Raw genomic sequence first — 47835 nt, 5'->3', positions numbered from 1 at the left:
CACATTTTCCTCAGTGTATGAGTAAAATGTGTCAACGCTATTCAGGACGGGTCACTGCCAACAAAAAAGCCAGCAATTAAGCTGGCTTTTTTTATGCCTGACGCCGGGCATCAGCAGGCTTAGAAGTTGTAACCTGCCACCAGGTAACCACCCCAGCCGGTAGAGCGGACGTTGAAGTTGCCGCTGCCGAAGTTCAGGCTGGCATCGTCGTTCCACTGGCCACCGTTGTGCCAGTAACGCGCCACCACTGAGTAGTGCCAGTGATCGTAGTTCAGGGCCAGAATGTGGCTGGAGGCGATAGAGTCGTTGGTACGTGCCTGCTTGCCGTTCAGATCGCGGAAATCTTTGTCGCCCAGATCGGAGCCCCAGTCAAAGTTGGTGAAGCCGATATAGCTCAGCTGGCCGCCCCACAGCTGGGTGATCGGCACAAAGTATTTCACCTTGAAGCGGTAGCCATCCCACTCGTTCTCGTTTGCTGCTTCGTAGTTCTGCCACTGGTATTTGGCATAGACGTTCAGGGAGAGGCTCATTGGCAGGCCGGTATCGATATCCGTACCCAGACCCATGTACCAGGTGCTCTGGCGGCCCGCTTTGTTGCGGCCCATGTCGTAGATGTAGTTGTTCGCGAAGTACCACTCTTTGAACGGACCAAACGCCAGGCTGGTGTCGGTCAGCTTGTCGATAGAGAAGCGCGGTTCAATCTCCATAAACAGCGGGGAGCCGTGGTTCCAGATACCCTGCGCGGTGCTGTTACCGCCGAAGAATACCGGCGCATCCATGTAGCCATAGAAGTCAAACCAGTCCTTCTTAGCGAACGCTTCGTACTCCAGGTAGGTATCGTTACGAATAGTTGGTCCGAAGCGGGTGTGGTAGCTGCCTACCACATTCACGCTCTGATGCCACCAGTCGGAGACGAACTCGCTGTTGCTGGTTTCGGCCGCATTAACGGCGAAGGAAGAAGAGAGCGCGAGAGCCGCACCGGCGACGAATAATGTTTTTTTCATATGTATGCCACTGTTTAAAGTCCCTTACGGGATCGAAAGGACACGATTAACGCGTTTCTAAATGTTTCGTGTTTCTGCGGGCCTATTATAAGTTCCACTGCTCACAAAAATCTGTCTTGTTTCACATATCTATCATTTACGTAATCGATTGCGTTCACGTTTGCGTAGATAAAACGTGGCGATTGTACTGGCATTCCGGGTTATTGCCAATATTGGGTGTTTGTAAGCGGGGGTAAAAAGGCGTGATAAAAGTGAAGGGCGACGCAGCGCCCTTAAAGAGAGGTAAGCGAAACCCTATTGCACAGAGGCTGGCTGAATATCATGGATACGGATAAAACCGAGCTGCTCAGGCGTGATGCCGTTGAGCTGTAACGGGACGCTGACGTCGCTCGGTGCAAGGGTGCTGGCCGGAGCGCTGATCAGCTGGTTCTGCACGTTAACTTCCTGATAGTTCTCCGTCGTACCCTGAATCTGTCCCCACTCGACGGTGCCGCTAAAGGCTGGCAGCGGCGTATTCGACTCACCCTGAATGAGCAGCGTCAGGCGCGTTCCGCCTGCGTTAGGGGCGATATCCTTCAACGACATGCGCAGCATACCGAGCTGGCTGTTTAGCCGCGCCGGGGTATTCGCCCCTGGCAGCAGATAGACGCCGCTATCAGACTTCGCGTTCAGGCTGTTCTGCTGGGTGATTTTCACCGTCTCCTGGTTGAGCTTGCTCATCTCTTTGTTAAGCGTGCTCACGCTCTGGTGCAGCTGGCGCACTTCGCTCTGCTGGGCGCAGGCGCTAAGGGTAAACAGGCTCCCCAGCAGGGCGAGCTTCAGATAACGTCTTGTCATGCTAACGGTTTCCTTAAACGTTTTATTGCCTGTAAGGGTAGATCGTTCGGACGCGCTTGCCATCGATCCTTTATCCCAAAAGTGCTGATGCCTTTGTTGTCGCGGCATATCAGGTTAAAATAGATTTCAGTTAATATTATCTTCAGGACGCCGTATGCATTGCCCATTCTGTTTCGCCGTGGATACCAAAGTAATTGACTCTCGCCTGGTGGGCGAAGGCTCCTCCGTTCGCCGCCGCCGCCAGTGCCTGGTGTGCAACGAGCGCTTTACAACCTTCGAAGTGGCAGAGCTGGTGATGCCGCGCGTAGTGAAGAGCAACGAAGTCCGCGAGCCGTTTAACGAAGACAAACTACGCAGCGGCATGCTCAAAGCACTGGAGAAACGCCCGGTCAGCGCTGACGACGTCGAGATGGCCCTCAACCATATTAAATCCCAGCTGCGGGCCACCGGTGAACGTGAGATCCCCAGCAAGATGATTGGTAACCTGGTGATGGAGCAGCTCAAGAAGCTCGATAAAGTGGCCTATATCCGCTTTGCCTCCGTCTACCGCAGCTTTGAAGATATCCGCGAATTTGGCGAAGAGATCGCCCGCTTACAGGACTAGGCTTATGCAGGACGACAAGCAGGACGAGATCTACATGGCCCGCGCGCTGAAGCTGGCGCAGCGTGGGCGTTACACCACCCATCCTAATCCAAACGTCGGCTGCGTCATTGTGAAAAATGGCGAAATCGTCGGGGAGGGGTTTCACTTCCGCGCCGGGGAGCCACATGCCGAGGTGCACGCCCTGCGCATGGCGGGGGATCGCGCTCGTGGTGCCACTGCCTACGTGACGCTGGAGCCGTGCAGCCACCACGGCCGCACGCCGCCCTGCTGCGAAGCGTTGATTAATGCTGGCGTTGCCCGCGTGGTCGCGGCGATGCAGGATCCCAACCCGCAGGTGGCGGGACGGGGGCTGTACCGTCTCTCCCAGGAGGGAATCGAGGTCAGCCATGGCCTGATGATGAGCGAAGCGGAGCGGCTTAACCGCGGCTTCCTCAAGCGCATGCGCACCGGTTTCCCCTGGATTCAGCTCAAGCTTGGCGCATCGCTGGACGGGCGCACGGCGATGGCGAACGGCGAGAGCCAGTGGATCACCTCGCCTGAGGCGCGCCGGGACGTTCAGCGCCTGCGCGCCGAGAGCCACGCGATATTAACCAGCAGCGCTACGGTGCTGGCGGACGATCCGGCCCTGACCGTACGCTGGGGCGAGCTGGGTACCGATACCCAGGCGCGCTATTCCGAAGCCGATTTGCGTCAGCCGGTGCGTATCGTCGTCGACAGCCAGAATCGCGTGACGCCGGAGCAGCGCCTTGTTCAGCAGCCAGGCGAAACCTGGTTTGCCCGCACCCGCGCTGACGATCGCCACTGGCCGGACGGGGTGCGCCAGATTCTGGTTCCCGAACACAACGGCCATCTCGATCTGGTCTCGCTGATGATGCTGCTGGGACGCGAGCAGATTAACAGCATCTGGGTAGAGGCGGGCGCGCAGATGGCCGGCGCGCTGCTGCAGGCCGGGCTGGTGGACGAGCTGATCGTCTATCTGGCACCAAAGCTGTTAGGCAGCGAGGCGCGTGGTCTCTGCGTTCTGCCGGGGCTTGAGAGCCTGGCGGCCGCACCGCAGCTTAAATTCACTGAAATACGTCAGGTAGGCCCGGATCTGTGCCTGCATCTGACCCCCGCGTAGTGCGCTCGTAAAAGGGAAGCAGTGCGTAAAATAGTATGATAAAATCCGCCCCCCTGCGGGGGCTATATGAGAACCCTAAGGTAAGTTTATGAACATTATTGAAGCTACTGTTGCTGCCCCGGACGCTCGCGTCGCCATCACCATTGCGCGTTTCAACAACTTCATCAACGACAGCCTGCTGGAAGGTGCTATCGACGCCCTGAAGCGTATCGGCCAGGTTAAAGATGAAAACATCACCGTTGTTTGGGTTCCAGGTGCTTATGAGCTGCCTCTGGCGGCGGGCGCGCTGGCAAAAGCCGGTAAATACGATGCGATTATTGCGCTCGGCACGGTGATCCGTGGCGGTACGGCACACTTTGAATACGTGGCGGGCGGCGCAAGCAACGGCCTGGCGCACGTGGCTCAGGAGAGCGCCATTCCGGTAGCCTTTGGTGTGCTCACCACTGAAAGTATTGAACAAGCCATCGAACGCGCTGGCACGAAAGCGGGTAACAAGGGTGCTGAAGCAGCACTGACCGCGCTTGAAATGATTAATGTATTGAAAGCCATCCAAGGCTGATTTTTGTAAGGGGAATTCCGTGAAACCTGCTGCTCGTCGCCGCGCCCGTGAGTGCGCCGTCCAGGCGCTTTACTCCTGGCAGTTGTCCCAGAACGACATCGCCGATGTTGAATACCAGTTCCTGGCGGAACAGGATGTCAAAGACGTTGACATCGCTTACTTCCGCGAGCTGCTGTCCGGGGTGGCGACTAACAGCGCATATCTCGACGGCCTGATGAAGCCCTATCTGTCCCGCCTGCTTGAAGAGCTGGGCCAGGTTGAGAAAGCGGTACTGCGTATCGCGCTGTTCGAACTCTCCAAACGTGATGACGTGCCGTACAAGGTTGCCATCAACGAAGCCATTGAACTGGCGAAGACGTTTGGCGCAGAGGACAGCCACAAGTTTGTGAATGGCGTGCTGGATAAAGCCGCACCCGCGATCCGCCCCCACAAAAAGTAATCTCAAGGCCGGTACGGCGGAGCGCATTTGCCGCTTCGCCCGGCCTTACACATCTATTCTGCTGAGGCATAGCGTATGGCATGCGGCGAATTCTCCCTTATTGCCCGTTATTTTAACCGTGTCAGACGCGCGCGCCTGGATGTCGAAACCGGCATCGGCGATGACTGCGCACTGCTAAACATTCCGGAAAAACAGACGCTGGCAATCAGTACCGATACGCTGGTATCGGGCATTCACTTTCTGCCGGATATCGATCCTGCCGACCTGGCTTACAAAGCGCTGGCGGTTAACCTAAGCGATCTGGCAGCCATGGGCGCTGACCCGGCGTGGTTGACCCTTGCACTGACCCTGCCGGAGGTCGACGAACCCTGGCTGAAAGCGTTTAGCGACAGCCTGTTCGAGCAGCTTAGCTACTACGACATGCAGCTCATCGGCGGGGATACCACCCGCGGGCCGCTCTCCATGACGCTGGGTATTCACGGCTACGTTCCCGCAGGCCGGGCGCTGAAGCGTTCCGGCGCGAAGCCAGGAGACTGGATCTACGTCACCGGCACGCCGGGGGACAGCGCTGCCGGGCTGGCGCTCCTCCAGGATCGTTTGCAGGTAGACGATCCTAAAGATGCCGACTGGCTGGTTAAACGCCATCTGCGCCCGACGCCGCGTATATTGCATGGCCAGGCGCTGCGCGATCTGGCTAATTCCGCTATCGATCTCTCTGACGGGCTGATCTCCGACCTGGGGCACATTTTGCAGGCCAGCGAGTGCGGGGCGATTATCGACGTTGATGCATTGCCATACTCGGAGGCGCTGCGTCGCCACGTGGAGCCAGACCAGGCCCTACGCTGGGCGCTGGGCGGCGGCGAGGATTACGAGCTCTGCTTCACCGTACCCGAGCTTAACCGCGGCGCGCTGGAGGTGGCGATTGGCCAGCTTGGTATTCCCTATACCTGTATCGGGCAGATGAGCGCCGATGTCGATGGCATCAGCTTTACCCGCGAGGGCAGGGAAGTGACGTTTGACTGGAAAGGATATGACCATTTTGCCGCGCACTAAAGATATCGCTAAAAGCCGCCTGAATCTGCGCAACCCGTGGCACCTGCTGGCTACCGGGTTTGGCAGCGGCCTGAGTCCCGTGGTTCCTGGAACCATGGGCTCGCTGGCGGCGATCCCGTTCTGGTATCTGATGACCTTCCTGCCGTGGCAGCTCTACTCCATGGTGGTGATGCTCTCTATCTGTATTGGCGTCTATCTGTGTCACCAGACGGCAAAAGACATGGGCGTGCACGATCACGGCAGCATCGTCTGGGATGAGTTTATCGGCATGTGGATCACCCTGATGGCGCTGCCCACTAACGACTGGCAGTGGGTGGCCGCCGGGTTTGTGCTGTTCCGCATCTTTGATATGTGGAAGCCCTGGCCAATCCGCTGGTTTGACCGCAACGTGCATGGTGGGATGGGTATCATCGTCGATGATATCGTCGCCGGGATCGTGGCGGCGGGGATCCTCTACGTTCTCGGCCATCACTGGCCGATTGGTATCCTTTAGCCTCGTAAAATGCCGGATGGCGGCGGTAACGCCTTATCCGGCCTACGTGTTCCAGACTAACCGAACCTATTTGAATCCGACGACTGGATGCTGCCTGTACGGTGTCTCCAGCTCGGCAATTTGTTCCGGCGTCAGGGTGAGCTCAACCGCCTGGATCAGCTCCTCAAGCTGCTCTTCCCGCGAGGCGCCGATAATCGGTGCCGCCACGCCGGGTTTGCTCAGCAGCCAGGCAATCGCCACCTGCGCCCGGGTTGCACCGGTCTCTTCCGCTATCCCCGCCAGCCGCTCGGCAATCTGTGCGTCTCCGGCATCGCTCTCGTTATAGAGCGTTTTACCAAACTCGTCCGAGACCGAGCGGGCGGTGGTTTCCCCCCACGGGCGGGTCAGGCGACCGCGCGCCAGCGGACTCCACGGGATCGCCGCCACGCCCTCGCGGTAGCAGAGCGGCAGCATCTCGCGCTCTTCCTCACGGTAGATAAGGTTATAGTGGTTCTGCATGGTGACGAAGCGCGCCCAGCCGTTTTGATCCTGAAGCGCCAGCGCCTGAGCGAACTGTGAGGCGTGCATAGAAGATGCGCCGATGTAGCGCGCCTTACCGGCCTTCACGACCTCGTCCAGCGCCGCCAGCGTCTCTTCGATAGGGGTGTTGTAGTCCCAGCGGTGGATTTGCAGCAGGTCAACATACTCCATGCCCAGCCGGCGCAGGCTGTCATCAATGGAGCGCAGAATTTGCGGACGGGAGAGTCCTTCCGGCAGATCGCCAACCTGATGATAGACTTTGGTGGCGACCACAACCTCTTCGCGACGGGCGAAATCCTTCAGCGCCCGGCCGACGATCTCTTCGCTGCTGCCGTCGGAGTAGCTGTTTGCGGTGTCGAAAAAGTTGATGCCGCCTTCAAGGGCGTGCTTGATGATGAGACGGCTGCTCTCTTCCGGCAGGGTCCAGGCATGATTGCCCCGGTCCGGTTCGCCAAAGGTCATACAGCCAAGACAAAGACGGGAAACCTTAAGATCCGTTGTTCCTAACGTGTTGTATTGCATGGTTCCACTCCTGCATAAGGGTACAAGTACCCTTAAGCATAGCAGGAGCAGAACCGGAGGCTCAGGCGAGCCAGGTCTGAATTTTTGCGGTGATACCGGCGGCGTCGAGGCCCAGCTCGATCCGCGCCTCCTCCTGGGTGCCCTGCGGAATAAAGTAGTCCGGCAGGCCGAGGTTGAGAACCGGAACCGGTTTGCGCCTGGCCATCAGCACCTCATTCACGCCGCTGCCTGCGCCGCCGATAATGGCGTTCTCCTCCAGGGTGACCAGCGACGCGTGGGTCGCAGCCAGCTCGAGGATCAGCGCCTCATCGAGGGGCTTCACAAAACGCATATCCACCAGCGTGGCGTTCAGCGTCTCGGCGGCTTTTTCCGCCTCTGGCAGCAGGGTGCCGAAGTTGAGGATCGCAACCTCTTCACCCTGGCGTTTCACCACCCCTTTACCAATAGGCAGCTCGGCCAGCGGCTCGAGGGTCACGCCCACGGCGTTGCCGCGCGGGTAGCGGACGGCGCTCGGCCCTTCGCTGTAGTGGTAGCCGGTGTAGAGCATCTGGCGGCACTCGTTTTCGTCGCTCGGGGTCATGATCACCATCTCCGGCACGCAGCGCAGGAAGGAGATGTCAAACGCGCCCTGGTGCGTCTGCCCGTCTGCGCCGACAATTCCCGCCCGGTCAATAGCAAACAGCACCGGCAGCTTCTGGATCGCCACGTCGTGGATCACCTGGTCATAGGCGCGCTGCAGGAAGGTGGAGTAGATCGCCACCACCGGCTTGTAGCCGCCAATCGCCAGCCCGGCGGCAAAGGTCACCGCGTGCTGCTCAGCAATCGCTACGTCAAAGTACTGCTGCGGATATTTGCGGGAGAACTCCACCATGCCGGAGCCTTCGCGCATAGCAGGCGTAACCGCCATCAGCTTGTTATCTTTCGCCGCCGTCTCGCACAGCCAGTCGCCGAAAATTTTTGAGTAGGAGGGCATACCGCCGCTGCTTTTTGGCAGCGTGCCCTTGGCCGGATCGAATTTCGGTACGGCGTGGAAGGTGATCGGATCCTTTTCAGCTGGCTCGTAGCCGCGTCCTTTTTTGGTCATGATGTGCAGGAACTGTGGACCTTTCAGGCCGCGCATATTCTTCAGCGTCGTGACCAGGCCCAGCACGTCATGGCCATCAACCGGCCCGATGTAGTTAAAGCCCAGCTCTTCAAACAGCGTGCCGGGTACGACCATGCCCTTGATGTGCTCTTCGGTGCGTTTCAGCAGCTCTTTGATCGGCGGCACATTGGAGAAGACCCGCTTTCCGCCCTCGCGCAGGGTCGAGTAGAGCTTGCCCGAGAGCAGCTGCGCCAGGTGGTTGTTCAGCGCGCCGACGTTCTCGGAGATCGACATCTCGTTGTCGTTGAGGATCACCAGCATGTCCGGCTTGATATCACCGGCGTGGTTCATCGCCTCGAAGGCCATACCGGCGGTGATCGCGCCGTCACCAATCACGCAGACGGTGCGGCGTTGCTTGCCCTCTTTCTCCGCCGCTACCGCGATGCCAATTCCGGCGCTGATAGAGGTAGAGGAGTGGCCGACGCTCAGCACGTCATACTCGCTCTCGCCGCGCCACGGGAAGGGGTGCAGGCCGCCTTTCTGACGGATAGTATCGATGCGATCCCGACGACCGGTCAGGATTTTGTGCGGATAAGCCTGATGGCCGACGTCCCAGATAAGCTGATCGAACGGCGTATTGTAGACATAGTGCAGTGCCACGGTCAGCTCAACCGTGCCAAGCCCGGAGGCGAAGTGGCCGCTGGAGCGGCTCACGCTGTCGAGAAGATAGCGGCGCAGCTCGTCGCAAAGCTTCGGCAGGCTCTCTTTGGGCAGCAGGCGCAGATCCTGGGTGGCGTTAACCAGCGCCAGGGTCGGGTATTTGGCAGTATCAAAACTCATCAGAGACTCATTGTTGTTTATTTATCACGCTGAATTATAAAGTCGGCCAGCGCTTCAAGGGTCGAGGTGTCCAGAGAGTAGGCGGCCAGCTGCGCTAATGCGCTGCGGGCGTCGTCAATCAGGTCACGGGCTTTGGTCTGGGCTTGCTCAAGGCCCAGCAGTGCAGGATAGGTGCTTTTACCCAGTTGCTGATCGGCCCCCTGACGTTTGCCGAGAGTTGCAGTATCACCTACCACATCCAGAATGTCATCCTGTACCTGGAAGGCCAGACCGATAGATTCAGCATATCGATCGAGAATGGGCAGCACCTCGCGTCCTTTCTCACCTGCGCTTAATGCGCCCATGCGCACCGCCGCGCGGATCAGCGCGCCGGTTTTATGGCGGTGGATACGCTCCAGCTCAACAAGCTGAACCTGTTTGCCTTCGGCTTCCAGATCCAGCGCCTGTCCGCCACACATGCCTGCCACGCCGCTGGCCTGCGCCAGCTCGGCAACCATCGCCAGCCGATCGCGATCGGCAACTTCCGGCATTGGCGCATCGGCGAGGATAGAGAACGCCAGCGTCTGCAAAGCGTCCCCGGCCAGGATCGCGCTGGCCTCGCCATATTTAATATGGCAGGTGGGCTGGCCCCGGCGCAGATCGTCATCATCCATTGCCGGCAGATCGTCATGGATCAGGGAGTAGGCGTGAATGCACTCCACGGCGGCGGCAGGCGCATCCAGAGTTTGGGCGCTGACGCCAAACATGCTGCCGGTCGCATAGACCAAAAACGGCCGCAGGCGTTTGCCACCTAATAATGCGCCATAGTTCATAGCCTCAACCAGAGGAGTGTTCTGAAAGGGCAGGGGAGCGATGAAACGCCGTAGCGCGGCGTTGGCCTGTTCGACGCAGGTCTCTAATTGTTCTGTAAAATCCATATTACTCGGCGTCCGGGGTAAAGGGGGTGAGCGGGGCCTCTTCCTGTTCTGAGAGCAGGATCTGCACGCGCTGCTCCGCCTGCTGTAACTTAGTCTGCCCCTGGCGTGCCAGCTGCACGCCGCGTTCGAATTCGCTCAGCGCCTCTTCAAGGGGCAAATCGCCGCTCTCAAGACGGGTCACTATCTGTTCCAGCTCGGTAAGTGCCGTTTCAAAGCTGGCTGGTGCGTCGTTTTTCTTTGCCATAAGGATGTCTGACTCTCGTTTTATTCATCTGCGCTATGGTAGCGAAGTCGTGCCGCGTATTAAATAACGCGCAATGGTCATGCGGTGTGCAAGGTCGACCTCGATGGTGGTATACTTGCGCGCCTGGATGCAGCCGCGGTTAGGGGCTGCTGTATTAATCCCCCACAAGTCCACTATGCGACTTGCCAAAGAACCTTTGCCGCCATGAAGTTTATCATTAAATTGTTCCCGGAAATCACCATCAAAAGCCAATCCGTGCGTTTGCGCTTTATTAAAATTTTAACCGGAAACATTCGTAACGTTCTGAAGTACCATGACGAAGAGATTAAAGTCGTTCGTCACTGGGACCACGTGGAAGTTCGCACCAAAGACGAGACCCTGCGTCCTGCTATCCGCGATGCGCTGACCCGTATTCCCGGTATCCACCATATTCTGGAGGTAGAAGATGTCCCTTATACCTCCCTGCATGACATCTTCGAGAAAGCGTTGGCGCAGTATCGCGAGCAGTTAGAGGGTAAAACTTTCTGCGTGCGCGTGAAACGTCGCGGTAAACATGAGTTTAGCTCTATTGAGGTAGAACGCTACGTCGGTGGCGGCCTGAATCAGCACATTGAGAGCGCCCGCGTAAAATTGACCCACCCGGATTACACGGTACATCTGGAGATTGAAGACGATCGCCTGCTGCTGATCACCAACCGCTCGGAAGGCATCGGCGGTTTCCCTATCGGTACCCAGGAGGACGTCCTGTCGCTGATCTCCGGTGGCTTTGACTCCAGCGTCTCCAGCTATATGCTGATGCGCCGCGGCTGCCGCGTGCACTACTGCTTCTTTAACCTCGGCGGCGCGGCTCACGAGATCGGCGTGCGTCAGGTAGCCCACTACCTGTGGAACCGCTTCGGCAGCTCGCACCGGGTACGCTTTGTGGCGATCAACTTTGAGCCGGTGGTTGGTGAGATCCTCGAAAAAGTAGACGACGGCCAGATGGGCGTGGTGCTGAAGCGCATGATGGTGCGTGCCGCCTCGAAGGTCGCCGAGCGCTACGGCGTGCAGGCCCTGGTCACCGGCGAAGCGCTGGGCCAGGTCTCCAGCCAGACCCTGACCAACCTGCGCCTGATCGATAACGTCTCCGATACGCTGATCCTGCGTCCGCTGATCTCCCACGATAAAGAGCACATTATCGACGTGGCGCGGGCGATCGGTACAGAAGACTTCTCCCGTACCATGCCGGAGTACTGCGGCGTGATCTCCAAAAGCCCGACGGTAAAAGCGGTGAAGGCGAAGATCGAAGCCGAAGAGCAGAATTTCGACTTTGCGATCCTCGATCGGGTGGTGGAAGAGGCGACCAACGTCGACATCCGCGAGATCGCTCAGCAGGCCGAGCAGGAAGTGGTTGAGGTTGAGACCGTGACCGGCTTTGGCCCGAACGACGTCCTGCTGGATATTCGTTCCCCGGACGATCAGGAGAGCAATCCGCTGGTGGTCGAGGGAGTCGATGTGGTGACGCTGCCGTTCTACAAGCTGAGCACCAAGTTTGGCGATCTCGATCGCAACAAAACCTGGCTGCTGTGGTGTGAGCGTGGGGTGATGAGCCGCCTGCAGGCGCTCTACCTGCACGAGCAGGGCTTCACCAACGTGAAGGTGTACCGCCCATAAGAAAACGCCCGGCGAGCCTGCCGGGCCTACAAAGTGCATAATGTAGGCCGGGTCAGGCGAAGCCGCCACCCGGCGTTTTATTGCTTACGCTTCGTAAAAGTTATAGATCCCCGCCGCCATCACCAGCTGCGACGCTACCTCATGCGCTTTTTCGCGCCCGACCAGCAGGTCAATAATCTTCAGTGCAAAATCGATCGACGTTCCCGGTCCCTGGCTGGTGAGCAGATTCACTCGTGGATCCCAAACCACGCGCTTATCCTGCCACTGCTCCTCGGGGATGCGATCCTTCAGCGCCGGAAAGCCGGTCATGTTGCCGATAGGGAAGATATTGTGCGGTACCAGCACGGTGCCTGCTGCCGCGCAGATGGCAGCCACGATCCGGCCCGAGCGGTGAAACTGCTTTACCGTCTCGACCAGCAGGGAACTGTCACGAAAGCACTCCGCGCCTTTCACGCCGCCGGGCAGGACAATCACGTCATAGTCGCCGTCGGCAACCTCTACCAGCGGGGCGTCGGCCAGCAGCTTCACGCCGCGGGAGCAGGTCACGGTCAGATTGCCGTCGCTGGCGACGCTGGCGGTGGTGACCTTAATGCCGCCGCGGACCAGCAGGTCAATGGTGGTGACCGCTTCGGTCTCTTCGCTACCAGGGGCGAGGCATATCAGTGCCGATGCGCTCATACTCACTCTCCTTACGTTTAATCTGTTCATAGAGCCGGGTATTCTCCGGCACCGCAATGCCGTGCGCGCGGGCGCGTCGGAGCAGATAGCCGGTAATGTAATCCGCTTCGGTACGGCGCTGGGCGCGGACGTCCTGCAGCATGGATGAGATGTTTTCTGCTGTATTTTCAATAACCTGATTAACATAATAGAGCAGGTCATCCGCCGAGGTATGGTGTCCTTCGCGCTCCATCACCGCGGCAACCTCATTACAGATGGTCTCTGTCAGAGCCGGGTGCGCCAGAAGCTCGCCGTTAGGGCAGTTCCACAGGGCCGTCAGCGGGTTAATCACGCAGTTCACCGCCAGCTTACGCCACAGCTGTGGACGGATGGTGTTGTGCCAGGCAACGTCCGGCAATACCTCCTGCAACGTGTCCGCCAAATAGCTGTAGTCACCGTCCTGCTGCCGGGCAGGGCCGATATGCGTGGTGCCGCTGGCAACATGAATGATGATGTTGCCGTCCCGGCGGGCAGCGTGGGTAGTGATGCCCATTAGCAGCGGATGAGGGATGGTTTTTAACTCCTCCACCGTGCCCATGCCGTTGTGAATCAGCAGCACCGGCGTGGTAACAGGTAAAACTGAGGTCAGGCTTTTTACCGCATCGGAGACCTGCCACGCCTTGAGCGTCACCAACAGCAGATCGCTCTGGGCCAGGAAGTCGGGATCGTTTGCCGTCAGGGATTCGTTGAACACGCTGCCGTCTTCGTCGATGACGTTAACGCTGCAGTAGGGCTGGGGCACGCGTAGCCAGCCCTGCACCTCATGGCCACGCTTGCACAGTGCAGCCAGCCACAGTTGCCCCAATGCTCCGCATCCAAGCACGGTTATTTTCATTGTTCCTCCTCACCTGCAACAGCGCCAGGTGGCGATGCGTTAATTATAGCGCTGTCAGCTAAGCTTCTCGTTATGTCCGGTTGCGGGTATTATGCATCGCAACAAAAGTGAAAGGAGAAGAAAAGATGCCATCTTTCGATATTGTTTCTGAAGTTGATCTTCAGGAAGTGCGTAACGGCGTAGACAATGCCAGCCGTGAAGTGGAGTCACGCTTCGATTTTCGTGGCGTAGAGGCGTCGTTTGAGCTGAACGATGCCAATAAAACCATCAAGGTACTGAGCGAATCTGATTTCCAGGTTAACCAGCTGCTGGATATTCTGCGGGCCAAGCTGCTGAAGCGCGGCATTGAGGGCACCTCTCTCGATGTGCCGGAAGAGTTTGTGCACAGCGGTAAAACCTGGTTTGTGGAAGCCAAGCTGAAGCAGGGGATTGAGAGCGCGGTACAGAAGAAGATTGTGAAGCTCATCAAGGACAGCAAGCTGAAGGTGCAGGCGCAGATTCAGGGTGAGGAGATCCGCGTAACCGGTAAATCCCGCGACGATCTGCAGTCGGTAATGGCGCTGGTGCGCGGCGGTGACCTGGGGCAGCCGTTCCAGTTCAAAAACTTCCGCGATTAATAAAAATGCCCGGTTAGCCGGGCATTTTTTTAGGCTCTGAGCGCCTGCTCAACCTCAAAGCGATTTGTCACTTTGCTGTCGATTTTCACGTAGGCGCTGCGCTCTTCGGGAACGATCAGCACCTCGCTGACGCCTGCTTTGCTCTCCAGCTGCTGCTTAAGCGTATCGGTAATCACCACGTCGTCCGGGATCTCCACGCGCAGGCTGCTGACGTAGGGCGGCTCCTGCATGGTGCTGGCCACCAGCAGCCAAACGGTGGCCAGCAGCGCCCCCGCCAGGAATACCGTCTGGGAGTCGAACAGGCCATCAACCCAGCCCCCCAGCGAGCCGCCGATGGCGACGCCGATAAACTGGCTGGTGGAGTAGATGCCCATCGCCGTGCCCTTATAGCCAGCCGGCGCCTCTTTGCTGATCAGCGAGGGGAGGAGGGCTTCCATCAGGTTAAACGCCAGGAAGAAGAGCTGCACGCCTGCTACCAGCTCCCAGAAGTGCGGTCCGGCACCCCAGAGCACAATCTCGGCAATCAGCAGGACGATGACGCAGAAGATGAAGACCCGCTTCATATGGCGCTTCACTTCGGCGTAGATAATAAACGGCACCACACTGACGAAGGAGATAAGCATCGTAGCGAGGTAAATTTTCCAGTGCTCCGCTGCCGGGAAGCCGGCGGCCTCCATCTGCCCCGGCAGGGCAACGAAGGTGGACATCAGCAGGATATGCAGGCACATGATGCCGAAGTTGAGCTTCAGCAGCGGCGGGCTGGCGATCACTTTGCTGAAGCAGCCTTTTACCATCCCAGATTCACGGTTCAGCACGTGATTTTTACTGTCCGGAACCACCCACAGCGTCAGAATGATGCCCGCCGTGGCCAGGCCAGCAATCATCCAGAACAGGGCGTGCAGGCCCAGGCGATGGGTAATGATGGGGCCAAGCACCATGGCAATAGCAAAGGTGATGCCGAAGCTGACGCCAATAAAGGCCATCGCTTTGGTGCGGTTCTGTTCGCGGGTTAAATCTGAGAGCAGGGCCATAACCGCGGCGGCGATCGCCCCCGAGCCTTGCAGGGCGCGACCAAGAATAATGCCCCAGATCGAATCTGAGAGGGCGGCAACGATGCTGCCAATGACAAAAATCACCAGCCCGCCGACGATCAGCGGCTTACGGCCGATGCGATCCGAGAGCAGGCCGAAAGGGATCTGGAATACCGCCTGCGCCAGGCCATAGATGCCAATGGCGAAGCCGATCAGCGCTTCGCTTGCTCCCTGTAGCGCCATGCCATAGGTGGTCAGAACGGGGAGAACCATAAACATGCCGAGCATACGCAGCGAGAATACTGTCCCTAAACCCCAGGTGGCGCGTAGCTCGCCCGGCGTCATTTTATAGTCGTTCATTACTACCTCAATCAAAAAACCGGACACAGTATAGTGCAGGGGAGGGCGGGGCGGGTTATCCCGTGATGCGCAAAGCGTGGAATATAGTACATCAATGAGTTATTGATTTAATAAATAAAAAAGGGCGCCGTAGCACCCTTTTTGTAACATCTTTTTTAAATTACCAGACGTAGGTCAACAGGTTCTGTGAGTCCGGAACCATAAAGTCCACGGACATCATCACCGAAAGGGAGGTGATGGCGACGATAGAGAACACGAACAGCTTACGCGCCCATACTCTGTCATCTTCGACCTTATACCCCTTCAGCGCCATACCCAGCCACCAGACGCTAACGGCGGCAGCCACCACCAGATATTTGTATCCGGCGTAGCCACCCAGCGAGAGCATCAGAGTCGCTACGGCAAAGGCGATGATGTAGAGCGTTATGTGGTTCTTCGCAACCGAGATCCCTTTCACCACCGGCAGTACCGGGATGTTCGCCGCCTGATAATCCTTAAAGCGGAAAATCGCGATGGCGTAGGAGTGCGGCATCTGCCACAGGCTAAAGATAGCCAGCAGGATCAGTGCACCGCTGTCGAAATCACCGGTTACCGCGCAGTAGCCAATCACCGGCGGCGCAGCGCCGGAGAGAGAGCCAATCAGCGTGCCGTAGACGGAGTGGCGTTTCATGTACAGGCTATAGACGCCGACATAAACCACAAACCCCATCACCCCCAGCCAGCAGGCCAGTGGGTTAGCACCAAACCACAGCAGCATAAAGCCAGCAATACCCAACAAGGTGGCGTACACCAGCGAAATTTTCGGGGAAATCAGGCCTTTGACCAGCACCCGGTTCTTCGTACGCTCCATTTTACGGTCAATGTCACGGTCGATGTAGTTGTTAAATACACAACCCGATGCCACCACCAGCGACACCCCGATCAGCGTATAGGCGAAGAGGGGATAGTCGATGCTGCCCTTGGAGGCCAGCAGGAACCCCCCGATCACGGAGATCAGGTTGCCGAAAATGATGCCTGGTTTCGTTACTTGCAGGTATTGCTTAAACATCATACTCGCCGCTCTTAGTGAACCATCATGTTGTAATTCAGGTTCCACATAATCCAGATTGAGCCTACCACCAGAATGGCGATGATCAGCACGGTAAAGACAAAGGCCACCAGATTCCAACGCTCTTCAGAGGAGTTGTTCATGTGCAGGAAGCACACCAGGTGAACCAGAATCTGTACCACTGCCGTCACCAGCACGACGCCAAGAATGGTGCCGTGCGAGGCGGAGCCGTTCATCACCATCCAGAACGGGATAGCCGTCAGGATGATCGACAGGATAAAGCCTGTCATGTAGGTTTTTACGCTGCCGTGAGCGGCGCCGCTATGATCGGTAGAATGACTCATTACATCGCCCCCATCAGGTAAACTACAGAGAACACACAGATCCAGACCACGTCCAGGAAGTGCCAGAACATGCTCAGGCACATCAGACGGGTGCGGTTAGTGCTGGTCAGCCCGCGACGGGTAACCTGGAACATCAGGATCGCCATCCACACCAGACCAGAGGTCACGTGCAGGCCGTGGGTACCAACCAGGGCAAAGAAGCCTGACAGGAAGCCGCTACGATCCGGACCGAAGCCTTCAGCGATCAGGTGATGGAACTCATACAGCTCCATCCCGATAAAGCCCGCACCGAACAGGAAGGTCAGCGCCAGCCAGGAGATCACCTGGCTTTGACGACCGTTGTTCATGGCGATAATCGCCATGCCGTAGGTGATGGAGCTGAAGAGCAGCAGGGCAGTTTCAACCAGCACAAACGGCAGTTCGAAAATATCTTTCCCGCTCGGGCCACCTGCCGTGCCGTTCACCAGAACGGCATAGGTAGCAAACAGACATGCAAAGAGAATGCAGTCGCTCATCAGGTAGATCCAGAAGCCGAACACTTTGTTCGACCCTGCATCGTGGTGATGCTCATGCTCGTGGGCATGAGCGTTAGCGTGAGTTAGAGTCTCAGTTGACATTTTTCAGTCCTGCCTTGCTAATTTCGTCGAAGTGCTGGTTTTCCAGTTTTTCAACGGTGGCAACCGGTACGTAGTAATCCACGTCCTCATCAAAGCTTTTCACAATCCAGGTCACGATCATGCCGGCAAAGCCGAGGATCGCCATCCACCAGATATGCCAGATCATGGCAAAGCCGAAGATAAGGCTGAAAGCAGAGATAATCACACCCGCGCCGCTGTTTTTCGGCATATGAATCTCTTCATAGTGCGTAGGCTGGATGTACGCTTCGCCTTTGTCTTTCATTTCCCAGAATGCATCACGTTCATGAATGTGCGGCACGACGGCAAAGTTATAGAACGGCGGCGGAGAGGAGGTTGCCCACTCCAGCGTACGTGCACCCCATGGGTCACCCGTCAGGTCGCGGTTCTGGTCACGATCGCGCACAGAGGTGTAGATCTGCATAATGATGGAGAAGATACCGAGCGCAATCAGCAGCGCACCGATCTCAGCCACAATCATCAGCGGCTGGAACATCGGATCGATATTCTGGCTCACGCGACGAGTCATACCCATGAAGCCCATGGCGTACAGCGGCATAAAGGTCACGAAGAAGCCGATGATCCAGAACCAGAAGGCGCGTTTGCCCCAGGTCTCGTTCATGGTGTAACCAAAGGCTTTCGGCCACCAGTAGGTCAGGCCCGCGAAGCAACCGAATACCACACCACCGATGATAACGTTATGGAAGTGTGCAATCAGGAACAGGCTGTTGTGCAGAACAAAGTCCGCGCCCGGCACGGCCAGCAGTACCCCGGTCATCCCACCGATAGAGAAGGTGATGATGAAGCCGATGCTCCACAGCATGGCTGAGTGGAACACGATACGACCCTGGTACATGGTAAACAGCCAGTTGAAGATCTTCACCCCGGTCGGGATGGCGATAATCATCGTGGTGATACCAAAGAAGGCGTTAACGTTCGCGCCGCTGCCCATGGTAAAGAAGTGGTGCAGCCATACGATAAACGACAGAACGGTAATCGCGATGGTAGCCCATACCAGGGAGGTGTAACCAAACAGACGCTTTTTAGAGAACGTTGCAACCACTTCTGAGAACACGCCGAACACTGGCAGAACAAGAATGTACACTTCCGGATGGCCCCAGGCCCAAATCAGGTTGATGTACATCATCATGTTGCCGCCCATATCGTTGGTAAAGAAATGGGTGCCCAGATAACGGTCAAGCGTCAGCAGCGCGATGGTTACCGTCAGGATAGGGAAAGAGACGATAATCAGCACGTTAGTACAGAGTGACGCCCAGGTGAACACTGGCATTTTGAACATGGTCATGCCAGGGGCACGCATGCGCAGAATGGTCACAAAGAAGTTAATACCGGTCAGGGTTGTACCAATACCAGAGAGCTGGAGGCTCCAGATCCAGTAGTCAACGCCTACGCCAGGACTGTACTCAATGCCCGAGAGCGGCGGATAGGCCACCCAACCGGTCTGAGCAAACTCGCCCACGCCCAGAGAGATGTTAACCAGCACCACGCCCACAACGGTGAACCAGAAGCTCAGGTTGTTCAGGAACGGGAAGGCAACGTCACGGGCGCCGATTTGCAGCGGCACGACCAGGTTCATCAGGCCTACCACGAACGGCATCGCCACGAAGAAGATCATGATAACGCCGTGGGCGGTAAAGATCTGGTCGTAGTGGTGCGGTGGCAGGAACCCGGCTTCGCCCGACGAGACGAGCAGCTGCTGGGTACGCATCATGATGGCGTCAGCAAAACCACGCACCAGCATCACGATAGCAACGAGGATATACATAATCCCCAGGCGTTTGTGGTCCACGGAGGTGAGCCACTCATTCCACAGATATGACCACTTACCGAAGTAAGTGAGCGCTGCAACTAACGCCAGACCTCCGACGAGAATTGCTGCCACCGTAACCATGATAATCGGCTCATGGTACGGCACTGCATCCAGTGTAAGTTTTCCGAACATCGTATTATTCCTCGGCCCCTTAGTGAGAGGTTTCCGCGTGATTCATGTTCATGCCTTCCATGCCTTCATGCGAGTTCTGTTCGCCTTCAGCCTGAGTCACGTCCATGCTCTTCCCAGGTCCCATAAATTTGTTGATAACATCAACAAACAGATTGGGTTTAACGCTGGAGAAGTATTCGACTTTATTGTATTCGCTTGGTTTTGCCAGCAGGTTGTACGCGTCCATGTCATTCATGACTTTTGACGACTGCTTCGCTTTCGCCACCCACTGGTCGAAGGTCGCGGCATCCGGCGTTGCGATGGCTTTGAACTTCATGCCGGAGAAACCAGCACCACTGTAGTTAGCAGAAATACCATCGTAGGTACCCGCTTCGTTGGCGATCAGGTGCAGTTTGGTCTGCATCCCGGCCATCGCGTAGATCTGGCTACCCAGTCGCGGAATAAAGAAGGAGTTCATCACCGAGTTCGAGGTGATTTTGAATTCCACAGGCGTATTTGCCGGGAATGCAATCTCATTGACCGTTGCGATGCCCTGCTCCGGGTAAATAAAGAACCACTTCCAGTCCATTGCAATGACTTCGATGGTCACCGGCTTCGCATCGTGATCCAGCGGACGGCCTGGTTCGAGCGAGTGCGTGGTTTTCCATGTCAGTACCGCAAGGAAAATGATGATAAGGATGGGAATCGTCCAAACCACAGCTTCAACTTTGTTCGAGTGCGACCAGTTGGGGCTGTATTTGGCTTCCTTGTTCGACGCCCGGTACTTCCAGGCAAAACCGATAGCCATCACGATGGCGGGAATAACGACAATCAACATCAGCCCAAGAGCCGTCAGTATCAGTGAACGCTGTTCCAGTCCAATCTGTCCTTTTGGATCGAGAAGTGCAGAATCACAGCCGCTCAGTAACGCTGCGCCTGTGATTAATGACAACATTCCCAAAGTTTTATTGTATTTCCTGAGTCTCATTTAACGACCTCAATTCCACGGGGGTCTGGTGGCGTTTAAAGTGTGCGGGCATTTTACGGGAAGGTTACATTACTGTAAACATGCATGGCGCGCTGTCAGTAGGGTGTTACTGGGTTCTGCCGCGTATGTCACACACAATGCAACAATCTGTAAAATCTCACAATCGCCGCGTTCGGCCCCAAGGTTATAACCAAAACCGGCTCTGGTACTTATAGACCAGGGGAAATGGTATAACCAATCCTTTTTGTGAACATTTAATTAACATTAATTCAGCAATTATCAAACATTGCACGAAGCTTAATTTGATAACTATGCTGAATCATTAAAGCGTAGTCGCAAACCTATACCGCACAAAATAATTAAACAAAAAGAGAGATGAAGCCAGAATTAAACAAATATATCCTGAAATTAAATTCTTTAATTATTTTGCGAAATTATTACCTGTAGTAACTAACGGGTTATTTTTCCTGCGCCGTTTTGCGCAGGGCAAGGTAGTCCAACAGGCCGCCGTAAAGGATGCCCCCTACGGCCAGCAGTGCGCCCACATCCAGCAACAGCAGCGCGAAGTGCCATGAGGTCAAGCCGAGGGCGTTAAGCGTTATGACGCCCAGCCAGGCCGCCAGCAGCAGGCAGCCCACGGCCAGCGTGCGCAGCGCCATCCGGTAGGCGCCGGCGTAGCGGCTACGAGGGAGAAAACCGTCCGTGCGCTGGGTATAAGCCAGCGTCTCTTTACATACCAGCAGCAGAAGCAGTCCCGGCACGGCGGCGATCACCGAGAAGAGGTAAAACGTTGACCAGCCCCAGCTCTCAACAAACCACCCGGCGATAGGGCCAACGTAGACGCGGCCGATAGCGGAGAGGGCAGAGAGCAGGGCGAACTGGGTGGCGGAAAACGACTTATTGCACAGGGTCATCAGCAGGGCAACAAACGCCGCCGTCCCCATCCCGCCGCAGAGGTTCTCGAAGAAAACCGCGGCCGCCATGCTGTAGAGGTGCTTATCGGTCACCGACAGCAGCCAGTAGCCCGCGTTAGAGGCCCCCTGCAGGATGCCAAAGATCAGCAGGGCGCGAAACAGCGACAGGCGCTGCATCAGCACGCCGCCGTACAGCGCGCCGAGAATGGTTGCAATCAGCCCGAGAGTCTTATTCACTACGCCAACATCCCCGGCATCAAAGCCCACGCCGCGGATCAGAAAGGTGGTGGTGAGGCTCATGGCAAACGCGTCACCCAGCTTATAAAGGACGATAAGCAGCAGGATCAGCCAGGCGTTGTTGCGGCCAAAGAAGTCGCGCAGCGGCGCAACCACCGCCTGCTCCAGCGATTTGGGTACCGGCACGGCATCGTCCGGTTCGGGGGCAAGGAGGGTGGCAATAATGCACGGCAGCAGCAGGGCCGCCATCAGCCAGTACATCCCCTGCCAGCCCAGCCAGCGATCCGCCAGCCAGAGCGCCAGCCCGCCGGAGACCAGCATCCCGAGGCGGTAGCCCAGCACGCTGATGGCCGCGCCTGCACCGCGCTCTTCGGCGGGCAGCACGTCGGTCTTCCAGGCATCAAACACAATATCCTGCGAGGCGGAACAAAAGGCGATAATTACCGCCAGCCCGGCCATCCAGCGCAGCTGCGTGGTCGGCTCCAGAAAGCCCATCCCCGCAATGGCGACCAGCAGCAGGATCTGGGTAGTCAGCAGCCAGCCGCGACGGCGGCCAAAGAACGGCGGCGTATAGCGGTCCATCACCGGTGACCATAAAAACTTAAATACATAGGCCTGGCCCACCAGCGAAAAGAAGCCGATGGTTTTCAGGTCGATGTTTTCAACGGTCATCCACGCCTGAAGCGTGCCGGATGTCAGGGCAAGGGGGAGGCCAGAGGCAAAGCCAAGGATCAGCAGGATAGCTGACTTAGGCTGCTGGAAGATACGTAGATAGTGGTTGGGCATAGGAGACGGGCTGACCCGGCGCGAACCGGGTCAGCGGGCAGAATTAACGCGCGTTCTGCTTGATAAAGTCGTGGATGCTGGTGTCCTGAGACATGTCAGCAATGGTATCGGTCAGCACGCTGTTTACGCTGTCGGCGATGTTCTTATTCGACGCCTGCAGTGCACCTTCAACCGAGTAGTTTGCCCGGTAGTTTTTGGTCATCTTGTTGCCGTTCGGCGCGGTCGCGATGATAGCGATATCGGCCTTGGTGGCGATGTTATAGCGCACGTTGCCCTGGGAGACGTCAGCGTAGAGCTGGCTCACGATGATCTGCAGATTTACTGCGCCGTTCGGGCCAATCATGTAGCCGCGCGCGGTCATCTGTTTCTCCAGCACTTCCTGCAGCAGGAAACGCAGATCGCGGGAGGCGGTCAGGGTCACCAGCTGGTTGTCACGGGTCACTTTCGCCAGCGCCTGGTCCTGACGCTGATCGGCACCGTTGATGCTCACGGTCACGCCCATCAGGCTCGGATCCTGCTGCGGCAGGGTAATTTTCGGTGAGACATCAATGGTAGTAGGAGGCGTAGCACAGCCAGCCAGCATAAACAGAGCGACCAGCGGGAAAAGCACTTTTTTTAACATATAAGAGATCTCTGTGAATCTTAAGCTTATAAAGGAGTAATTCGCGCCATCATAACATTGCCAACGGCCGGGGCAACCCGGCAATGCATGTAAATTCATCGCCTTGTGCATTTTGTGCTCACAAACCGTTTTTAACCGCTCATAAAAGAGGTCTGAATGAGAATTTTCAGGGTGGGTTCATGCCTTTGAATGATAAAACGAGACGAACGCTAAATATTTGTTGTTTTCTTGTTATGGAAGCGGTAAAAGCGGCTAATATTTAAAGGGATGGGTTACATCTGAACGCTGTCTGAGGAGTCTTTTCATGATGATACGCGAACAAATAGAATCAAAATTAAGGGCAACGTTTGAACCCGCGTTCCTCGAAGTTGTTGATGAAAGCTACCGTCACAATGTTCCGGCCGGTTCCGAAAGCCATTTTAAGGTGGTGCTGGTAAGCGATCGCTTTGCAGGCGAACGTTTTCTTAACCGCCATCGCATGATCTACAGCACGTTGACGTCTGAACTTGCCACGACGGTACACGCGTTGGCCCTGCATACCTATACCCTGAAAGAGTGGGAAGGGCTGCAGGATACCCTCTTCGCGTCGCCGCCCTGTCGAGGTGCAGGCACCATTGCATAATAAATGAGGTTTGCAACAGCGAGAACTTTTCCAGTATGTTGCGTACAGAATATGTGAAAACGGCCTGCGGGCCGTTTTATTTTGTCTGAGTTTTGTTCGATGAGTCCAAAATTCAGACAAAAATTAGCCGTGAATTGTGAAAAAGGCCGCAACAGCGTGCAATAACCGTTCTCGACTCACAAAAGTGATGCCGCTATAATGCTGCGTCCTATTTTTTGAACGTCTTCGGGATGATTCTGGTGAAGGGAATGTGTATCTGATTCAAGAGAGCATCCCGGTTCTGCGCAGCCACCCATAGCGGTCTGCGGGTAGAGTTGACCGAGCACTCTGATTTTTTGAGGTAACAAGATGCAAGTTTCAGTTGAGACCACTCAGGGCCTTGGCCGCCGTGTAACGATCACTATCGCTGCTGACAGCATCGAGACCGCTGTAAAAAGCGAGCTGGTCAACGTAGCGAAAAAAGTTCGCATTGACGGCTTCCGTAAAGGCAAAGTACCGATGACCGTTGTTGCTCAGCGTTATGGCGCATCCGTACGCCAGGACGTGCTGGGTGAACTGATGAGCCGCAACTTCATTGATGCGATCATTCAGGAAAAAATCAATCCGGCCGGCGCACCGACCTACGTACCGGGCGAGTACAAGCTGGGTGAAGACTTCACCTACTCCGTAGACTTCGAAGTTTACCCGCAGGTTGAGCTGACTGGCCTGGAAGGTATCGAAGTTGAAAAACCGGTTGTTGAAGTGACCGATGCTGACGTTGACGGCATGCTGGACACCCTGCGCAAGCAGCAGGCGACCTGGAAAGACAAAGATGGCGCGGTGGATGCAGAAGATCGCGTAACCGTAGACTTCACCGGTTCCGTTGACGGCGAAGAGTTCGAAGGCGGTAAAGCCACTGACTTCGTGCTGGCGATGGGCCAGGGCCGTATGATCCCGGGCTTCGAAGACGGCATCAAAGGTCACAAAGCGGGCGAAGAGTTCACTATCGACGTGACCTTCCCGGAAGATTACCACGCTGAAAACCTGAAAGGTAAAGCGGCCAAGTTCGTCATCAACCTGAAAAAAGTTGAAGAGCGCGAGCTGCCAGAGCTGACCGAAGAGTTCATCAAACGTTTCGGCGTTGAAGATGGCTCCATCGACGGCCTGCGCGCTGAAGTGCGTAAGAACATGGATCGCGAGCTGAAAGGCGCGGTGCGTAACCGTGTTAAAACTCAGGCGATCGACGGTCTGGTAAAAGCGAACGAAATCGACGTGCCGGCTGCCCTGATCGACAGCGAAATCGACGTGCTGCGCCGTCAGGCTGCTCAGCGCTTCGGTGGCAACGAGAAACAGGCTCTGGAGCTGCCGCGTGAGCTGTTCGAAGAGCAGGCTAAACGTCGCGTTGTTGTGGGTCTGCTGCTGGGCGAAGTGATCCGTACCCATGAGCTGAAAGCAGATGAAGCACGCGTGAACGAGCTGATCGAAGAGATGGCTTCTGCTTACGAAGATCCGAAAGAAGTGGTTGAGTTCTACAGCAAGAACAAAGAGCTGATGGACAACATGCGCAACGTTGCGCTGGAAGAGCAGGCTGTTGAAGCCGTTCTGGCGAAAGCGAAAGTGACTGAAAAAGCCACTTCCTTCAACGAGCTGATGAACCAGCAAGCGTAAGTCACGTTTCCCGCCTTTATGCGGAAACGAAAGCCCGTCACCTGCTGGTGGCGGGTTTTTTTTTAACAATCCGCGGCGATCGGAAGAGTGCTAAAAGCACGTTTCAGTGTTAGCGTTAAGCCAAAAGATTGTTATGCTTGAAATAAGACGATGCCATCCCCATAACAGGGAGACTATCAGGAGCAACGCTTGCTGCAGATCCGTCCACGGTGGTCGTAGTCAGACCAGTCAGAGTCAAGTAGAATCGGGACAGCAGGTTTATTCATATTTATCCAGGAGACGGACATGTCATACAGCGGCGAACGAGATAACTTTGCACCCCATATGGCCCTGGTGCCAATGGTTATTGAGCAGACTTCACGCGGTGAGCGCTCATTCGATATCTACTCTCGTCTTCTTAAAGAGCGCGTCATTTTCATGACCGGCCAGGTCGAAGACCATATGGCAAACCTGATCGTGGCGCAGATGCTGTTTCTGGAAGCAGAAAACCCGGAAAAAGATATTTACCTGTATATTAACTCGCCGGGCGGGGTGATTACCGCCGGGATGTCAATATATGACACTATGCAGTTTATCAAGCCTGACGTCAGCACCATCTGTATGGGCCAGGCGGCGTCAATGGGCGCATTCCTGCTGACCGCAGGTGCAAAAGGCAAACGCTTCTGTCTGCCAAACTCACGCGTGATGATTCACCAGCCGCTGGGTGGCTATCAGGGCCAGGCAACGGATATCGAGATCCATGCGCGTGAAATTTTGAAAGTGAAGGGGCGCATGAATGAACTTATGGCACACCATACGGGTCAATCATTAGAGCAGATTGAGCGCGACACCGAGCGTGACCGCTTCCTCTCCGCCGCTGAAGCGGTAGAGTACGGGCTGGTTGACTCAATCTTGACCCATCGTAATTAATGCCCAGGCCGGACGAGTACCGCTATAATCATTGAGAGCGGCACGATGCTGTATAGCGTCTTGCGCCTGGAGTGGCATTTGCGTCGTCGTGTGCGGCACAAAAAACAGAAAAGAGGTTTTGACTCATGACAGATAAACGCAAAGATGGTTCGGGCAAACTGTTGTACTGCTCTTTTTGCGGCAAAAGCCAGCATGAAGTGCGTAAGCTAATTGCCGGGCCGTCCGTGTATATCTGCGACGAGTGTGTCGATCTTTGTAACGACATCATTCGCGAAGAGATTAAAGAAGTTGCACCGCATCGTGAGCGTAGTGCGCTGCCGACGCCGCACGAAATTCGCCATCACCTGGACGACTATGTTATCGGCCAAGAGCAGGCCAAAAAAGTGCTGGCCGTCGCGGTTTACAACCACTACAAACGTCTGCGTAACGGTGACAGCAGCAACGGCGTAGAGCTGGGTAAAAGTAACATTCTGCTGATCGGGCCAACCGGCTCCGGTAAAACGCTGCTGGCTGAAACGCTGGCGCGCCTGCTCGATGTGCCGTTTACCATGGCCGATGCTACCACGCTGACCGAAGCAGGCTACGTGGGCGAGGATGTCGAGAACATCATCCAGAAACTGCTGCAGAAGTGCGACTATGACGTACAGAAAGCGCAGCGCGGCATCGTCTACATTGACGAAATTGATAAAATTTCCCGTAAGTCCGATAACCCGTCGATTACCCGTGACGTCTCCGGTGAAGGCGTTCAGCAGGCACTGCTGAAGCTGATCGAAGGGACGGTGGCTGCCGTACCGCCGCAGGGTGGACGTAAGCATCCGCAGCAGGAGTTTTTGCAGGTTGATACCTCCAAAATCCTCTTTATCTGCGGTGGGGCCTTTGCTGGCCTGGACAAGGTGATCTCCCATCGTGTGGAAACCGGATCCGGTATCGGCTTTGGCGCAACGGTGAAAGGCAAGTCCGAGAAGGCGAAAGAGGGCGAGCTGCTGGCGCAGGTTGAACCAGAAGATCTGATCAAGTTCGGTCTGATCCCTGAGTTTATCGGCCGTCTGCCGGTCGTAGCGACGCTCAACGAGCTGAGCGAAGAAGCGCTGATCCAGATCCTGAAAGAGCCGAAAAACGCCCTGACCAAGCAGTATCAGGCGTTGTTCAATCTGGAAGGGGTTGATCTCGAGTTCCGTGACGAAGCGCTGGACGCCATCGCCAAGAAAGCAAACGCCCGTAAAACGGGTGCCCGTGGCCTGCGCTCTATCGTAGAAGCGGCCCTGCTGGATACCATGTACGATCTGCCTTCAATGGAAGATGTGGAAAAAGTGGTGATTGACGAAGCGGTTATCGCGGGTCAAACCAAACCCCTGCTGATTTATGGTAAACCGGAAGCGCAGCAGGCTTCTGGCGAATAATTAACCTATCCATACAAGCGGTTAACCAAAAAGGGGGGATTTTATCTCCCCTTTTATTTTTCCGTACTCCCGACGTTGAATGTAAGGGAAACATCCCCATATACTGATTTACATGTTAACGGTCGCTTGACGCACAGGCCTGCGGCCGGGTTACCAGGCGGACATTAAACTTAAGAGAGAGCTCTATGACTTCTGAGCGTTCTGAACGCATTGAAATCCCCGTATTGCCGTTGCGCGATGTGGTGGTTTATCCGCACATGGTCATCCCCTTATTCGTAGGGCGGGAAAAATCGATTCGTTGTCTCGAAGCGGCCATGGACCAGGATAAAAAAATCATGCTGGTGGCGCAGAAAGAGGCGTCTACGGATGAGCCGGGTGTTAACGATCTGTTCACCGTCGGGACCGTGGCCTCTATTTTGCAGATGCTGAAGCTGCCTGACGGTACGGTAAAAGTACTGGTCGAAGGCCTGCAGCGCGCGCGCATTAGCACCCTGTCTGATGACGGCGACTTCTTCTCTGCGAAAGCCGAGTACCTGGAATCGCCCGCCATTGACGAGCGTGAGCAGGAGGTGCTGGTTCGCACCGCCATCGGTCAGTTTGAAGGCTATATCAAGCTCAACAAAAAAATTCCACCGGAAGTGCTGACGTCGCTCAATAGCATTGACGATCCAGCACGTCTGGCTGACACCATCGGCGCACATATGCCGCTGAAGCTGGCGGATAAGCAGTCCGTGCTTGAGATGTCCGACGTTAATGAACGTCTGGAGTATCTGATGGCGATGATGGAGTCGGAGATCGACCTGTTACAGGTTGAGAAACGCATCCGTAACCGCGTGAAGAAACAGATGGAAAAATCCCAGCGCGAGTACTATCTGAATGAGCAGATGAAAGCCATTCAGAAAGAGCTGGGCGAGATGGACGATGCGCCGGACGAAAACGAAGCGCTGAAGCGCAAGATCGACGCGGCGAAGATGCCGAAAGAGGCAAAAGAGAAAGCGGAAGCTGAGCTGCAGAAGCTGAAGATGATGTCTCCGATGTCGGCAGAAGCGACCGTAGTGCGCGGCTATATCGAGTGGATGATTCAGGTTCCATGGAACGCCCGTAGCAAGGTGAAGAAAGATCTGCGCCAGGCACAGGAGATTCTGGATACCGATCACTACGGTCTGGAACGCGTTAAGGATCGCATCCTTGAGTACCTTGCGGTTCAGAGCCGGGTTAACAAGCTGAAGGGGCCGATCCTCTGCCTGGTGGGACCGCCGGGGGTAGGGAAAACCTCTCTTGGGCAGTCCATTGCCAAAGCGACCGGACGTAAATACATCCGTATGGCGCTGGGCGGCGTGCGTGACGAAGCGGAAATTCGCGGTCACCGTCGGACCTACATCGGCTCCATGCCTGGCAAACTGATCCAGAAGATGGCGAAAGTTGGGGTGAAAAACCCGCTGTTCCTGCTGGATGAGATCGACAAGATGTCCTCAGACATGCGTGGCGATCCGGCTTCGGCGCTGCTGGAAGTGCTTGATCCAGAACAGAACGTGGCCTTTAGCGATCACTATCTTGAGGTCGACTACGATCTCAGCGACGTGATGTTCGTTGCGACGTCAAACTCGATGAACATCCCTGCGCCACTGCTGGACCGTATGGAAGTGATCCGTCTGTCGGGCTATACCGAAGATGAGAAGCTGAACATCGCCAAACGCCACCTGCTGCCGAAGCAGATTGAGCGTAACGCGCTGAAAAATGGCGAAATCACGGTGGACGATAGCGCTATTATCGGCATTATCCGCTACTACACCCGTGAAGCGGGCGTGCGTAGCCTGGAGCGTGAAATCTCCAAGCTGTGCCGTAAGGCAGTGAAACAGCTGCTGCTCGATCCGTCGCTGAAGCAGATCACCATCACCGGTGATAACCTCAACGAGTATCTGGGCGTTCAGCGCTTCGACTACGGCCGTGCGGACGATGAAAACCGCGTGGGTCAGGTAACGGGTCTGGCGTGGACGGAAGTGGGCGGCGATCTGCTGACCATCGAAACCGCCTGCGTGCCGGGTAAAGGCAAGCTGACCTACACCGGCTCGCTGGGTGAGGTGATGCAGGAGTCCATCCAGGCGGCACTGACCGTGGTGCGTGCGCGTGCAGAGAAGCTGGGCATTAACGGCGACTTCTATGAAAAACGCGATATCCACGTTCACGTTCCAGAAGGGGCAACGCCGAAAGATGGTCCGAGTGCCGGTATTGCGATGTGTACGGCGCTGGTCTCCTGTCTGACCGGTAACCCGGTGCGTGCCGACGTGGCGATGACCGGTGAGATCACTCTGCGCGGTCAGGTTCTGCCGATTGGCGGCCTGAAAGAGAAGCTGCTGGCAGCGCACCGCGGCGGTATCAAGACCGTGCTGATCCCGTATGAGAACAAGCGCGATCTTGAAGAGATCCCGGAGAACGTGATTGCCGATCTCGACATTCACCCAGTGAAACGCATTGAGGAAGTGCTGACGCTGGCGCTGCAAAACGAGCCTTCAGGCATGCAGGTCGTTAGCGCAAAATAGTGACACTGCGCAAAGAGCGTCGATAAAAACAGGGCTGGCAGCGCATTTCGGGCTTGCCAGCCTTTTTTTGTATAGCTAATTTAGATGGCTGGTTTGCTGTATCATCAACAACGGGTGTTGTAAGGGCATGACAGGCCTGATATAACTGCTGCGCGGTCGCACTTCGATGGATTAAGGTGCGATATAAATTATAAAGAGAGGAAGAGAAGAGTGAATAAATCTCAACTGATAGACAAAATTGCTGCAGGGGCTGATATCTCTAAAGCTGCGGCTGGACGTGCGTTAGATGCTTTAATTGCTTCTGTGACTGAATCTCTGCAATCCGGAGACGAGGTAGCGCTGGTAGGTTTTGGTACTTTTGCTGTTAAAGAGCGTGCTGCCCGTACTGGTCGCAACCCGCAAACCGGCAAAGAGATCACCATTGCTGCCGCTAAAGTTCCGGGTTTCCGCGCAGGTAAGGCGCTGAAAGACGCGGTAAACTGATAGCGATCCCTCTCAGGATTGTGACAAAGTACAAGGGCGCATCACCAGATGTGCCTTTTTTATTTGCGATGCCGGAATTAATCGGGCCCGCGGGCTGACAACGCCCCCGGTTTCTTGTCACAATACGGCTTTACGCGCAGCGGCCTGCATTAATGGCGCTGCGTGAGACAGACAGTCACCTACAGCGGAGTGTTGTTACACCATGATGGACAATTTACGCGCGGCGGCAAACCACGTCGTGCTCAAGATCATTCTGGGTTTGATTATCGTGTCATTCATTCTGACTGGCGTTGGTAACTACCTGATTGGCGGTAACAATAATTATGCCGCAAAAGTTAATGGCCAGGAGATCGGCCGCAGCCAGTTCGAAAATGCGGTAGCGGCTGAACGTAACCGTATGCAGCAGCAGCTGGGCGAGCAATTCTCTGAGCTGGCCGGCAACGAAGCCTATATGAAGAGCATGCGCCAGCAGGTGCTGAGCCGCCTGATTGATGAAGCGTTGCTGGACCAGTACGCTCAGCATCTGGGCCTTGGCATCAGTGACGAGCAGGTAAAGAAAGCAATCTTCTCTACCCAGGCTTTCCAGAACAACGGCAAATTCGATAACGCACGCTATAACGCGCTGGTCAATCAGATGGGCATGACCCCCGATCAGTATGCTCAGGCGCTGCGTAATCAGCTCACCTCCCAGCAGCTGATCAACGCCGTTGCCGGTACCGACTTTATGCTGAAAGGTGAAACCGATGAGCTGGCCGCGCTGGTCGCCCAGCAGCGTCTGGTGCGCACCGCGACCATCGACGTTAACGCCCTGGCGCAGCAGCAGACCGCCTCCGATCAGGAGATCGCCAGCTACTACGAACAGAACAAAAACAGCTTTATCGCGCCGGAGCAGTTCCGCGTCAGTTACATTAAGCTGGATGCTGCCAGCATGCAGCAGAACGCCAGCGATGAAGAGATCCAGGCCTACTACGACCAGCATCAGGATCAGTTCACCCAGCCGCAGCGTAATCGTTACAGCGTGATCCAGACCAAGACCGAAGACGAAGCGAAAGCAGTGCTGGATCAGTTAAGCAAAGGTACTGATTTCGCGACGCTGGCAAAAGAGAAATCCGCCGACATCATCTCTGCCCGTAACGGCGGCGACATGGGCTGGCTGGAGGACTCCACCACCCCTGAAGAGCTGAAAAACGCCGGTCTGAAAGAGAAGGGCCAGCTATCCGGCGTGATTAAATCCTCCGTTGGTTTCCTGGTCGCCCGCCTCGACGACGTTCAGCCTGCCCAGGTTAAACCGTTTAACGACGTGCGCGATGAGCTGGCGGCGAAGGTGAAGCAGGAGAAGGGCCTTGATGCTTACTACGCTCTGCAGCAGAAGGTGAGCGATGCCGCAAGCAACGATAACGAGTCGCTGGCGGGTGCAGAGCAGGCTGCGGGTGTGAAAGCGGTAGAAACCGGCTGGTTTGGCCGTGACAACCTGCCGGAAGAGCTGAATTTCAAACCGGTTTCTGACGCTATCTTCGGTGGCGCGCTGGTGGGTGAAAACGGTACGCCGGGCAGCAACTCTGACATCATTACCGTTGATGGCGATCGTGCGTTTGTGCTGCGCGTGAGCGAGCATAAAGCCGAAGCCGTGAAGCCGCTGGAAGAGGTCAAAACCCAGGTTGCCGATATCGTTAAGCACAACAAAGCTGAGCAAAAAGCGAAGCTGGATGCCGATAAGCTGCTGGCCGACCTGAAAGCCGGTAAAGGCGACGACGCGCTGAAAGCCGCAGGCCTGAGCTTTGGTGAGTCTAAAACGCTGTCGCGTACCGGTCAGGATCCGCTGAGCCAGGCGGCCTTTACGCTGGCCCTGCCGGCGAAGGATAAGCCTGTCTATGGCGTGGCTAATGATATGCAGGGCAACGTCGTGCTGCTGGCGCTGGACGAAGTGAAAGCGGGCACCATGCCGGACGCGCAGAAAAAGGCGATGGTTCAGGGGATCACCCAGAACAATGCCCAGATCTCTTTCGAAGCGCTGATGAGCAACCTGCGTAAAGAAGCCAAAATCAAAACGGGCGACATCGTCGATCCGCAGCAGTAATTTCTCCGGGCGTCTCGCAGACTTTTGCAACGCCATGCAACAATCAAAGGCCGCTTTCGCGGCCTTTTCCATTTCTGCAATCTGCCGTTTGTCTCCTGTTACCGCTCTGTTTATTGTGCGGGGGCTGTCAACAAACAAGGAGAAAGCAGCATGAAACGTGGAATCAAAATAGCAGTAGTGACTCTGACACTTGCCTGTGCCGCCATGGGCCAGCGTGCGCTTGCCGCTGATGCGCCGGTGAAGTCCCCTCAGGCCCAGACGGTACAACATAAATCAGCACCCGCAGCCGCGCCGGCGGCCAAAGCGAAAGCGCCGGAAGCGGCGAAGGGCGATGAGGAGACGACCCGGGTAAGCATCAACGCCGCGTCGGCAGAGGCACTGGCGCAGGCCATGAACGGCGTGGGGCTGAAGAAAGCGCAGGCGATCGTCAGCTACCGCGAGGAGTATGGGCCGTTTAAGACGCTGGAAGATCTGCAGCAGGTACCGGGGATGGGGGCCTCGCTGGTGGAGCGTAACCTGGATCGTTTAACCCTGTAACTTTTGCTTGCGTCGTAGCCATTCTTTGCCATGATAAAGAGGTCATACCAGTTATGGCCTCTGTACCATCCTACAACATAAAAAGAAGGTTATTGCGCTATGCAGACTCAGATTAAGGTTCGTGGTTACCACATCGACGTCTACCAGCACGTAAACAATGCTCGTTATCTGGAGTTCCTTGAAGAAGCACGTTGGGAAGGGCTGGAGAGCAGCGAAGGCTTTCAGTGGATGACGGCTAACCACATTGCGTTTGTGGTGGTGAATATCAATATTAACTATCGCCGCCCGGCGGTGTTGGGCGATCTGCTGACAATTAGCAGCAAAATAGAGCAGCTGAACGGCAAAAGCGGCGTGCTGAGTCAGGTAGTGACGTTATCGCCAGAAGGGGAGGTGGTGGCCGACGCGCTGATCACCTTTGTCTGCATCGATCTGCGCAGCAAAAAAGCGCTGGCGCTGGAGGGAGAGCTGCGGCAGAAGCTGGAGATGATGATGGAGTAAGCTCTCACGCCCGGTGGCGCTACGCTTACCGGGCCTACAAACCGCACTTTACCTTTGTAGGCCGGGTAAGGCGAAGCCGCCACCCGGCGTTATGCAAACTTACTGCAACCCGGTTTTCTGCTTCATTGCCGCCATCACCGCTGGCTTCTCTGCCAGGTAGTGATTGAGGCCGTTGGCGCGCAGGTTACAGGCGGCGCACTGGCCGCAGCCGTCGCCCTTGATGCCGTTGTAGCAGGTCAGCGTCTCTTTGCGTACCAGCTCCAGCTTCTGCCAGTAGTCGGCCAGCGCCCAGGTTTCCGCCTTATCGAGCCACATCAGCGGCGTCTCAAAGCGGATATCTTTTGCCATGCCAAGGCTCACCGCGTGGTTGAGCGCCTTAACAAACTCGTCGCGGCAGTCCGGGTAGCCGGAAAAGTCGGTCTCGCAGACGCCGGTGATCACCGCCTCGGCCTGCACCTGATAGGCGTAGATCGCCGCAAGGGTCAAAAACAGAATGTTACGGCCCGGCACAAAGGTATTAGGGATGCCGCTGGCATCCGGTTCGTAATCCGGCACCGGGATGCTGTCGCGGGTCAGGCTGCTGACCGCCAGCTCGTTAAGCAAAGTGACGTCCAGCACCTTATGCGCCCGTGCACCCAGCTTTAGCGCCAGCTCGCGCGCGACGTCAATCTCTGCCCGATGACGCTGACCGTAATCGAAGGTGACGCAGTGGACTTCATCATAGTGATGCAGCGCCTGTACCAGACATGTTGTGGAGTCCTGGCCTCCGCTAAAGACGACAACGGCACGTTTCATACATTTTCCTGACAGTTTCAATAGCAATAAAGCCGCTATGGTAGCGCCTGCTGGCGGGCACGACCAGTATCCATTTGTTATCGCAGCAGCTGGGCAATCTCTGCGGTATAAGGCGCGGTATCGCCGATATTGGCTCTGACCCACTCCGGGTTGTAGTAGGTGTCGAGATAGCGCTCGCCGCTGTCGCACAGCAGGGTGACAATCGAGCCGGTACGCCCCTCGTCACGCATCCGGGCGGCAAGCTGCAATGCGCCCCACATGTTAGTGCCGGTGGAGGCCCCGACCTTGCGGCCCAGCTGCGTCTCCAGCCAATGGGCGGTAGCGACGCTGGCGGCGTCCGGGACGCGCAGCATCTCATCCACCACGTCCGGAATGAACGACGGCTCCACGCGAGGACGCCCGATACCCTCAATTTTACTGCCGACCGGGCTGCGCAGGTTGATATCCCGCTGCTGCCAATAGTCGAGAAACACAGAGTTTTGCGGATCGACTACCGTAAGCCGGGTATCGTATCCCTGGTAGCGAATATAGCGCCCGATGGTTGCCGAAGTGCCGCCGGTTCCGGCGCTCATCACGATATGGTCGGGGATCGGGTGCGGCTCATGGCGCATCTGGCGGTAGATGCTGTCGGCAATATTGTTGTTGCCGCGCCAGTCGGTGGCGCGCTCGGCATAGGTGAACTGATCCATATAGTGGCCGTGCAGCTCCTGCGCCAGGGTCTCCGAGGCGGCGTAAATCTCGCAGGCGCTCTCAACGAAGTGGCAGCGGCCGCCGTAAAACGCGATCTGCTCGATTTTACGCTTTGCGGTGCAGGCGGGCATCACCGCGATAAACGGCAGTCCCAGCAGGCGGGCAAACCACGCCTCTGAAACCGCTGTCGAGCCTGACGACGCCTCAATAATCGGCATACCTTCGCGGATCCAGCCGTTGCACAGCCCGTAAAGGAATAGCGATCGCGCCAGGCGATGCTTCAGGCTACCGGTCGGGTGCGTGCTTTCATCCTTCAGGTAGAGATTGATCCCTGGAAAGGCGGGCAGGGAGAGGCGAATCAGGTGCGTATCCGCCGAGCGCTGGGCATCGGCGTTAATTTCACTGATGGCGTGTTTGGTCCAGGCGTTGTTCATCCGGGGCGATCCTGTTTGTCAATTTGTGCCTAGCTTAACGGAAAGCGCCTAAAAAATTGTTGCCATTCCGCCTTTGAAATAGAATGTAGAGAGAAAAAATTTCTCCCGGAGGCCGGTAATGCTAGATAAAATTGACAAGAAGCTGCTCGCCCTGCTGCAACGAGACAGTACCCTCTCTTTGCAGGCGTTAGCCGATGCCGTTAATCTGACGACTACCCCTTGCTGGAAACGGCTCAAGCGGCTGGAAGATGAAGGGATCCTGCTGGCGCGCGTGGCGCTGCTGGACGCTGAAAAGCTGGGCCTCGGTCTGACGGCATTTGTACTCATTAAAACCCAGCAGCACTGCAGCGAGTGGTATCATCAGTTTGTCAGCGTCGTCTCCGCCATGCCGGAGGTGCTGGGCTTTTGGCGCATGGCCGGTGAATATGACTACTTAATGCGCGTTCAGGTCGCTGACATGAAGCGCTACGACGATTTTTACAAACGTCTGGTCAATAGCGTGCCAGGCTTGTCCGATGTGACATCGAGTTTTGCGATGGAACAGATAAAATATACGACAGAGTTACCCATTGAATAACGCTTCTGGCCCCGGCGTCAGGGGCCGAATAAAGACCTTCAGGATATAACCGCGTGCGATTATTTGCTCAACTAGGCTGGTACTTTCGCCGGGAGTGGCGACGCTATCTCGGTGCCGTAGCCCTGCTCATCATCATTGCTCTTCTGCAGCTCATCCCCCCGAAAGTGGTGGGATACGTAGTCGACGGCGTGACCGAAGGTCATTATCGTCCGCAGGATGTCATGATGTGGGTTGGCCTGCTGGTGCTGGTAGCCATCGTCATCTACCTGCTGCGCTACGTCTGGCGCGTGCTGCTGTTTGGCGCGTCTTACCAGCTGGCCGTCGAGCTGCGGGAGGACTTCTACCGTCAGCTCAGCCGCCAGCACCCAGAATTTTACCTGCGCCACCGCACCGGTGACCTGATGGCCCGCGCCACTAACGACGTCGATCGCGTGGTTTTTGCCGCCGGGGAGGGGGTGCTGACCCTGGTGGACTCGCTGGTGATGGGCTGTGTGGTGCTGATCGTCATGTCGACCCAGATCAGCTGGCAGCTTACCCTGCTGGCGCTGCTGCCGATGCCGATTATGGCCCTGGTGATCAAACGCTACGGCGATCAGCTGCATAATCGATTCAAGCTGGCGCAGGCGGCGTTCTCTTCTCTCAACGACCGTACCCAGGAGAGCCTGACCAGCATCCGCATGATCAAAGCCTTTGGCCTTGAGGATCGCCAGTCCGGACTGTTTGCCGAAGATGCCGCCGATACCGGCAGAAAAAACATGAAGGTGGCGCGAGTGGACGCCCGTTTCGATCCGACGATTTATATTGCCATCGGGATGGCAAACCTGCTGGCAATTGGCGGCGGTAGCTGGATGGTGGTTAACGGTAGCCTGACGCTGGGCGAACTCACCAGTTTTACTATGTATCTGGGGCTGATGATCTGGCCGATGCTGGCCCTCGCCTGGATGTTTAACATCGTTGAGCGCGGCAGCGCCGCCTACAGCCGCATCCGTGACATGCTGGCGGAAGCGCCGGTGGTGGATGACGGCAGCGAGCCGCTGCCGGAAGGACGCGGCAACCTGAACGTGGCGATCCGCGAGTTTCGCTATCCGCAGACGTCGCATCCGACTCTGGAGAACGTCAGCTTTACGCTGACCCCAGGACAGATGCTGGGTATCTGCGGGCCGACCGGGGCGGGGAAAAGCACCCTGCTGTCGCTGATCCAGCGCCACTTTGACGTCACCCAGGGGGAGATCCGCTTTCATGACCGGCCCCTGCCGAGCCTGAAGCTGGACGCATGGCGCGGGCGACTGGCGGTAGTCAACCAGACGCCGTTCCTCTTCTCTGACACCGTAGGCAATAACATCGCCCTCGGCCACCCCGGCGCGACACAGCAGGAGATTGAGCACGTCGCCCGGCTAGCCAGCGTTCATGAGGATATCCTGCGCCTGCCGCAGGGGTACGATACCGAGGTGGGCGAGCGCGGGGTGATGCTCTCCGGCGGGCAGAAGCAGCGTATCTCGATTGCCCGGGCGCTGCTGCTCAACGCCGAGATCCTGATCCTCGACGATGCGCTGTCGGCGGTGGATGGCCGCACCGAGCACCAGATCCTGCATAACCTGCGCCAGTGGGGCGAAGGGCGTACGGTAATTATTAGCGCGCACCGGCTCTCGGCGCTCGCCGAAGCGAGCGAGATCCTGGTGATGCAGCATGGGCACATTGTTCAGCGAGGGCAGCACGAGACGTTAGCCCATCAGCCGGGCTGGTATCGCGATATGCACCGCTACCAGCAGCTGGAAGCCGCGCTGGATGACGAAGAGAAGGAGAGTGCTGATGCGTAGTTTTGGACAGCTTTGGCCAACCCTTAAACGCCTGTTAGCCTACGGTAAGCCGTGGAAAAAGCCGCTGACCCGAGCAGTAGTCATGCTGTGGGTCGCGGCGGCGGCCGAGGTCGCCGGTCCGGCGCTAATCAGCTATTTTATCGATAACATGGTGGCGAAAAGCTATCTGCCGCTCGGCCTGCTGATAGGGCTGGCGGTGGCCTATATTGGCCTTCAGCTTTTGGCCGCCGGGCTGCACTATGCCCAGTCGCTGCTGTTTAACGAGGCCGCCGTCGGCGTGGTGCAGCAGCTGCGTACTGACGTGATGGACGCCGCCCTGCGCCAGCCGCTTAACGCCTTTGATACCCAGCCGGTAGGGCAGCTTATCTCCCGCGTCACTAACGATACGGAAGTGATCCGCGATCTCTACGTGATGGTGGTCTCGACCGTGCTGCGCAGCGCGGCGCTGGTGGGCGCAATGCTGGTGGCGATGTTCAGCCTCGACTGGCGGATGGCGCTGGTGGCGCTGGCGATCTTCCCGGCGGTGCTGTGCGTGATGGCGCTCTACCAGCGCTACAGCACGCCTATCGTGCGTCGCGTCCGCACCTACCTGGCGGATATCAACGACGGGTTTAACGAAGTGATCAACGGCATGAACGTGATCCAGCAATTTCGTCAGCAGGCGCGTTTTGGCGAGCGGATGAGTGAGGCTAGCCGCTCCCACTACTTTGCGCGCATGCAGACTCTGCGGCTCGACGGTTTTCTGCTGCGTCCGCTGCTGAGCCTCTTCTCGGCGCTGGTGCTCTGTGGGCTGCTGATGCTGTTTGGCTTTACCTCGGTGGGTACCATTGAGGTGGGTGTGCTCTACGCCTTTATCAGCTACCTTGGCCGCCTTAACGAACCCTTGATTGAGCTGACGACCCAGCAGTCGATGCTGCAGCAGGCGGTGGTAGCAGGGGAGCGCGTATTTGAGCTGATGGATCGGCCGCGCCAGACCTACGGTGACGACGAGCGTCCGTTGGCCAGCGGCGCTATCGACATTGAGAACCTCTCTTTCGCCTACCGTGATGATAACCTCGTATTACAGGATATCGACCTCGCCGTGCCGCCGCGCAGCTTTATTGCGCTGGTGGGCCATACCGGTAGCGGCAAAAGCACTCTCGCCAGCCTGCTGATGGGCTATTATCCGCTGACGAAAGGGGAGATCCGCCTTGACGGTCGGCCGCTCTCCACTCTCAGCCACGACGTACTACGCCAGGGTGTGGCAATGGTTCAGCAGGATCCGGTGGTGCTGGCGGATTCTTTCTTTGCTAACGTCACCCTCGGGCGCGATATCAGCGAGGCACAGGTGTGGCAGGCGCTGGAGACCGTTCAATTGGCGGATCTGGCCCGGGGAATGCCCGACGATATCTATACCAGTCTGGGAGAGCAGGGGAATAACCTCTCGGTCGGACAGAAGCAGCTGCTGGCGCTGGCTCGCGTATTGGTGGCTACCCCGCAGATCCTGATCCTTGATGAGGCCACTGCAAATATCGACTCCGGCACCGAGCAGGCTATTCAGCAGGCGCTGGCAGCGGTACGCCAGCATACGACCCTGGTAGTGATTGCCCACCGTCTCTCTACAATCGTGGAGGCTGACACCATTCTGGTTCTGCATCGTGGGCAGGCGGTCGAGCGTGGTAACCATCAGGAACTGCTGGCCGCTGAAGGGCGCTACTGGCAGATGTATCAGCTGCAGCTGGCAGGCGAAGAGCTGGCAGCCAGTGCACAAGAAGAGTCGCTAATCGCCTGATGCACCATAATCAGGCAAGCTACTGACAGGATCGCCTGTTGGTGCAAAAACGTTGCGCACCATGCACTGCCATGGTGCGTTTTTCTTTCCCAGGAACAATCTGAATCCCCATCACACTTTTCTATGAAACCAGCTGTCCTGTTCTGACGGCTTAAGCCGCTGAATTTTTCCCTTTTTCCAAATCTGGCACACCGCTTGCAATACTTCCTGCGTGTTAGCTGCGGCCATTACCGATTTTCGACTGAGGGGGATTTATGAAGCTGGTTACCGTGGTCATTAAGCCATTTAAACTTGAGGACGTCCGTGAAGCACTGTCGTCTATTGGTATTCAGGGGCTGACCGTTACCGAAGTGAAAGGCTTTGGTCGTCAGAAGGGGCATGCTGAACTCTGCCGCGGGGCTGGATACAGCGTTAACTTCCTGCCGAAGGTAAAGATTGACGTGGCCATTGCTGACGATCAGCTTGATGAAGTGATTGATGTCATTAGCAAAGCGGCCTACACCGGAAAAATTGGCGACGGCAAAATTTTCGTTGCCGAACTGCAACGCGTTATCCGTATTCGTACCGGCGAAGCCGACGAAGCGGCACTGTAACGTCAGACACACAGTGATTGGGATGGTAAAAATGAAAAAAGTAACCTTAAAAACGGCGATGGCCGCACTGGCAGCGTTACCGGGTCTGGCGATGGCGGCTCCGGCCGTGGCCGACAAAGCCGATAACGCCTTTATGATGATCTGCACCGCGCTGGTGCTGTTTATGACCATTCCAGGGATCGCGCTGTTCTACGGCGGCCTGATCCGTGGCAAAAACGTGCTCTCGATGCTGACCCAGGTCACCGTGACCTTTGCGCTGGTCTGCGTGCTGTGGGTGGTCTACGGCTACTCGCTGGCGTTCGGCACGGGCAATAACTTCTTCGGCGACTTCAACTGGGCGATGCTGAAAAATATCGAACTGACCGCCGTAATGGGTAGCTTCTACCAGTATATTCACGTTGCGTTCCAGGGCTCATTTGCCTGCATCACCGTTGGCCTGATCGTCGGTGCGCTGGCCGAGCGTATCCGTTTCTCAGCGGTGCTGATCTTCGTGGTGGTGTGGATGACCCTCTCCTATGTGCCGATTGCACACATGGTCTGGGGCGGCGGCCTGCTGGCTTCCCACGGCGCGCTGGACTTTGCCGGCGGTACGGTAGTGCACATCAACGCCGCGATTGCGGGTCTGGTGGGGGCCTACCTGATTGGCAAACGTGTTGGTTTCGGTAAAGAGGCGTTTAAACCGCACAACCTGCCGATGGTCTTTATCGGTACGGCGATCCTCTATATCGGCTGGTTCGGCTTTAACGCAGGCTCTGCCGGTGCCGCCAACGAAATCGCTGCCCTGGCGTTCGTCAACACCGTTGTCGCCACCGCCGCTGCTATCCTTGCCTGGGTATTCGGCGAGTGGGCAACCCGCGGCAAGCCGTCGCTGCTGGGCGCATGCTCCGGCGCGATTGCCGGTCTGGTTGCCGTGACGCCAGCCTGTGGCTACATCGGCGTGGGCGGTTCACTGATTGTCGGGATCGTTGCGGGCCTGGCCGGTCTGTGGGGCGTGACCATGCTGAAACGCTGGCTGCGCGTTGATGACCCGTGTGACGTGTTCGGTGTGCACGGCGTCTGCGGCATCGTAGGCTGTATCCTGACCGGCGTGTTTGCCTCTACCTCTCTGGGCGGCGTCGGCTACGCTGAAGGCGTGACCATGGGCCATCAGGTGCTGGTGCAGCTGGAAAGTATCGCTATCACCATCGTCTGGTCAGGCGTCGTCGCCTTCATCGGTTACAAGCTGGCGGACATGATTGTTGGCCTGCGCGTACCGGAAGAGCAGGAGCGCGAAGGCCTGGACGTGAACAGCCACGGCGAAAACGCTTACAACGCGTAATCTGGTTTAACCCTCAGAAAACCTCCCGCCAGCAGGAGGTTTTTTTGTTTATTCGTTGCGGTTGCGCATCACCCCTTCCTGCACGCTGGACGCCACCAGCACGCCATCCTGGGTATAGAACTCGCCGCGCACAAACCCGCGCGCGCTGGAAGCGGAGGTGCTCTCCACGCTGTAGAGTAGCCACTCGTTCATATCGAACGGACGGTGGAACCACATCGAGTGATCGATAGTGGCAACCTGCATGCCCCGCTCCAGAAAACCGACCCCGTGCGGCTGCAGCGCCACCGGCAGGAAGTTGAAGTCAGAGGCGTAGCCCAGCAGGTACTGATGGGTACGAAAATCCGCGGGCATCGTGCCGTTAGCACGGATCCACACCTGACGGGTTGGCTCTGCCACGTGGCCCTTCATTGGGTTATGGAACTCAACCGGGCGGATCTCCAGCGGTTTATCGCAGAGAAACTTCTCTTTTACCTGCGGCGGCAGGAGGTGCGCCAGCGAGCGGGCAATGTCCGTCTCCGATGGCAGATTATCCGGAGCAGGGGCGGCAGGCATCGTTTTCTGGTGCTCATAGCCCGGCTCGGGAGCCTGGAACGAGGCTGTCATATAGAAAATAGGTTTGCCGTTCTGGATGGCGGCTACCCGACGGGCGCTAAAGCTGTTGCCGTCGCGCAGCACCTCTACGTCATAGATGATCGGTTTTTGGCTATCGCCAGGGCGTAAAAAATAGCTGTGGAACGAGTGGACGAGGCGATCTGCCGGGACGGTCTCTTTTGCGGCATAGAGTGCCTGACCGACAACCTGGCCGCCAAAGACCTGGCGCAGGCCCAAATCTTCGCTTTGACCGCGAAACAGACCCTCTTCAATTTTTTCCAGATTAAGCAACGTCAGCAGATTATTCAGCGCTTGACTCATAGGTGTCCTCAATAAAATAAAAGCGACCGAGCGGATACAGGCAGAGTATAACCCAGAAATGCAAGTGGTCCGATGGGTGCAAAAATCTGAATACATGGCTGTTTCCAGGCAAAAATCAGTGATGTGTGCCACACTTACTGGCGTTCGATACGATTTAAGTATTAACCACTGATTCTGGCGGGCGTCATACCTGCTGGTGCATTGAAGATAAGGAGAACTCAATGAAACTCGTGCACATGTTAAGTGGTTTAGCGGTTGCCGTTTCTCTGGCTGCCTGTGCCGACAAAAGCGCAGATATCCAGACGCCCGCACCAAACCCGAATACCTCCATTGCCTCAACGCAGTCCGTGATTAAGCAGCCTAACGTCTCGGGTACGATCTGGATCCGTCAGAAGGTGGCTCTGCCGCCGGATGCGGTACTGACCGTGACCCTGGCCGATGCGTCCCAGGCTGACGTGCCGTCTAAAGTCATTGCCCAGCGTGCCGTTCGTACCGAAGGTAAACAGGCTCCGTTCAGCTATGAACTGCCGTTTGACCCGGCGCAGGTACAGCCGGACGCGCGTATTCTGCTAAGCGCCGCGATCACCATTGATAATAAGCTGGTGTTTATTACTGATGGCATCAAGCCAGCGGTTAATCAGGGCGGTACCCGTATCGACCTGACGCTGGTGCCGGTTCAGCAGACCGCTGTGCCGATGCAGCAGAGCGGTGGGGCAGCAACCACCGTGCCGTCTACCTCGCCAACGCAGGTTAACCCTTCGTCAGCGACTCCCGCACCGACGCAGCTGTAACAATCGAACCCTCTCCCCGGAGAGGGTTTTTTAATAGTTCCAGCGATAGCGCGCTAAATCGATTATACCGTTGCCAGATACCTGAACGCCGTCGGCGAGCAGGGCCTGACGCTGGCGTTGTAGATCCGGCCCGGTGAGAGAAATGTGCCCCTGACGATTCACTACCCGATGCCACGGCAGTGTACTGCCCTCAGGCAGGCGTTTGAGCACGCCGCCGACCTGGCGTGCCGCACGCGGTGAACCTGCCAGCCGTGCCACCTCTCCGTAGGTGGTCACCGAGCCGGGCGGGATAGCGGCGACGATTTGCCACACCCGCTGGGGAAAAGAGTCGTTGTCTGCCATAACGGTTTCCTTAAGTGTCTCTCACCAGCATAATCAGCGTATGCTGCCCTGTGAAGAGGCACTTGCGCAATAAACCAGCATCCAGCAGGCCGCAGCTTGCAATTGCCAGGCCATACGGTAATAATGCGTCCGCGCGTTGGTTAACAACGCTCTCAATGGGGGCCCTGTTGGTTCTCCCGCAACGCTACTCTGTTTACCAGGTCAGATCCGGAAGGAAGCAGCCAGAGCAGATGACGTGTGTGCCGGGATGTAGCTGGCAGGGCCCCCACCCATTTTTAGCACTCGCTATGCCAATCTCTTCTCATGCAATTTGCTTCCTGTATAAGATCACTCCTCTGTCGTATTGCCTGACATCTATTTGTCATTAAACTGAAATGCTAATGTCATTTTTATGTCATATATTCCTGCCACAGTAATATTACAGTAATGTGATCGACGGCGTTTTAGGAAAACTATTTCTGGATCAACGCATAAAGCTGGTGTATTAATTACTCGTCTCATTTATACCGAAAGGGATAATCATGGTCAGCGCAGTGTTAAACGTAAAAATCGACGAAGCAGTAAAAGAGAAGCTCCGCCATTACGCAGAAGCAAATAATGAGAATTTAAGCACCGCAACTGAAAAGCTTCTCCAGCTGGCCTTTGAGTCACATGGCGACGCCATCTCAGAGGATGATATCGACAGCCAGCATACGGAAGAAGAGAACGCATCGGCCTTGAGTGTTAAAGAGATCAAGGCGTTACGTAAACTGCTGAAGAAGAAAAAATGAAGCCGCTACAGTCAACCGCCAGCAACTATGCTGAAGCCTGCGAGCAGCTGCGCTCCGGCTACGTAAAACAGGTTCGTCTGAACTGGAATGTCGGAACAGATGAGTTTTTTCGTATCGCATCAGAGTGGTGTGATGCCGGCGCAAAAATAAAAAAACAGGGCGAAAGTTTTATTATTGCGCTGAAAGGTTTTCCTATTCCCCGACAGTAACAATACTGCGATCGGTTAACCGATCGCAGTCACATTAAATATATTTCCGCTGCCGTATAATCGGCGGCTGGTTAATTAATGAAGTCCATATTGGCTGTAGGGCCATAAATGCCTCCTGTAATACCGTCTCCGACTGGGTAAACGGCATCCGTAGATAGCGTTCAAACGCGCCTGCCAAACCAAAGCGCGTTCCTGCTCCCAGGTGAATACCCGCACTCTCTGCGCCAGTGGCAAATCGCGTTGCCAGCGCTTCCGGCAGCTCTACCCAGAAAGAGAGCCCACCCTGCGGGATCTGCGTCTGCCACTGTGGAAAAAAGGTCTGCATCAGACGCAGGCAGTCGTCCCGGCGCGCAGCCAGCATTTGCCGATGGGCGGGCAAAAAGGTCTCTCCATTCTCAATTAGCCAGCGGGCAGCGAGCTGCTCCAGCACCGGCGTACCCAGATCGATTGTGTCACGCATCTGAACCAGCGAGGCGATGGTGCGGGCCGGGGCGCGGATCCAGCCCAGCCGCAGCCCGCCCCAGAAGCTCTTGGCGGCGGAGCCAAGGGAAATCACCGACGCATCCGGGCTGAACGCAGCCAGCGGGGGAGGGGGCGGAGCGTCATACCAGAGATCGACCATGGTTTCGTCTACCACCAGCGTCGTGCGCGTGCGGGCGGCGATCTCCGCCACGGTTTGCCGGGTGGCGGCGTCCATACAGCGGCCGGTGGGATTATGAAAGTCCGGCATCAGGTAGGCGAGCCTCGGCGAGGTCTGGCCGATCGTTGCCGCCAGACCGTCGCTATCCCAGCCCTGCTGCGGCAGCGCCACGCCAACCGGGCGGCAGGATGCCCCCTCAATCGCCGCAATCGCCAGCGGGTAGGTGGGGTGATCGACCACGACCCGATCCCCCGGTCCGGTCAGCAGGCGCAGGATCAGCGCAAATCCGCTGAGCGCCCCGTTAACAATCATGATTTCATCAGGCCGGGTCGGCAGGCCACGCGCGCCGTAGCGGGCCGCAATGGCTTCCCGTAATGCCAGTAATCCCTGCTGATCGTAGCCGGTGGAGGCAAAGTGCTGCGGCATGGCGATCAGCGCCTGCTGGTAGGCCTGATGAATCTCCGGGCTGGCCCCCAGCGAGGCGGTAGAGAGATCCAACGCGCTGCCTGCATTGGTACGGGTAGGCACCGTGCGGCTGCTCTCGGGCAGCGTTACGATGGAGCCGCTGCCGTGGCGGCTGAGAAGAAAGCCCTCGTCCCGCAGCTGTGCCAGTGCGCTGGCCACGGTAGTGCGGCTGATGCCGAGCGCCGCAGCCAGCTCGCGCTCCCCCGGCAGGCGGGTCTCCAGCGCCAGCCGACCGTCGAGGATCAGCATCCGCAGCGCCTGGGCAAGCTGCTGCCACAGCGGCGTGCGCGATGCGGGATGTTGCCACTGGCCCAGCAGCCGCACCAGCGACTGGCTTCCAAATCGACGTGATGACATAGGCAGTCCACTTTTTCAAAACTGGTCATTAATGATAATGCCAGTAAGAGCGAGGATGTCACTCTCTTTGATTGAATGAGGTGAACTATGCTGCGGCGACTCCTGCAACTCTATATCGGCCTGACGCTCTACGGCGTCTCTACCGCCATGTTTGTCAGGGCGGATCTCGGTGCCGATCCGTGGAACGTGTTTCATCTTGGTGTAGCGAAACTCCTTTCACTCAATATTGGCGTGGTGATGATTGCCATCGGTGCGCTGGTGCTGCTGCTGTGGATCCCTCTGCGCCAGCGTCCGGGCTTAGGTACCGTCAGTAACGTGGTGGTGCTTGGCTTAGCGGCGGACGCCGCGCTGGTGCTGATGCCTCCTCTGGATTCGCTGCTGGCCCGCAGTATGTTGCTGGCTGCCGCCGTGGTGGTTAACGCGCTGGCAACGGGCATGTATATTGGTGCCGGGTTCGGTGCAGGCCCGCGCGACGGCCTGATGACCGGCATCAACGCCCGCACAGGCTGGTCGGTGCGCATGGTGCGTACCGCCATTGAGGTGAGCGTCCTGCTGCTGGGCTGCGCGATGGGCGGCACCTTTGGCGTGGGAACCGTGCTCTACGCGCTGGCAATTGGCCCGCTGATCCAGTTCTGTCTGCCGTGGTTTCGCCAGCCGTCCCGTGTTGCACCGGTCACCCAGCCGCAGAAGAGCGCGTTGTAAACCCGCGAAGCGCTCACAGCAACGCTGAGCGGTTTGGGTTACACTGGCGGCACGCCAGCTGCCAGGGTAACACCATGAAACCCATTACGCTTTATGATGTCGCCCGTTACGCGGGCGTCTCCTATCAGACCGTCTCCCGCGTGATTAACCAGGCGGAGCACGTCTCAGCGCGTACCCGCGAGAAGGTGCTTTTCGCCATGCGCGAACTGAACTACGTGCCCAACCGTGGCGCACAGCAGCTGGCGGGCAAGCGTAGCCGTACCCTCGGGCTGCTCACCAGCGATCTGGCTCTCCATGCGCCGTCCCAGATCGCCTCGGCGGTAAAAAACCGCGCCGCACAGTCCGGGGCTGGCGTGATTATCGCCATGCCCGAGCAGGCGAGCCAGGCTGCCTGCCTGCTGGCGTTACAGGAGCTGCTGGCCCAACGGGTTACCGGGCTGCTGATCAACCTGCCGCTGGAGGATGACCAGGCCGAGGAGCTGGCGGCGCTGGCGCATCCGACGCCCACGCTGTTTCTCGACGTCAGCCCGACGGCGAAGGTGAATAGCCTGGTGTTTGACGCCGCACAGGGGGCAAGGTTGGGGGCAGAGCACGTTTTGACCCTGGGCCATCGCGTTATTGCCCTGCTCGCCGGGCCACCGAGCTCGGTATCAGCGCGAGCGCGTCTTGCGGGCTGGCTGGAGACGCTGACAAACGCCAACATCACCCCAGCGGCCAGCGTGCACGGCGACTGGAGCGCAGCCTCGGGGTATGAACAGGCCAGCCAGCTACTGGCCTCCCGGCCGTTGCCTGACGCCATTCTGGTGGCGAACGATCAGATGGCGCTTGGCGTGCTTCGCGCCTGTGCGGAAATGGGCATCGCCGTACCCGACCAGATCGCGGTGGTGGGCTATGACGATACCGCCGACAGCGCATGGTATACGCCGCCGCTGACGACGGTACGCCAGGCCTTTAAAGAGGCAGGGGAGCGCAGCG

At 57.0% G+C, this 47835-nt stretch carries 48 protein-coding genes and 1 other RNA gene; 28 read left to right on the top strand and 21 right to left on the bottom strand.

Translation table 11 applies throughout. The annotated features are described in order from the left end of the window. Positions 1 to 119: 119 nt before the first annotated feature. Together RTP97_RS04225 and RTP97_RS04220 are read right to left on the bottom strand one after the other, a co-directional pair. Entirely contained in the window at positions 120 to 1004 is an 885-nt protein-coding gene (locus tag RTP97_RS04225; RefSeq protein WP_312411197.1) for a nucleoside-specific channel-forming protein Tsx, read from the bottom strand. Positions 1005 to 1298: 294 nt separating this feature from the next. Then, positions 1299 to 1841, bottom strand: coding sequence for a DUF3251 domain-containing protein (locus tag RTP97_RS04220; RefSeq protein WP_312411196.1), 543 nt, complete (start codon positions 1839 to 1841; stop codon positions 1299 to 1301). 154 nt (positions 1842 to 1995) lie between these two features. On the opposite strand from RTP97_RS04220, the gene nrdR reads away from it, so the two are divergent. The 6 genes from nrdR (at position 1996) to pgpA (ending at position 6109) form a co-directional block, all read left to right on the top strand. Further along, positions 1996 to 2445, top strand: coding sequence for a transcriptional regulator NrdR (nrdR, locus tag RTP97_RS04215; RefSeq protein WP_103821628.1), 450 nt, complete (start codon positions 1996 to 1998; stop codon positions 2443 to 2445). A 4-nt stretch (positions 2446 to 2449) separates the two neighbouring features. After that, positions 2450 to 3565 (top strand): bifunctional diaminohydroxyphosphoribosylaminopyrimidine deaminase/5-amino-6-(5-phosphoribosylamino)uracil reductase RibD, encoded by a 1116-nt coding sequence (gene ribD / locus RTP97_RS04210; protein WP_312411195.1) that lies wholly within the window; start codon positions 2450 to 2452, stop codon positions 3563 to 3565. A gap of 88 nt (positions 3566 to 3653) precedes the next feature. Then, the gene (gene ribE / locus RTP97_RS04205) at positions 3654 to 4124 is read left to right on the top strand and encodes a 6,7-dimethyl-8-ribityllumazine synthase (protein ID WP_042391577.1); all 471 of its coding nucleotides are present in this window, start codon (positions 3654 to 3656) and stop codon (positions 4122 to 4124) included. A gap of 19 nt (positions 4125 to 4143) precedes the next feature. Beyond that, positions 4144 to 4563: a transcription antitermination factor NusB gene (gene nusB / locus RTP97_RS04200; RefSeq protein WP_042391578.1), complete on the top strand. Its 420-nt coding sequence runs from the start codon at positions 4144 to 4146 to the stop codon at positions 4561 to 4563. Between the two features lie 75 nt (positions 4564 to 4638). Then, complete coding sequence (gene thiL / locus RTP97_RS04195; RefSeq protein WP_312411193.1) at positions 4639 to 5616, top strand: thiamine-phosphate kinase; 978 nt, start codon at positions 4639 to 4641, stop codon at positions 5614 to 5616. Next, on the top strand, positions 5594 to 6109 hold the full coding sequence (pgpA, locus tag RTP97_RS04190; protein ID WP_103821631.1) for a phosphatidylglycerophosphatase A: 516 nt from the start codon (positions 5594 to 5596) through the stop codon (positions 6107 to 6109). Before thiL ends, pgpA begins: the two co-directional genes overlap by 23 nt. 66 nt (positions 6110 to 6175) lie before the next feature. Here the strand turns inward: pgpA and RTP97_RS04185 are convergent, their stop codons facing one another. The 4 genes from RTP97_RS04185 to xseB all read right to left on the bottom strand — a co-directional run bounded on the left by RTP97_RS04185 (position 6176) and on the right by xseB (position 10235). Continuing rightward, complete coding sequence (locus RTP97_RS04185; RefSeq protein WP_312411191.1) at positions 6176 to 7150, bottom strand: aldo/keto reductase; 975 nt, start codon at positions 7148 to 7150, stop codon at positions 6176 to 6178. A 61-nt stretch (positions 7151 to 7211) separates the two neighbouring features. After that, a complete protein-coding gene (gene dxs, locus RTP97_RS04180) occupies positions 7212 to 9074 on the bottom strand; it encodes a 1-deoxy-D-xylulose-5-phosphate synthase (RefSeq protein WP_312411189.1) in 1863 nt (620 codons plus the stop codon). Between the two features lie 17 nt (positions 9075 to 9091). Then, the gene (gene ispA / locus RTP97_RS04175) at positions 9092 to 9991 is read right to left on the bottom strand and encodes a (2E,6E)-farnesyl diphosphate synthase (protein WP_312411187.1); all 900 of its coding nucleotides are present in this window, start codon (positions 9989 to 9991) and stop codon (positions 9092 to 9094) included. 1 nt (position 9992) lies between these two features. Continuing rightward, positions 9993 to 10235, bottom strand: a complete 243-nt coding sequence (xseB, locus tag RTP97_RS04170) for an exodeoxyribonuclease VII small subunit (RefSeq protein ID WP_042391585.1) — start codon at positions 10233 to 10235, stop codon at positions 9993 to 9995. Positions 10236 to 10439: 204 nt separating this feature from the next. Between xseB and thiI the strand changes: the two genes are divergently transcribed. After that, positions 10440 to 11888, top strand: coding sequence for a tRNA uracil 4-sulfurtransferase ThiI (gene thiI, locus RTP97_RS04165; protein WP_312411185.1), 1449 nt, complete (start codon positions 10440 to 10442; stop codon positions 11886 to 11888). Between the two features lie 84 nt (positions 11889 to 11972). Here the strand turns inward: thiI and yajL are convergent, their stop codons facing one another. Together yajL and panE are read right to left on the bottom strand one after the other, a co-directional pair. Further along, on the bottom strand, positions 11973 to 12566 hold the full coding sequence (gene yajL, locus RTP97_RS04160) for a protein deglycase YajL (RefSeq protein ID WP_312411183.1): 594 nt from the start codon (positions 12564 to 12566) through the stop codon (positions 11973 to 11975). Then, positions 12529 to 13440 (bottom strand): 2-dehydropantoate 2-reductase, encoded by a 912-nt coding sequence (gene panE, locus RTP97_RS04155; RefSeq protein ID WP_312211165.1) that lies wholly within the window; start codon positions 13438 to 13440, stop codon positions 12529 to 12531. The genes yajL and panE overlap by 38 nt, the downstream gene beginning before the upstream one ends. A gap of 125 nt (positions 13441 to 13565) precedes the next feature. On the opposite strand from panE, the gene RTP97_RS04150 reads away from it, so the two are divergent. Beyond that, on the top strand, positions 13566 to 14057 hold the full coding sequence (locus tag RTP97_RS04150) for a YajQ family cyclic di-GMP-binding protein (protein WP_103821639.1): 492 nt from the start codon (positions 13566 to 13568) through the stop codon (positions 14055 to 14057). A 29-nt stretch (positions 14058 to 14086) separates the two neighbouring features. Here the strand turns inward: RTP97_RS04150 and RTP97_RS04145 are convergent, their stop codons facing one another. The 8 genes from RTP97_RS04145 to RTP97_RS04110 all read right to left on the bottom strand — a co-directional run bounded on the left by RTP97_RS04145 (position 14087) and on the right by RTP97_RS04110 (position 22964). Continuing rightward, positions 14087 to 15448 carry an MFS transporter gene (locus tag RTP97_RS04145; protein WP_312411181.1) on the bottom strand — a complete coding sequence of 454 codons (1362 nt, stop codon included), beginning with the start codon at positions 15446 to 15448 and terminating at the stop codon, positions 14087 to 14089. Between the two features lie 160 nt (positions 15449 to 15608). Continuing rightward, positions 15609 to 16499 (bottom strand): heme o synthase, encoded by an 891-nt coding sequence (gene cyoE / locus RTP97_RS04140; protein ID WP_312411179.1) that lies wholly within the window; start codon positions 16497 to 16499, stop codon positions 15609 to 15611. A gap of 11 nt (positions 16500 to 16510) precedes the next feature. After that, a complete protein-coding gene (locus RTP97_RS04135) occupies positions 16511 to 16840 on the bottom strand; it encodes a cytochrome o ubiquinol oxidase subunit IV (RefSeq protein WP_312211171.1) in 330 nt (109 codons plus the stop codon). After that, on the bottom strand, positions 16840 to 17457 hold the full coding sequence (locus tag RTP97_RS04130; RefSeq protein ID WP_312411177.1) for a cytochrome o ubiquinol oxidase subunit III: 618 nt from the start codon (positions 17455 to 17457) through the stop codon (positions 16840 to 16842). Before RTP97_RS04130 ends, RTP97_RS04135 begins: the two co-directional genes overlap by 1 nt. Further along, positions 17447 to 19438, bottom strand: a complete 1992-nt coding sequence (gene cyoB / locus RTP97_RS04125) for a cytochrome o ubiquinol oxidase subunit I (RefSeq protein WP_312411174.1) — start codon at positions 19436 to 19438, stop codon at positions 17447 to 17449. Before cyoB ends, RTP97_RS04130 begins: the two co-directional genes overlap by 11 nt. Before the next feature lie 19 nt (positions 19439 to 19457). Then, positions 19458 to 20405 (bottom strand): cytochrome o ubiquinol oxidase subunit II, encoded by a 948-nt coding sequence (cyoA, locus tag RTP97_RS04120; RefSeq protein ID WP_312411173.1) that lies wholly within the window; start codon positions 20403 to 20405, stop codon positions 19458 to 19460. 458 nt (positions 20406 to 20863) lie between these two features. After that, positions 20864 to 22342 (bottom strand): muropeptide MFS transporter AmpG, encoded by a 1479-nt coding sequence (ampG, locus tag RTP97_RS04115; RefSeq protein WP_312411172.1) that lies wholly within the window; start codon positions 22340 to 22342, stop codon positions 20864 to 20866. Positions 22343 to 22385: 43 nt separating this feature from the next. Beyond that, positions 22386 to 22964 (bottom strand): lipoprotein, encoded by a 579-nt coding sequence (locus RTP97_RS04110; protein WP_042391597.1) that lies wholly within the window; start codon positions 22962 to 22964, stop codon positions 22386 to 22388. A gap of 304 nt (positions 22965 to 23268) precedes the next feature. Here RTP97_RS04110 and bolA point away from each other — a divergent pair, with 304 nt between their 5' ends. The 9 genes from bolA (at position 23269) to RTP97_RS04065 (ending at position 33677) form a co-directional block, all read left to right on the top strand. Beyond that, complete coding sequence (bolA, locus tag RTP97_RS04105) at positions 23269 to 23586, top strand: transcriptional regulator BolA (protein ID WP_042391598.1); 318 nt, start codon at positions 23269 to 23271, stop codon at positions 23584 to 23586. A gap of 348 nt (positions 23587 to 23934) precedes the next feature. Next, a complete protein-coding gene (gene tig, locus RTP97_RS04100) occupies positions 23935 to 25233 on the top strand; it encodes a trigger factor (protein ID WP_312411171.1) in 1299 nt (432 codons plus the stop codon). A 285-nt stretch (positions 25234 to 25518) separates the two neighbouring features. Then, complete coding sequence (clpP, locus tag RTP97_RS04095; RefSeq protein WP_042391600.1) at positions 25519 to 26142, top strand: ATP-dependent Clp endopeptidase proteolytic subunit ClpP; 624 nt, start codon at positions 25519 to 25521, stop codon at positions 26140 to 26142. Between the two features lie 125 nt (positions 26143 to 26267). Next, positions 26268 to 27542 carry an ATP-dependent protease ATP-binding subunit ClpX gene (gene clpX, locus RTP97_RS04090; protein ID WP_042391601.1) on the top strand — a complete coding sequence of 425 codons (1275 nt, stop codon included), beginning with the start codon at positions 26268 to 26270 and terminating at the stop codon, positions 27540 to 27542. Positions 27543 to 27727: 185 nt separating this feature from the next. Continuing rightward, the gene (gene lon / locus RTP97_RS04085; RefSeq protein WP_312411170.1) at positions 27728 to 30082 is read left to right on the top strand and encodes an endopeptidase La; all 2355 of its coding nucleotides are present in this window, start codon (positions 27728 to 27730) and stop codon (positions 30080 to 30082) included. 210 nt (positions 30083 to 30292) lie between these two features. Further along, positions 30293 to 30565, top strand: coding sequence for a nucleoid-associated protein HU-beta (hupB, locus tag RTP97_RS04080; RefSeq protein WP_312211184.1), 273 nt, complete (start codon positions 30293 to 30295; stop codon positions 30563 to 30565). Between the two features lie 202 nt (positions 30566 to 30767). After that, on the top strand, positions 30768 to 32642 hold the full coding sequence (ppiD, locus tag RTP97_RS04075) for a peptidylprolyl isomerase (RefSeq protein ID WP_312411169.1): 1875 nt from the start codon (positions 30768 to 30770) through the stop codon (positions 32640 to 32642). A 150-nt stretch (positions 32643 to 32792) separates the two neighbouring features. Continuing rightward, positions 32793 to 33179 carry a helix-hairpin-helix domain-containing protein gene (locus RTP97_RS04070; protein WP_312411168.1) on the top strand — a complete coding sequence of 129 codons (387 nt, stop codon included), beginning with the start codon at positions 32793 to 32795 and terminating at the stop codon, positions 33177 to 33179. A gap of 99 nt (positions 33180 to 33278) precedes the next feature. Then, positions 33279 to 33677 carry a YbgC/FadM family acyl-CoA thioesterase gene (locus RTP97_RS04065; RefSeq protein ID WP_312411167.1) on the top strand — a complete coding sequence of 133 codons (399 nt, stop codon included), beginning with the start codon at positions 33279 to 33281 and terminating at the stop codon, positions 33675 to 33677. A gap of 99 nt (positions 33678 to 33776) precedes the next feature. On the opposite strand, the gene queC is transcribed toward RTP97_RS04065, so the two are convergent. After that, complete coding sequence (queC, locus tag RTP97_RS04060; RefSeq protein ID WP_312411165.1) at positions 33777 to 34472, bottom strand: 7-cyano-7-deazaguanine synthase QueC; 696 nt, start codon at positions 34470 to 34472, stop codon at positions 33777 to 33779. Positions 34473 to 34549: 77 nt separating this feature from the next. Beyond that, positions 34550 to 35596 (bottom strand): PLP-dependent cysteine synthase family protein, encoded by a 1047-nt coding sequence (locus RTP97_RS04055; RefSeq protein WP_312411164.1) that lies wholly within the window; start codon positions 35594 to 35596, stop codon positions 34550 to 34552. Between the two features lie 118 nt (positions 35597 to 35714). Between RTP97_RS04055 and RTP97_RS04050 the strand changes: the two genes are divergently transcribed. The 5 genes from RTP97_RS04050 (at position 35715) to amtB (ending at position 41672) form a co-directional block, all read left to right on the top strand. Further along, a complete protein-coding gene (locus tag RTP97_RS04050; protein ID WP_312411161.1) occupies positions 35715 to 36173 on the top strand; it encodes an Lrp/AsnC family transcriptional regulator in 459 nt (152 codons plus the stop codon). A 53-nt stretch (positions 36174 to 36226) separates the two neighbouring features. Beyond that, a complete protein-coding gene (locus RTP97_RS04045; RefSeq protein WP_312411158.1) occupies positions 36227 to 37990 on the top strand; it encodes a SmdA family multidrug ABC transporter permease/ATP-binding protein in 1764 nt (587 codons plus the stop codon). Continuing rightward, positions 37983 to 39761, top strand: a complete 1779-nt coding sequence (locus tag RTP97_RS04040; protein ID WP_312411157.1) for a SmdB family multidrug efflux ABC transporter permease/ATP-binding protein — start codon at positions 37983 to 37985, stop codon at positions 39759 to 39761. Before RTP97_RS04045 ends, RTP97_RS04040 begins: the two co-directional genes overlap by 8 nt. Before the next feature lie 254 nt (positions 39762 to 40015). After that, positions 40016 to 40354: a P-II family nitrogen regulator gene (gene glnK, locus RTP97_RS04035; protein WP_312411154.1), complete on the top strand. Its 339-nt coding sequence runs from the start codon at positions 40016 to 40018 to the stop codon at positions 40352 to 40354. A gap of 31 nt (positions 40355 to 40385) precedes the next feature. Further along, positions 40386 to 41672, top strand: a complete 1287-nt coding sequence (gene amtB / locus RTP97_RS04030) for an ammonium transporter AmtB (RefSeq protein ID WP_312211199.1) — start codon at positions 40386 to 40388, stop codon at positions 41670 to 41672. A 48-nt stretch (positions 41673 to 41720) separates the two neighbouring features. On the opposite strand, the gene tesB is transcribed toward amtB, so the two are convergent. After that, complete coding sequence (gene tesB / locus RTP97_RS04025) at positions 41721 to 42584, bottom strand: acyl-CoA thioesterase II (protein WP_268108885.1); 864 nt, start codon at positions 42582 to 42584, stop codon at positions 41721 to 41723. Positions 42585 to 42805: 221 nt separating this feature from the next. Between tesB and RTP97_RS04020 the strand changes: the two genes are divergently transcribed. Next, positions 42806 to 43375 (top strand): YbaY family lipoprotein, encoded by a 570-nt coding sequence (locus tag RTP97_RS04020; RefSeq protein ID WP_312211202.1) that lies wholly within the window; start codon positions 42806 to 42808, stop codon positions 43373 to 43375. Between the two features lie 30 nt (positions 43376 to 43405). Here the strand turns inward: RTP97_RS04020 and RTP97_RS04015 are convergent, their stop codons facing one another. Then, positions 43406 to 43717, bottom strand: coding sequence for an MGMT family protein (locus tag RTP97_RS04015; protein WP_312227484.1), 312 nt, complete (start codon positions 43715 to 43717; stop codon positions 43406 to 43408). A 165-nt stretch (positions 43718 to 43882) separates the two neighbouring features. Between RTP97_RS04015 and ffs the strand changes: the two genes are divergently transcribed. The 3 genes from ffs to RTP97_RS04000 all read left to right on the top strand — a co-directional run bounded on the left by ffs (position 43883) and on the right by RTP97_RS04000 (position 44696). Further along, positions 43883 to 43979: signal recognition particle sRNA small type (gene ffs / locus RTP97_RS04010), an RNA gene on the top strand. Positions 43980 to 44238: 259 nt separating this feature from the next. Continuing rightward, on the top strand, positions 44239 to 44487 hold the full coding sequence (locus tag RTP97_RS04005) for a hypothetical protein (RefSeq protein WP_312411151.1): 249 nt from the start codon (positions 44239 to 44241) through the stop codon (positions 44485 to 44487). Then, on the top strand, positions 44484 to 44696 hold the full coding sequence (locus RTP97_RS04000; RefSeq protein WP_238083401.1) for a hypothetical protein: 213 nt from the start codon (positions 44484 to 44486) through the stop codon (positions 44694 to 44696). The genes RTP97_RS04005 and RTP97_RS04000 overlap by 4 nt, the downstream gene beginning before the upstream one ends. A 34-nt stretch (positions 44697 to 44730) precedes the next feature. Here the strand turns inward: RTP97_RS04000 and RTP97_RS03995 are convergent, their stop codons facing one another. Beyond that, a complete protein-coding gene (locus RTP97_RS03995; RefSeq protein WP_312411149.1) occupies positions 44731 to 46158 on the bottom strand; it encodes a PLP-dependent aminotransferase family protein in 1428 nt (475 codons plus the stop codon). 87 nt (positions 46159 to 46245) lie between these two features. On the opposite strand from RTP97_RS03995, the gene RTP97_RS03990 reads away from it, so the two are divergent. Continuing rightward, positions 46246 to 46860: a hypothetical protein gene (locus tag RTP97_RS03990; protein ID WP_312411147.1), complete on the top strand. Its 615-nt coding sequence runs from the start codon at positions 46246 to 46248 to the stop codon at positions 46858 to 46860. Positions 46861 to 46934: 74 nt separating this feature from the next. Then, a partial coding sequence (locus tag RTP97_RS03985) for a LacI family DNA-binding transcriptional regulator (protein ID WP_312411144.1) occupies positions 46935 to 47835 on the top strand: 901 nt, incomplete at its 3' end.

Origin of the sequence: Pseudescherichia sp., from assembly GCF_031998825.1 — a bacterium.
Classification (GTDB): domain Bacteria; phylum Pseudomonadota; class Gammaproteobacteria; order Enterobacterales; family Enterobacteriaceae; genus Pseudescherichia.
Note: the sequence above shows the minus strand (reverse complement) of the source record. Positions and strands in the feature narration are given on the sequence as shown.

Excerpts from the sequence above, each read along its gene's own strand:
- RTP97_RS04225 (WP_312411197.1), bottom strand. The coding sequence starts at position 1,004 with ATGAAAAAAACATTATTCGTCGCCGGTGCGGCTCTCGCGCTCTCTTCT.
- RTP97_RS04220 (WP_312411196.1), bottom strand. The coding sequence starts at position 1,841 with ATGACAAGACGTTATCTGAAGCTCGCCCTGCTGGGGAGCCTGTTTACC.
- nrdR (WP_103821628.1), top strand. The coding sequence starts at position 1,996 with ATGCATTGCCCATTCTGTTTCGCCGTGGATACCAAAGTAATTGACTCT.
- ribD (WP_312411195.1), top strand. The coding sequence starts at position 2,450 with ATGCAGGACGACAAGCAGGACGAGATCTACATGGCCCGCGCGCTGAAG.
- ribE (WP_042391577.1), top strand. The coding sequence starts at position 3,654 with ATGAACATTATTGAAGCTACTGTTGCTGCCCCGGACGCTCGCGTCGCC.
- thiL (WP_312411193.1), top strand. The coding sequence starts at position 4,639 with ATGGCATGCGGCGAATTCTCCCTTATTGCCCGTTATTTTAACCGTGTC.
- pgpA (WP_103821631.1), top strand. The coding sequence starts at position 5,594 with ATGACCATTTTGCCGCGCACTAAAGATATCGCTAAAAGCCGCCTGAAT.
- RTP97_RS04185 (WP_312411191.1), bottom strand. The coding sequence starts at position 7,150 with ATGCAATACAACACGTTAGGAACAACGGATCTTAAGGTTTCCCGTCTT.
- dxs (WP_312411189.1), bottom strand. The coding sequence starts at position 9,074 with ATGAGTTTTGATACTGCCAAATACCCGACCCTGGCGCTGGTTAACGCC.
- ispA (WP_312411187.1), bottom strand. The coding sequence starts at position 9,991 with ATGGATTTTACAGAACAATTAGAGACCTGCGTCGAACAGGCCAACGCC.
- xseB (WP_042391585.1), bottom strand. The coding sequence starts at position 10,235 with ATGGCAAAGAAAAACGACGCACCAGCCAGCTTTGAAACGGCACTTACC.
- thiI (WP_312411185.1), top strand. The coding sequence starts at position 10,440 with ATGAAGTTTATCATTAAATTGTTCCCGGAAATCACCATCAAAAGCCAA.
- yajL (WP_312411183.1), bottom strand. The coding sequence starts at position 12,566 with ATGAGCGCATCGGCACTGATATGCCTCGCCCCTGGTAGCGAAGAGACC.
- panE (WP_312211165.1), bottom strand. The coding sequence starts at position 13,440 with ATGAAAATAACCGTGCTTGGATGCGGAGCATTGGGGCAACTGTGGCTG.
- RTP97_RS04150 (WP_103821639.1), top strand. The coding sequence starts at position 13,566 with ATGCCATCTTTCGATATTGTTTCTGAAGTTGATCTTCAGGAAGTGCGT.
- RTP97_RS04145 (WP_312411181.1), bottom strand. The coding sequence starts at position 15,448 with ATGAACGACTATAAAATGACGCCGGGCGAGCTACGCGCCACCTGGGGT.
- cyoE (WP_312411179.1), bottom strand. The coding sequence starts at position 16,499 with ATGATGTTTAAGCAATACCTGCAAGTAACGAAACCAGGCATCATTTTC.
- RTP97_RS04135 (WP_312211171.1), bottom strand. The coding sequence starts at position 16,840 with ATGAGTCATTCTACCGATCATAGCGGCGCCGCTCACGGCAGCGTAAAA.
- RTP97_RS04130 (WP_312411177.1), bottom strand. The coding sequence starts at position 17,457 with ATGTCAACTGAGACTCTAACTCACGCTAACGCTCATGCCCACGAGCAT.
- cyoB (WP_312411174.1), bottom strand. The coding sequence starts at position 19,438 with ATGTTCGGAAAACTTACACTGGATGCAGTGCCGTACCATGAGCCGATT.
- cyoA (WP_312411173.1), bottom strand. The coding sequence starts at position 20,405 with ATGAGACTCAGGAAATACAATAAAACTTTGGGAATGTTGTCATTAATC.
- ampG (WP_312411172.1), bottom strand. The coding sequence starts at position 22,342 with ATGCCCAACCACTATCTACGTATCTTCCAGCAGCCTAAGTCAGCTATC.
- RTP97_RS04110 (WP_042391597.1), bottom strand. The coding sequence starts at position 22,964 with ATGTTAAAAAAAGTGCTTTTCCCGCTGGTCGCTCTGTTTATGCTGGCT.
- bolA (WP_042391598.1), top strand. The coding sequence starts at position 23,269 with ATGATGATACGCGAACAAATAGAATCAAAATTAAGGGCAACGTTTGAA.
- tig (WP_312411171.1), top strand. The coding sequence starts at position 23,935 with ATGCAAGTTTCAGTTGAGACCACTCAGGGCCTTGGCCGCCGTGTAACG.
- clpP (WP_042391600.1), top strand. The coding sequence starts at position 25,519 with ATGTCATACAGCGGCGAACGAGATAACTTTGCACCCCATATGGCCCTG.
- clpX (WP_042391601.1), top strand. The coding sequence starts at position 26,268 with ATGACAGATAAACGCAAAGATGGTTCGGGCAAACTGTTGTACTGCTCT.
- lon (WP_312411170.1), top strand. The coding sequence starts at position 27,728 with ATGACTTCTGAGCGTTCTGAACGCATTGAAATCCCCGTATTGCCGTTG.
- ppiD (WP_312411169.1), top strand. The coding sequence starts at position 30,768 with ATGATGGACAATTTACGCGCGGCGGCAAACCACGTCGTGCTCAAGATC.
- RTP97_RS04070 (WP_312411168.1), top strand. The coding sequence starts at position 32,793 with ATGAAACGTGGAATCAAAATAGCAGTAGTGACTCTGACACTTGCCTGT.
- RTP97_RS04065 (WP_312411167.1), top strand. The coding sequence starts at position 33,279 with ATGCAGACTCAGATTAAGGTTCGTGGTTACCACATCGACGTCTACCAG.
- queC (WP_312411165.1), bottom strand. The coding sequence starts at position 34,472 with ATGAAACGTGCCGTTGTCGTCTTTAGCGGAGGCCAGGACTCCACAACA.
- RTP97_RS04055 (WP_312411164.1), bottom strand. The coding sequence starts at position 35,596 with ATGAACAACGCCTGGACCAAACACGCCATCAGTGAAATTAACGCCGAT.
- RTP97_RS04050 (WP_312411161.1), top strand. The coding sequence starts at position 35,715 with ATGCTAGATAAAATTGACAAGAAGCTGCTCGCCCTGCTGCAACGAGAC.
- RTP97_RS04040 (WP_312411157.1), top strand. The coding sequence starts at position 37,983 with ATGCGTAGTTTTGGACAGCTTTGGCCAACCCTTAAACGCCTGTTAGCC.
- glnK (WP_312411154.1), top strand. The coding sequence starts at position 40,016 with ATGAAGCTGGTTACCGTGGTCATTAAGCCATTTAAACTTGAGGACGTC.
- amtB (WP_312211199.1), top strand. The coding sequence starts at position 40,386 with ATGAAAAAAGTAACCTTAAAAACGGCGATGGCCGCACTGGCAGCGTTA.
- tesB (WP_268108885.1), bottom strand. The coding sequence starts at position 42,584 with ATGAGTCAAGCGCTGAATAATCTGCTGACGTTGCTTAATCTGGAAAAA.
- RTP97_RS04020 (WP_312211202.1), top strand. The coding sequence starts at position 42,806 with ATGAAACTCGTGCACATGTTAAGTGGTTTAGCGGTTGCCGTTTCTCTG.
- RTP97_RS04015 (WP_312227484.1), bottom strand. The coding sequence starts at position 43,717 with ATGGCAGACAACGACTCTTTTCCCCAGCGGGTGTGGCAAATCGTCGCC.
- RTP97_RS04005 (WP_312411151.1), top strand. The coding sequence starts at position 44,239 with ATGGTCAGCGCAGTGTTAAACGTAAAAATCGACGAAGCAGTAAAAGAG.
- RTP97_RS04000 (WP_238083401.1), top strand. The coding sequence starts at position 44,484 with ATGAAGCCGCTACAGTCAACCGCCAGCAACTATGCTGAAGCCTGCGAG.
- RTP97_RS03995 (WP_312411149.1), bottom strand. The coding sequence starts at position 46,158 with ATGTCATCACGTCGATTTGGAAGCCAGTCGCTGGTGCGGCTGCTGGGC.
- RTP97_RS03990 (WP_312411147.1), top strand. The coding sequence starts at position 46,246 with ATGCTGCGGCGACTCCTGCAACTCTATATCGGCCTGACGCTCTACGGC.